Raw genomic sequence first — 53,532 nt, forward strand, 5'->3', positions numbered from 1 at the left:
ATCTCTTGATGCGGCATATGCCAGAAGGTGCTCCCGATAGGCCCCGAAACGGGGGGTGAATCCGATAGATTCCAAGTAATTAAGACTCTTTTCATACAGGGCCGACACCTCCCCGGGACCAAGACCTTTTGAGACCTGATAATCAAAGATCCTGTTATAGACTCTTGATTCCGCTGCCTCCCGGATTTCGGTAATTGCAAACTTTTCAGGTTTTTTCTGGATAAGAGAACCTTCTGCCAGGACGAATTTTCCCTTGGACAGGGCATTTATGTAATCCTGATTCTTCCTCAGAAAATTCAAGGTCTCATTAAATTCTGCCTCTGTCTCAGTAGGAAAACCAAACATTATGAATATCAGGTTCATCAGACCTGCATGCCTGGCATCCTGAAGGACCTTTTCCACCTCTTTGATCCTTGTTCCCTTTCTCATGAGGTTAAGGACCCGCTGGCTGGCCGACTCCACTCCCCACATGATTACACGCCCTCCGGACCGGTGAATCAGCTTAAACAGATCAGTATCGAACTCCCTTGTGGGTTTGGCGTATGCTGCGTAGGAGATCTCTATTCCTTTATTAATTATGGCCTGTGCCAGGTCTCTGAAACGGTCCGGAGGGATCATCTCGTCATAAAAATTAAGAAATGGCGTCCCATAATGTTCTTTCAGGTATCTTATCTGCTTCAGACACTCCTCAATTTCAAGCTCCCGATAGAGCAGGTAAGAATGATGGTGTGTGCAGAATGTGCATCTTCCCCAGGGACATCCCCTTGAACTCAAAAAAGGCAGGACCACCGCAGGGCCTATATACCTGTCCAGACGAAAGTCGCTAAAATCCGGCCCGGGTATCTGGTCGAGGTCGTGAATGACATGGGGCGGATTTTTTCTGACCTCCTGATCTTTCACATAGACAAGATTGGGTACCTCGGCCAGATCCTTCTCATTTTGAGCCATGCAAAGATTGAGCAAGGCCTTCTCCCCTTCCCCTGGAATAAGGAAATCAACATATTGTCCAAATTCCAACTGCCTTGTCCTGTCTTTGGTACTGAAGACCCAGGGTTCCTTGAAAAGCCTCTTCGGATAACGCATGACCCCAAGTCTGGCCCCGCCTAAAACAACCTTTATATCCTTTTTTTCTTTAATCAAAGCGGCCATAAGCAGAGCAAAAACCGTCTGGCTATTAAAAAGGACCGAAAGGCCTACCATATCCGGATCATAATCCAGGACCGGATCGACGAGATCCTCGAAGAATATCTTCACCCTGTCAGGTACGGAGAGTCCTATCAAATGCCTTTTTGCCATTTCGGACATGAATGCGTTAAAGATGTTCTCAAAGCTCAAAAATATCGTGACAAAATGATGATATAGCTTCAGGTCGAATTTTTCCCGTGTGCCGTGCTTAAGGAAATCTACCGCCTGGCCGACTCTTTGAGCTGTGGTCTCTTCATTCCAATCATAGAGGCGGATTTTAAAATTCCCCTTTTTCAGATCATCCAGGACTCTATCGTAGTAAAGCAGATTCAGGTCATAGGCCCTCACCTTTATATCCGGCGAATTTTTCTTCAGATATGACGACAGAACGGCAGGCCCAAGAGGAGGGCTTGCGGGCCTCATACAGGGTGGGGAGACAATAGCCAGTTTCAGTTTGGCACTTTTTGACATAAAATATTATGGAATGATTCCGCTGAAAAAACCTCTCAAAATTAATCACGAAAACACGAAGGTACGAAAACACGAAAACACTAATGATACCTCAAATCAGTTGACAACCCGCCTTATCTCCAGAGTGGGTTTGGCAAAATTCAGCAATAAGCCCACCCTTAGACCCGCTGCTTTGAGATATGACCTGAGTTGGGCAAAATGGATATCTGTTAGCTCTTTCACGGCCTTCAATTCTACAATAATTTTCTTTTCAACAAGTAAGTCAAGCCGATGCACGCCAATTTCTACACCAAGATATTCTATCTTTATCTCTTTTTGAGAATCATAGTGCATGCTCTGTTCAGACAATTCAATCTTCAGTGCTTCCTCATAGATGCCTTCCAAAAATCCTGGACCAAGTTCCCTGTGAACCTCGATCGCAGCTCCTATTATCCTGCTGCTTAACTCTTCAAACTGATGCGTTTCTTTTCCCCTCGCCAAGGTTTCAATGCCTATTTCATTGAAATTCAACTCATCCAATATGTCCTATTCCTTTCGTGTTTTCGTACCTTCGTGCTTTCGTGATAATTCTTTTCTTTTTCGTGTGTTGCACAATCTGACGTGTAGCAGCAAAGGTCGCAGAGAAAATCTTTTGTGGTAATTTTTGACTTTTTACAACGGAAACATATACTAATCAATGAAGTCTTTAAACACTTAACTTTATACTGACTACAGACCTCGTTAAATAGTTGAGTGGTCGAGTAGTCGAGTTGGAAAAAATTATAAATAATTCAGCATATTAGGATTCGAACCAGCATCGACTGTCCAATTTTCGAACCAAAGCTATTTGCTGGTATAATAACAACCACTTAACCACTTGACTACTTGACCACTTGACGATGTCTGGACTAACTTTAACTATGAGCTCACTCAGACAATCTTACTACAATCTGTTTTCAAAGGTCTACGACCGTATTATTGAACTCCACTCCCGCGACGTCCAGGGCCGTCTTCGTCGTGCCCTGGCCGACAGAACAGGACTCAAGACAGGGGACGTTGCCCTGGATCTCTGTACAGGGACAGGATCTGTTCCACCTTTCCTGGCTGAGAAGGTGGGCAGCAGTGGCCTGGTGGTTGGGCTCGACTTCTCAAGCGGAATGCTCCAGAAGGCTGCTGCGAAAATACGCAAGAGAGGCATAAAAAACATAGTCCTGATACAGGCCGAGGTCCAGCATCTCCCTTTCAAGGATAAGACTGTTTCGGCTGTAACCTGCTCCCATGCATTTTATGAACTAAAGGGGGAGGTAAGAGAGAAGACCGTTATGGAGATCAAAAGGGTCTGCCGGACCGGGGGCAGGTTCTGCATGATGGAGCACGAGGTCCCCAAAAAAAAGTTTATTAAGGTCCTTTTTTATATCAGAATGTTGGTAGCAGGGAATTTGGGATCTAAGGCCCTTCTCAGACAGGAGGAAAGCTTCTTTAGGGGCCATTTCTCTGAAGTGAAAAAAGAGATTTTACCAGGGGGGAACACAAAGGTCATCTCCGGAGTGATCAGGTGAGCGGTTCCATCTATTGTTGGAGAATTTTAAATGTTGAATGTTGAATGCTGAATTAATGAATAAAAATAGTATTCTTGCAATTTAAAATTCAACATTCAAAACTCAACATTTTCCGCGTAAGGCTCAGGTCCAGTTTTCCGGTATCAAGTACGCCCTGGGACCAGGCTTTTTCTAATGAGTCTAATGCCTCTCTTATCCTTTGGAACCTGTGACAAATCAGCAGGAGATCATGCCCCGCCAGAATCGCCCTTACCGCTGCCTCGCCCAAGGAGCCGTGACCGGTAATTCCCCCCATCTCAAGATCGTCGGTCAGCAATAGACCCTGAAAACCCAACTCACGGCGGAGGAGTTCATTTACTATGATCTTTGAAAAGGTGGCGGGCTCATCCGGGTCCAGTGCGGTAAACACCACGTGAGAGGTCATTACGGCCTTGACGCCTGCCTCTACACTCGCGCGAAATGGGGACATCTCATGCATCAATGTCTTCCTCGGGGCAGTGACCACGGGTCGCTGAAAATGGGGATCTTTTCCAGCACGACCTATGCCCGGGAAGTGTTTGGCAGTGGCTCCTACTCCGTTGGCCTGCAGTGTCCGGATATACTTTTCTCCAAGGATTGATACTTCTTGGGGATCAGGCCCATAGGAACGGCCTTTCAGGATACCTTCGGTCCCGGCTGGAGCCAGATCCAGTACAGGCGCCATATTGAGCCTTATTCCCAGAGAATCAAGGATCTTTGCAGCGGTCTCTGCCTGGATATTGACCTGGGTCTCCGGATTTTTGGATAGAGCCACTTCCTGGTTGGAAAGAATTCCCGGCCAAAAAGGGGGAGCAAGTCTCTGGACAGGTCCTCCTTCCTGATCAACAGCTATCAGGGGTGGAGGAAGTCCGGCATCGGCGCAGGCCTCATTAAGGTCATCGCAGAGTTCCTTTGTCTGGTCAGGACCTCCCCTTACGTTTCTTGTAAAGAGGATGAAGTTTCCTACTCCATGCTCTCTTATAAGTAAAAGGCTTTCCGGATCCAGATCCGTGCCTGGTATGCCTATCATCAGCAACTGGCCCAAAGGGGCCTTTTTATTCGTCATCATTCATTTATCAGTTTGCACTTTTTTCGAAAAAGCGTGTATTATCAAATTGAATGCCGATGTCGAAACTGGAAATTCGAAATTAGGTAACGCATCTGCATCTTTGTGTTTTTCCCAATTTCAAATCATGAAGGATGTTAATATTTGAAGATTTCTTTTTATCCAATATTTCATAATTGCACAATACGGACATGATCACTACAGAGGCCTTATTTCTTGGGATCCTTCAGGGCGTTACCGAGTTTTTGCCAGTGTCCAGCTCCGGCCATCTCGTTCTGGCCGAGTATTTTCTGGGTCTCAAGGATACCTCCATTGCTTTTGATGTCACCCTGCATCTGGGCACCTTGATCTCGGTCCTTTTATATTTTTGGCAGGACTGGTCAGGCATGGCAAAATCTCTGGTCCCTGGAAAAACGTCAAAAAAGGGAGACAGACGGCTTCTTTTCCTCGTCCTGATAGGCACTGTACCGGGAGCCCTTCTGGGTTACTTCCTGGAAGGGGCTGCTTCCACTGCATTCCGTTCCCCGTGGATAGTGGTGGCAACCCTTTCCGGATTTGCCCTGTTCCTGTGGTTGGCAGAACGCCTGGCATCCCATAAGCGCAGTTTTAAAAAATTCGGCTGGAAAGATGCCATTAGCGTTGGAACAGCGCAGGCCCTTGCCATCGTGCCCGGTGTCTCAAGGAGCGGGATAACCATGACAATAGCACTATTTTTGGGGTTTGAAAGGAGGGCCGCGGCCCGCTTCTCGTTTCTGCTCTCCGCCCCCATAATTGCAGGAGCAGGTTTATATGAAGGACTTAAGCTTTGGCAGGATGGTTTTGGGACTCTGGGCATGGACTTTCTCTGGGGCTTTATTGCTGCAGGCCTTTCCGGATACTTAGTCATAGCCTTTTTGATGCGCCACCTTGCCAGGCACACATTTTATCCCTTTGTATATTACCGTTTGATACTGGCTCTGATAGTGGCTGCGGCCATTAAAATGGGAGGACTATAGACCCGTGGTCGGATTCATTTCAAAATGTATCCTATTCTATGCTTTCGCTGCTGTCTTTCTGAGTCCTTTGTCCTGCATGGGACTCACGAAAGACGAACGGCATACTGTCAATCTCTGCAGGAAACTCTCAAAAGGGGTCGTAAACGTAACCAGCACAGCGATTGCGCCCGACTTTTACCTGGATCCGGTACCTCACAAAGGTTCAGGCTCCGGGTTTATCCTGGATTATCACGGACACGTCTTAACAAATTATCACGTTGTCAGTGACGTGCACTCCATTGAAGTTGTCTTGTCTAACGGCTGCAAGTGGCCTGCCAGGCTAGTAGGAACCGATAGTGAAACCGATCTTGCAATGCTCGAGTTGCGGGCGCCTCAAAGGGAACTTGAATCCCTGGACCCGATGCAACTTGCAGCTACAAAGCCCGGCATAGGCCAGAAGGTCTTTGCGCTGGGGAATCCTTTCGGAACAGGATACACAGTGTCACAGGGCGTGATCAGTTCCATCGGACGCAGTATTTCCAGACCTGACGGACGTGTAGTCCACGACGTAATCCAGACTGATATATCCATAAATCCAGGCACTTCCGGTGGACCGCTCATTGATTCATCCGGCAGGGTAATCGGGATAAATACTTTGATATTCAGTCCCTCAAGACATATCCTTGGAATGGGATTTGCTATTTCCTCTGAGACCATTGAATGGGTGGCCTCACAGCTTATTTCCAAAGGCTACGTGGCGCGTGCCTGGCTGGGGGCGAACCTGCAGAATGTCACCCCGGCCCTGGCCAGGCTTCTTGATTTGCCGGTTGAAAAAGGGGCTATTGTGATGAATGTGGTACCCGGAGGTCCTGCTGCCAGGGGAGGTATAAAAGGGAGTGAGAAGGAGCTCCGCCTCGGGAATCGTCTCTACCCTGCAGGAGGAGACATTATTGTTGCCATTGACGGCGAAGAAGTAACATCATATGCTACGGCAATCCGGATACTACTGACCAAAGAGCCTGAAGAAGAAGTTCTGGTCTCGATTTACCGTGGAGAGCGTTTAAGACGCCTCAAGATCCGTTTGGGGAAGAAGCCGTGAGACCGCAACAAATGGCGCAGCGGCGTCTCGATCACATCTTACCCTTCCCATCTCCGTCCTGCAACAAATCAGTTCCCGTAATCTGACAGGCTTGACATTTGTCCGTATATGTCCTACTTGTTAATACTAAGTAAAGAAAAAAATGAATAGTAAGGAAAAATTATGTTGGCAGGTACAGTATCATCAAAGGGTCAGGTGACCATTCCGAAAGAAATCCGTAAAATTCTCAAGGTAGGACCGTCTGACAAGGTCGTTTTTACACCGCTTGGCGAAGGAAAGGCCTTGATTACGAGCGCCAACAGGCCGGCTTCAGACATTTTTGGCATACTCAAGCACCGGAAACTCGAAGGGCCTGTTTCAATTGACGAGATGGAACTTGCTATCAAGAATCGACAGATCGGGAGAGGCAAGGCGTGATCGCGCTCGACACGAACGCCCTGGTTAGGCTCTTAATCGAGGATAATCCAGACCAGGCGAGAGCTGTCCAGGCGGCCGTAAGTCATGCAGAGGCCGGCTCCCAGCAGGTCTTGATCCTGAGCGAGGTCCTAATTGAGACAGTCTGGGTTCTTGAGTCAGTTTACGGTTGTCCGCGGAATGAAATCGCTGGTTTTCTGGATACATTGATGTCTGCGCCGACATATGCAGTGCCGGATAAACTTGTCGTCCAGAAAGCCGCAGTTCGATACAGAGAGGGGGGAGATTTCGCGGATATAATCATCGTTGAACAGGCAAAGAAACATCAAGCACAAAAACTTTTGAGTTTCGACAAGAAATTGCAAAAGATATTTCCGGATTTCGTTGCCGCTGACGTCAGCATATGCTCCACTTAAGAGAATTTTCCCTATTCTTTCTCTGTGTTCTTTGTAGTGAAACACAAAAGTGGGGGTAAATCTGCAATGAGTGAGCTTTGAACCCGAATTATGCAGCAGCCAAGTTTGCCAAAGATGCGAGGCGGAAGGCACGCAGACGTACTTTTGTACTTCAAGTGCCTGACAACAAAGCAGATTTAGTAAAATTGGCTGCCCCTTGTGGCTTCAAATACCGAACAATTTTTAACTCCGGTGGAATGCACCTTTTGGGTGAACATTCCAAACTGGACAATACACCATAATTTACTGATTTTTCTATTTGTTCCTTATTGTTCGGTGTTTGAAGTGCATAATTTGGGTTGAAACCCGGAAAAAGGTAACCGCTCCAAGGCAGGATATAACGGGTTCACCGAATATTTACAAGTGGGGGCGTGACCACCATCTCCAATTTGGTCTTAAGCAAGGCCAAGCATGATGCCTGTATTCGACTGGTTCGATTTCCCCTGGAATCAAAGCAGGCCGTACGGATCCACATCCACTTCCATTCTCACGCCGGAAGGGATAATGTCCGCTTTCCTTGACAGAAGACCGGAGTACAGCGCCCTTAAATCCGAAAGCGATGCGGATTTAAGGAGTACCTGCCACCGGTAACGGTCTTTGATTTTCGCTCTGGGTGCCGGAGCGGGCCCCAGGACCTCGACCTGAGACCTTCCCCTGATACCTATTGCCAGTTTCCTTGCCAATCTTGCCGCATTATCTGCTGTATTGCAGACCCGGGCCTTTTTCCGGCCTGAGAATCGGAGATTAATCAGCCGCGCAAAAGGCGGATACCCCAGGGCCTTTCTAAACCCGGATTCCTTTTCAAAAAAGGCTTTGAAGTCATGGGTAACCGCACATTTCAGAACATAATGATCGGGCAGCCACGTCTGAATCAATACCCTGCCCGGCCGTTTCCCCCGGCCAGCCCTGCCTGCCACCTGGGCAAGGAGCTGGAAAGTCCTCTCGGCCGCGTGATATTCGGGGAAATTCAGGGATAAATCCGCCCATAATATACCTACAAGGGTAAGGCCGGGGAAGTCATGACCCTTGGTGATCATCTGCGTACCCACAAGTACATCAAGACGCCCTTTCCGGAAATCAAGGATGACCTCCTCCATATGCCTTCGGGTTCGTACGGTATCCCTGTCAAGTCTTGCGATCCTGGCACCGGGGAAAAGCCCTTTGAGATCGGCTGCGATCCTTTCGGTGCCATAACCGAAGGCCTTGACCGCCTGCCCCGCGCATTGCGGGCATACCGGCAGGGCAGCCGACTCCATCCCGCAGTAGTGACAGCGGAGCACCCCGTCTTTCCCGCCCTTTAGTCTTCTATCTCCGCGGTGCCACGTGAGCGTGACCTCACAGTGCGGACACCTGAACACGTATCCGCAATCAGGACAGAAAACATAGGTTGCAAAACCCCGCCTGTTGAGAAACAGAAGGACCTGCTCGCCTCTTTCCAAGGTATCCCTTGCAGCCTCTATAAGTTCTTTGGAGAGCCATTCAGGTCTTGCTGATTCCGACTTTTGATATCGGTCCCCTTTCTCTTTTTCCCTGCGGTCCACTATCACTACCTCGGGAAGAGGCCGCCCGGCCACTCGTTTTTTCATGGTAATCAGCTGGTACTTGCCGGTAAGGGTGTTCATAAAACTGGATACAGATGGAGTGGCAGACCCCAGTATCACCGTTGCATCTGACATCCGGCCGCGCAGCAGGGCCAGGTCCCTTGCCTGGTATCGGAGTTTTTCTGACTGCTTGTACGAGGGATCGTGCTCCTCGTCCACTACAATGAGACCTATATCGGATAAGGGGGCAAAAATGGCGGATCGTGTACCGACAACTATTCTGCTCTTTCCCTCTCTTATCCTGAACCACTGATCCCTTCTCTGGGCCTCTGTCAGACCGCTGTGAAGCACTGTTACCTCATCACCAAACCTGGAGACAAACCAGCCCACTGCCTGCGTGGTCATGGCTATCTCAGGCACCAGCACCAATACGCTTCGGTTTTGCCTGACGCACGCCTCGGCGGCCCGAATATAGACCTCTGTCTTCCCGCTTCCAGTCACTCCGTGCACAAGTATGGGGTGATAGGTCCTGGTGGAAATGGCATCACAAACGGCATTGACCGATTCTTCCTGTTCCCAGGTGAGTTGCAAGGGAATCTCAGATGTCCAGGGCAGAAACTCCGGCCGGCAGTCCCCCTTTCTCGGCAGACCGTTACTGATTTGGGATATGCGTCGATTCCGGGCAGACAAGAGACCCGGAGGCAAAGACTCTGCTATGACCTGTCCTATGGGATGAAAATAGTATGAGGAGGTCCACTCGAGAAAACCGATAAGTGATTCAGGCAAGAGAGGACTCTGGTCAAGTATCCTTATAACCTTTTTAAAATCCACGGGAGGCGGCTTCTTTACAGGGGCTCCCCATGCCATTCCCACCATGTTTCTGCCACTTACGGGAACCAGGACCCGGCCGCTTTTAGGGGGGAAAAGGGTATCTCCCGGCAAGATATATGTAAGCGCCCTGTATATGGGCAGTGGCACTATAACATCTATAAGCTGATTGCTGCCTGGAGAATCGAGCTCAGCAGGTGTCTTGCACACGGCCAGGGGAAAATCTTCATCACTCATCCAGATCAGCGACCAGCTTCTTCAGGTATTTTTTAAATCGTCCGCCCAGATCCGAATGTTCAAGTGCAAAGCTCACAGTAGCCTGGAGGTATCCCATCTTGTCTCCCGCGTCATATCTCTTGCCCTTAAACTCATAAGCATATAGTCCCTGTTCTTTTCGGAGACAGTCAAGGGCATCTGTCAGCTGTATTTCACCGCCCACCCCGGGAAGGGTCCTGTTCAGGCAACCATATACCTCGGGCCTTAATACATACCGGCCGATTATGGCAAGGTCGGACCTGGAGGTACCGGGCGCAGGCTTTTCAATGAGCCTCTGTACTTTGTAGATCCCTTCCGCCACTTTTTCACCCTCTATTATCCCGTATCTGTGAGTTTCATCAAAGGGGACCTTTTGCACGGCGACAATGGATTGCTGGAATTCTTCGAAGACCTTTAGCATTTGAAAGACGCACGGGACCGTTGCATCCACCAGGTCATCGCCGAGTACGACTACGAATGGTTCACCGCGGACTACCGGCTCCGTGACCTTTACAGCATGTCCGAGGCCCAGAGGTTCTTTCTGGCGGACCGAGACAACCTCGATGAGACCGGATATATAGCGAACCTCCCTGAGAAGATCCATTTTACCCTTCTGGGCCAAAAAAGTCTCAAGCTCAAAGGAGTAATCAAAATGGTCTTCAATGGCTGATTTTCCGGAGGCAGTTACCAGAACCACCTCTTTTATGCCGGATGCAACTATCTCTTCCACAATGTACTGAATGGTTGGCCGGTCCACTACGGTCAGCATCTCCTTTGGAATTGCCTTTGTGGCAGGCAGAAATCTTGTTCCAAGGCCTGCCACCGGGACCACTGCCTTTCTGACCTTCATCATCATCCTTCCTTATCAACTCCGAGGCACTTAAACCTGACGGATTGCTGTTATTATTCAGAGACCCTGGCCAGCCTGGAATCCACAACCACCCAGTTGACTCTTGCCAGCCAGGCATCCAGATAGGCCAGAGGTTGTCCTATAAAATCCAGTACATACGCATGCTCAGCCATATCCACAACCAGTAAGGGTTCAACCCCCAAGGGCCATTCGGAGTCATTATCCAGACCGGAAATCACCGGTCGTCTTGATTGATTATCCCACCCAAGCACACCCCAAGCGCGTACTGCCATGGCAGTGGCCCTGAATTTTACCCACCACTGATCAAAAGAACCGTATGATTCCTCCAGGATCTTGCCGATCTTTTGGCCGGGCTTAAGGCTCTTGGGTGTCAATGTATCAAAATACAATTCATGGAGCCTGACCGCGTTGTGCAGCTCGATCCAGGTCAGGGTGTGGTTGCGCCATTTGCTGGCAAGCGGATCGGCCAAAGCAAGATCAATTGTCCGGTCCTGTGATTCCACTTCGGACAATTCATGGCGATATCTTTCAAGAAGGGCCAGATGTTCCCGGATAATAGTTGCCGAGAATCCCTTTAATGCCCCGATTAAGCCCCTGTATTTTCGGATATCAGGAATAGCTGTCTTTTTTTGCCCGGCCCTTGCTGCCCCAGCCGGCGGATGCTCTGCTGATGCATCTGAAAGACCGGTCAGCATGACAGCGGCACCGGCTAATCCCTGTAAAAAGCCACGACGGTCAAGGTTATATTTGTCCATTATACACCTTTCTGCAGGCTTTAAGCCCAGTCTCAATTCAACACTGATCCCGTTGAAAATACCCCATCTGCCGCGTTGCTTCAATAAATTCAAGGGCAAGTATTAAAAACAAAAATACACTGATTGATGAAGAATTGGAATGAGGTGTGAAAGACTGTTATAGAACCCCGGAAATGGTAAAAGACACAAGTTTCGAATAACTTCTTGGAACTGACTGGATATTAATCAGTTTTTCTAGAATATCTCCATTTCCACCTTGGCCTTGCATTCAAAAAAGACCTTGTAGGCCATTTCCTTGGCCTTGAGAGCCGGAGAGAGAATTTCGGAAAGATGTCCTAATCCGGAAGGACTTATTGTTAAATCTACCCCTATTGAAAAGGCCTGCATGGAGTCAAAGCGATCTCCTCCCGGATGAATATAAACCACGAAGATCTTTCTGCGCATGTCCATCATCAGAGGCCTTAAATATTTCATGATATCGACAAGATCGTCCTCCGGCTCAGGTCCATCTTGATACAAAAGAACCAGGTCGTATATATGATATCTAAATCTGAACTTGATATCATCCTGTTGATTGACAAACCTCGACTTATACCCCAGGCATGTCAGCTCTTTCTGCAGCAGTTTCCTTGTCTGGGGCCCGGGACAATAGACGAGTGCCGTCTTGCTGCCCGGCTCAAAATATTCAAAGCCTCGTGACTCATCTGTAGCCTTCTTTTCGTCTGTTGGCAGCGGTTTTGTCTTGGAGGCGGGCTTGATCTCTATCCGCTCTCTACAATTGGGACACGTAAAATACACTGTCCCGCCTGACAGCAGTTTTTCGTCAGCTACTTTGAAATGCCTGTTACAGCCTGTACAAATTATATCCACCTTACAATCTCCGATGCTTATATGGATTTTCCCCAGTCCATATCTATGCTCAATTCATCAATATCGGATGTCTTCTCACCTCTCCTGGCCTTGACCTGATCAATTCCCTGGCGCACGCTTGCCCGGCTGCTGGCATAAGCCATAGATGTCTCTTCGTCAATAACACCTTGTTCGAAAAGCCGGACAATATTCTGGTCAAAGGTCTGCATATTATATGACTGACCATTTTTTATGATCTCGTAGAATGTCTTTCCTTCGCTTTCTCCGTTTATGATGGAATCCTTGACACGGATGTTATTCCGCATGATTTCAAAGATGGCCGCCCTTCCCCCCTTTATTTTGGGCAGCAGTCTCTGTCCCACCACCCAGCGCAGCGAATCCGCCAGGCGGAACCTGACCTGATGCTCTTCTTCTGATGTGTACATACCTAAAATACGATTGATTGTGTTGCTGGCGCTTATCGTATGAAGGGTGCTGAATACGAGATGACCTGTCTCTGCAGCGTTAAGGGCCACATCCACTGTCTCTCTGTCACGAATTTCTCCAACCAGTATCACATGAGGTGCCTGGCGCAGGGCCGCTCTCAATCCGCTCGCAAAGGCATCGAAGTCCTTGCCGAGTTCCCTCTGGTTAAAAGTCGCCTTTTTATGATGATGCACGAATTCAATTGGATCCTCCAGGGTGATCACATGGAGATGCTCACTCCTGTTGATCTCGTCCAAAATGGTGGCAAGAGACGTGGTCTTGCCGGTTCCGGTGGCACCTGTAAACAGTATTATCCCATTTTTTTCCCTGGCCATTGCCCTGAAGCAATCCGGCAATCCTAGACTCTCAATAGTAGGGACCTCGCTTTCCAGTTTGCGCATTGCAATGCTGTATACCCCTCTTTGGGAAAACACATTTACGCGAAATCTGGGGCCGTCAGGCAAATAGTAGGACAGGTCACACGAGCCGTGGCGAAACAGGTCCACCAAGAGGCGCCGGTCATCGTTCATTAAGGCCAGAGCCATTTGCTCTGTCTGGAAAGGGACCAGCTGACCTGTGACTATATTATCCATGACAACAGGATGAAGCCTGCCATCCGCTACTATCTGACATGGCCGGCCTACTGTAAAGTTCAGATCAGATATCCTTGGGTGGACACTGATCATCCTGGTTAAAATTGAATCCAGGTCTGCCTGTTTCATATCAACCAACCTCTGTGAAGTCGGCAGGCGCACTTCTGGCGAATGGCCTAAACTTCTCCTTATCAACACACTTGTTATAGGCCTCGTCCGGGTCTATCCAATTATTTTGCATCAGTCCCATTATGGCATCGTCCAGGGTGCTCATGCCGAATTTCTTGCCTGTCTGCATAGCTGACTGGAGCTGGTAGGTCTTTCTCTCACGTATAAGATTTCTGACAGCCGGAGTGGCAATCAAGATCTCAAAGGCAACACATCTCCCTTTTATATCAATCCTCTTGAATATTGTTTGCGATATTACGGCCCTCAGGGCATCAGAAAGGGTCGAACGGATCTGGGCCTGCTGGTGAGCTGGAAAAATCTCGATAACCCTGTCAACCGTCATTGCTGCACTGATAGTATGCAGGGTAGCCATAACCAGGTGACCTGTCATCGCCGCCTCGATAGCCAGAGAAATCGTTTCCAGATCTCTCATTTCACCTACCATAATTATGTCCGGGTCCTCACGGAGGGCCCCTCTCAGAGCCGCACTGAAGGATTTGGTATGGGAGCCCACTTCCCTGTGATTGACAAGACACCTTTTGCTTTCATGCACAAACTCTATAGGGTCCTCTATGGTGATGATGTGATCATTACGATTGCGGTTTGCATGATCTATAATCGCAGCCAGGGTGGTGGATTTCCCGCTTCCGGTCGGCCCTGTAACCAGAATAAGACCCCTGGGCAGCATGGCCAGCTTGGTCATGACATCAGGGAGTCCCAGTTGTTCCGAAGTCATAATTTTACTGGGAATCTCCCTGAATACGGCACCGATGCCATTTTTCTGCATGAAAAAGTTGGCCCTGTATCTGGCAAGACCCGGGATTTCATATCCAAAGTCCACATCCCCGGTTTCTTCAAAGACCTTGATTTTATACTCAGGGGCGATTTCATAGAGCATCGCCTTTAATTCATCATTTTCAAGGACTTTGTATTTTATGCGTTTCAGGCTGCCCCTGACTCGAAATACCGGAGGAGAACCCGATACCATATGGAGGTCCGATGCCCTTTGTTCATGCAGCAATTTGAAAAAAGCATCTATCTTGGCCATAGTAAGTGAGTACCTCCCAGTGAAATGCTATTATTATTTTTCATTTACCTGAATTTGTTATCGGCCTGATATGTTGAAAGACTTAAAGTCTTATAATGAATCCCTGCTATGTTCTCCCGGTTAAGGTGTCTTGCAATCGCCCGTGAAGAGGGTTTAATGTAAAAACAGGAAGTGTCCACTTAATCTGATGTAATGTACTATGGTTCAGCAATGAATATGAATCCGAGTTTAGGCGAGATCATCCGTTTTGGACGGGGCGAGGAAGCAGCGGAACTGTTGCTCAAAAACGGCAAGGTGGTCAATGTCTTCACAGGCGAGATACTCCGGGCCGACGTGGCCGTGGCCAAAGGAATCATCACAGGTGTTGGCGAAGGATACGAAGCAATTAATGTCCTGGATCTTTCAGGCAAGTATGTCTGCCCAGGCTTTATTGACGGCCACCTTCACATCGAGAGCACGATGCTCTCACCTTATCAGTTCGCCCGAGCCGTGGTTCCAAGAGGCACGACTGCCGTTGTCTGCGATCCCCACGAGATCGCAAACGTCCTGGGGCTCGAAGGTATCCGCTATATGCTGGAGGCCAGCGAAGGCCTGCCTCTCACAGTCTTTGTTATGGCATCTTCCTGTGTTCCCGCCACCCATCTGGAAACAGCAGGAGCAGCGCTGTCTGCACAGGATCTGGCCCCCCTTTTTGACCAGCCGCGGGTAATAGGCCTGGCAGAGATGATGAACTTTCCGGGCGTGCTTCATCGCCTTCCGGATGTTTTGGCCAAGCTGGAAATTACCACCCAGCGGGGCCTGCCCATTGATGGACACTGTCCAGGGCTCACCGGCCGTGATCTGCAGGCGTATGTAGCTTCAGGCATAAGCTCAGACCACGAATGTACCGGGCCTGAAGAGGCACGGGAGAAGCTTCGTGCAGGGATGTACCTCTTTATCCGCGAGGGAACCACTGTACGCAACCTGACCGAACTGTTGCCGGTGGTTACGGCTCATAACGCCCGCCGATGCCTCTTTGTGACAGACGACAGACATCCAAAGGATTTAATGGATCTCGGCCACATGGACTATTCTGTCCGCCTGGCAGTGCAGGAAGGGTTGGATCCTGTTACTGCCATTCAGATGGTAACCCTGAACCCTGCGGAACGCTTTCGCCTTTATGACAGGGGTGCAGTGGCCCCCGGATACCGCGCCGATCTGGTAATACTGGATGATTTGAAGGATTTCTCTGTGGAAAAGGTCTTCAGCAAAGGTCGCCTGGTGGCTGAAAATAACAGCCCGTTATTTGGTGCCCCGCAAAAGTCATGCGTTGTCTCCTCTTCTATAAATGTTGTTTCAGAGGGCCTGAGCCTTGAGATCCCGGTTCAGGGAGAGCGGATCCGCGTTATCGGAGTGGTTGAAGGGCAGATCGTAACCGAGGCATTAGAACTGCCTGCAAGACATAGAAACGGTCTTGCCGTGGCCGACGTAGACCAGGATATCCTCAAACTCGCAGTTATCGAAAGACATCGTGCCACAGGCAACATAGGTCTGGGTTTTGTCAAGGGTATAGGCCTGAAAAAAGGCGCCTTGGCCGGCACAGTGGCCCACGACTCTCACAACCTCATAGTAGTAGGCACTAACGATGCTGACATGACCGCTGCTGCCCATGCGGTAATCGAGGTGGGAGGCGGCCTTGCGGCAGTTGCCGGCAAAGAGTTGCTGACAAGAATGTCCTTGCCGATTGCCGGCCTCATGTCAGAGGCCCCTTTTGAGATTGTACGCAAAGAGATGGATGATCTTCTGTCAGCGGCCTCTGCCCTGGGAAGTCACCTGGAGAATCCCTTCATGACATTGAGTTTTCTGGCTTTGCCGGTTATCCCTGCGCTGAAGCTGACCGACCTCGGCCTGGTGGATGTGAATAAGTTCGCATTTGTGTCTCTTTTCGTATAGATCTATAAGTATAGCTGTGAAGCGGGGTCCTTGACATGCTATGGCCGCGGCACTAATTTTAATGATGATTAATTATACTGCAAAAACCATGAAACATGATTCTGCTCAAAAAGCCCGGGATGCAAGGTATTATGCAGCTGAGGTACTTCGAACCTGATCATGTCAAGGTCCTGGACGAAGCGATATCTGTCTCGGAAGACGTAATAAGCGATTACTTTTCCATTTCCAGCAACTACTGGGTAAGGAATCCCTATGAGGTCAAGACACTCAGGGAAATCAGTTCATGGGAATACCCCGGCGAGGCCTTTGCACATCTTGTTCGTTACGGAAAGGACATAACGCAGAAACAGAGTGGCCGGGACAGCCGCAAGTTTTACAGAATTTGCCTCCATGATCACAATATCCTGGACCAGACATCCGGAGGAAAGAGAGAGAGATTGCTTCCTTTTTTAATATATGTAATTACCCATGAATTTGTTCACATAATGAGGTTCAGTCGTTATTTTTGTCACCCTGAATTTAATGACCGCAATGTGGAGGAGCAGAAGGTACATCTGGTAACCCAGGACATATTGACACCTGTAAAAGTCAGAGGTCTGGATACGGTCCTTGATCGATTTCTTCCACATTCACAGTTGAATAAAAATTGAGTATCGATTATATACCTGATCTGATCCGTTGGTCTGTGCCTGTAAGGAAATAACGTCGAACGGATCCGGGGAATCCAAGTAAAATTATTGGATGGAGGTTAGCTTATGCCTATCTATGAGTATGAGTGTGAATCCTGTGGAGAAGTTATAGAAAACTGGCAGAAGTTTTCTGACGCGCCGCTTACTACGTGTAAATCCTGTGGCGGCAAACTGCACAAACTGATTTCCCATTCATCCTTTCATTTGAAAGGTAGCGGCTGGTATGTAACCGATTATGGAGGAAAAAAGAGCGGAATTACTGATTCAAAAAAGTCTGAGTCAGACTCTGATAAAAAAAGCAAAAAGGACGGCAATTCCTCTTCCGGCTCATCACCCAGCAGTTCCTCCGGTACCAGTCCCTGATCAATTTCTATATTGATATATTGATGATTCGGTGGCAGCCTTCAGCGCTGCCACCTTTTTTTGATCCGCACAAGATTTTCCCAGACCTTATTTCCAGATACGGAATAATCACGGGCTTGTCAAAGTATATGCCTTATGTTAAGCATCACCTGCATTTTGAGGCGGCGTAGCCAAGTGGCCAAGGCGACGGTCTGCAAAACCGTTATTCCCCGGTTCAAGTCCGGGCGCCGCCTCCAATATCAGGCGGATTATAAGCAACCGGATCGCAATCCTTTTTTATTTTCACTCCCATGCCATGTTACACGCAACCAGGTGCAATCTGTGCTTTGCTGAGAACCGGGCCGGCCTGAAACCCGGGAGAAGGCTATCCACTTCGAGGCAGGCGTCGTATAATAGTAGATACTCTATCCATTGGAAAATTACTAAAGAGCCTGATGTTATAACATGCGTATAGTCATTATTGGATCCGGTGAGGTAGGTCGTCATATCTGTCAGCAGCTCTCAGGGGAAGACCATGAAGTCGTTCTTATAGACAGAAATGCAGACCGCCTCAAGAGCCTGGAGCAAAATCTCAATATACTTACCATTGAGGGAAACGGGGCCTCTGCAGGGATCCTTGAACAAGCCGGTATTGCAAAGGCCGATCTTTTTATTGCTGTCACCGACATAGACGAGGTCAATCTGATCGCCTGCATCATGGCAAAGGAGTATGGCGTATTACGCAGCGTGGCCAGGGTCAGGAACGAGGAATATTTTTCCGGCGCTTCTCCACTGAATGAGCATCGCCTGGGCATAGATCTCCTGATTAACCCGGATCAGGTCGTGGCACATGAGATAATCAGGATCAGTGAGGTATCGGAGGCCTTTGAGGTAGTTGATTTTGCCAGCGGAGAGGTCGTACTGGTCGGGTACCAGATAAAGAAAGACAATCCTATCTGTGGTATAACCCTGGCTGATCTGAAGGATTTAAGAGGACTCTATGATTTTGTAATAGTAGCCATAGTCAGGGACGGCGAGACTATCGTTCCCAGGGGTGCCGATCTCATCCAGGCTGAGGACCGGATTTACGTAGTTGTAAGGCGCAGGGACATGGCAGCAGTGGAAGATTTGTTCAACCTGTGGAGCACGGCCCCTAAAAAGGTCTTTGTCATCGGTGGGGGCCGTGTCGGCTTTCGCGTAGCCAAGGCCATGGAACAACAGAAGGTGGACGTGGTCCTTGTAGAGGCCGATCCGATAAAATGCGAGCATCTTGCCGAGCATTTAAGCAATGCCGTAGTACTTAACTTTGACGGTCTGGACGCCCATGATTTGCTGTCAGAGGGAATAGACACGGCAGATCTCGTGGTGACTGTCACGGATGGAGATACCACAAATATCCTTTCAAGCCTCCTCGCGAAGTATCACGGCGCAAAGAAGTGCATAACCCGCATAAGCCGTCCGGATTTTATCCCGCTCCTCGGGAAGCTGGGCATAGACGTTGCCCTCAGCCCAAGGCTTGTGGCAGCCAATATGATTCTGCGTTTTGTGAGGCGGGGCGCTGTACTTTCCGTTGCCACATTACTTGGGAGCGAGGCAGAGGTGGTGGAGCTCGTGGTCTCCGAGCGTTGGGCGCACGTAAATAAGCCTTTAAAGTCTGTAGACTTTCCTCCGGGCACCAATCTTGGGGCAGTGGTCAGGCAAGGAAAGGTAATCATTCCCTCGGGAGATACGGTGCTGAAGGCCGGAGATCGGCTGATAATCTTCAGCATGAAAAAGGCGGTTCCCATGACAGAACAGTTTCTTGCCTCATGAGACTGGGTACTATCGGGGCCCTGTTGGGCTGGCTCCTTATCTTCCTTTCTGCCGCCCTTCTGATCCCCATCGGATTCAGTATTTATTATGCCGATGGGATCTGGCAGGCTTTTGTCATCTCAAGTGCAATCGGATTTGTGCTTGGAGGCGGACTTGCCTGGTCTTGCGTCTCAGGGCCTGAAATAGGCCACAGAGAGGGATTTGCCATCGTGAGCTTCAGCTGGCTTGCTGCCGCTGCCCTCGGGGCACTGCCATATTATCTCTCCGGGGCCATCCCGGGCTATCTAGATGCCTATTTCGAGTCCATGTCCGGCTTTACCACCACTGGTTCCACTATATTGGAAAGGGTTGAGGCCCTGGGACCCAGTCTGCTCTTCTGGAGGGCCTTTACCCAGTGGCTTGGGGGTATGGGGATTATAGTCCTCTCACTTGCGATTCTGCCCATACTCGGAATCGGGGGCATGCAGCTCTTCCGGGCAGAAATGCCGGGCCCTACAAAAGACCGTCTTGCGCCCAGGATACAAGATACCGCCAGGATCTTATGGAGCGTATATTTTCTCTTTACCGCGCTTGAGACGGTGCTGCTTATGTTGGCCGGCATGAGTTTTTTTGATGCCGTCTGCCATGCCTTTTGCACTCTGGCTACCGGAGGCTTTTCCACCAGGACCGATAGCGTGGCCGCATTTCATAGTCCGTGGATCGACCTTATTATAATCATATTTGTTATGCTTGCCGGAATAAACTTTTCGCTTCATTACCGCCTGCTTTCAGGTGACTGGAAGGCATTCGGCCGGAGCGAGGAGCTCCGCTTTTACCTTGGTATGGGTATTTTTGCTACCATATTGATCATGCTTGTAAACATCGTGTTCGGCACCTATGATTCATGGTTGGATAGCCTGAGATACGGCGCCTTCCAGGCCTGGTCCGTACTTACTACCACCGGTTTTGGCACAGCGGATTTTGATCAGTGGGCGCCTGCGTGCAAATTTACCCTGGTCGCCCTTATGTTCTTGGGGGGAATGGCAGGTTCTACCGGCGGTGGTATCAAACAGGTTCGAATACTTATGTTCTGGAAGTTCACGAGAGTGCAAATAAGAAAGCTGATTCACCCAAAGGCAGTGGGGGCAATCAAACTTGATAATCATAAGGTCCAGGCAGAGGTAATCCAGTCGATACTGGGATATCTCTCTTTGTATGTGGTGGTATTTATCGTTGCGACCCTGATAGTAACCGGCCAGGGAATAGATATAATTACAGGCTCTACGGCGGTAATTGCCACTTTAAATAACATAGGCCCGGGGTTGGGAGGTGTCGGCCCATGCCGGAATTTCGCAGGGCTTCCTGATCTTTCAAAGGCCGTTTTAATTTTATGTATGGTGGCAGGGCGTCTGGAACTCTATACTATAATCATACTCCTTATACCTTCGTATTGGAAGGATGTCCGCCGGCCCAGGTGGCGGTGGAGTAAAACCTGATCAAAGGAGATATCATCATGGCACTGATGGATATAAACGTCTCTCCTCTGGGAACCGGATCCACAAGTGTGGGAGAATTTGTGGTAAACATACAGAGGCTGCTCGCAGAGCACGAGCTTCCATATGAGCTCACGGACATGGGGACAATAATCGAGGGAGATATTGATCAGCTCCTTGCTGCTGCAAAGGCCTTACATGAAAGCACTTTTTCTCACGGGGCGAAACGCGTATACACGGTTATAAAGATAGATGACCGCCGGGACAAAGAGGTCCATCTGGGCCAGAAGACCCGATCGGTCAAAGAAAGGCTTTGATGAAGCGATATCTGCCTCTCTTTACCACAATCGCCTTTATTGCACTCCTGGTACTGGGAATCCGGTCAGGCGAGGTGCCTGTAGTATGGCATAAGGCCATTACTATATGCCTTAGCTGTATCGGAATAGGCTAAATGGAACGTCTGCGCAGAAAAAGTCAGTATATCTTCCTTTTGCTGGCCAACGCTTACTGGCTTTTCCCGTGGAGAAGCCCTATATATCAGGGGCCATTTAAGAAAATCTGTTTTCCTGGGCTGAATTGTTACTCTTGTCCCGCTGCCACCATGTCCTGTCCCCTTGGCGCCTTTCAGAATTTTATGGCAACCCTGCGGCCGGGTGTTCAGACAATGCAGATCCATCCGGGGGCATATGTTTTGGGGAGTCTTGGTCTGATAGGTTCTGTTGCAGGCCGGATGCCCTGTGGCTGGATTTGCCCCTTCGGCCTGTTGCAGAAGTGGCTGTTTGCCCTTCCTGTTCCCAAACTTTCATTCTGGAGGCCACTCAGAAGGGGGCCTTATGTCTTTCTTATAATTTTCGTGGTCTTGCTTCCTTTGCTTGTTGTGGACTCATCAGGTTACGGCTCCGTCTGGTTCTGCAAGTATGTCTGTCCGGCAGGAACGCTTGAGGCCGGTCTCCCTCTGCTCTGTCTGGATCAGGGGCTACGTCGTGCTGCAGGCTGGCTGTTTGCATACAAGTTCATCTTATTGATACTCCTCTTGATCTGGTGTACTTTTACATCCCGTCCCTTCTGCCGGGCAATCTGTCCCATTGGGGCCATCTACGGCCTTTTCAACAAAGTGAGCTGGCTGCAGCTGCACTTTCATCCTGACCGGTGTGTACAGTGCAGGGCATGTCTGAGCATATGTCCTTCCGACATATCTTTTTATAATGGTCTTGATGACATGAATTCGGCTGCCTGCATCAGATGCCTCAGATGCTTTTCCGTCTGTCCATCTAATGCCGTGTCCCTGGAGTTTGGCCCGGTGCGGCAGCATGTCAGTAAAGCTGTCAACACATAACTTCTATAGTAAATATCCGGTGAACCCGTTATATTCTGCCTTGAAGCGGTTACCTTTTTCCGGGTTTCAAAGCTCACTCATTGCGGACCGGAGAGGCAGTGCAATCCGGCCCGCGATCGAAACCCTGCAAAAGGCAAACCGCTCCTGCGGCAGGGCACGGATGGCAACCGTTTACTGGCAGGGGATATTTCTTTGAACAGTTTAACGGAAGCCCCCGTAGTTTTCTCGGCTTTTGCTGTGGGGGAAACTGCATCGCCTTAAGCGCAGCGTAAGGCGAATGCAGAGGGGGCAGGACATCCCCCATGTCAAAGGCCTTAAGAAAACAAGGGGCTGAAGTGTGAAGTGAAAAGAAATATCCCCTTCCAGTGAACGGTTTGCGGAATGGACCACGGGTTCACCGGATATTTACCTTCTATACTTTCCGGCGGCTGCCGGAGAGAAGTAATTAGCTGCTGTTAATACCATAGAAAGTTAAGTTGCATGAAAAGGAAATTGATTCTTGCCACCCGCAACAAAGACAAGTTGAAGGAAATCCAGGCGCTTCTTTCCGATCTCGATATTGACATCATGTCTCTGGATGAAGCAGAAAACGCACCACATGTGGTAGAAGACGGCAAGACCTTCATGGAGAATGCCTTTAAGAAGGCCAAGGTCATTGCAGAGGCCACCGGGATAATGGCCCTTGCCGACGATTCCGGACTCGAGGTAGATGCACTTGACGGGGCCCCTGGCGTCTACTCTGCCCGCTACTCAGGAGAGAATGCCTCTGATGCCTCAAACAACGAAAAGCTCCTGGCTGATCTCGAGGGAGTACCTGCAGGTAAAAGAAGTGCCCACTTCAGCTGTGTGATCGTAGTCTATCATCCATCCGGCCGGTGGATAAGCACTGAGGGTAAATGTGAAGGTGAGATTACCGAAAAATCTATAGGAGACAGGGGGTTTGGATATGACCCGGTCTTCTATCTTCCTTCTCTTAATTGTACAATGGCCCAGCTTTCAGCAGAGGAAAAGAACAGCCTGAGTCACAGGGGCAAGGCCCTTGAGAAGCTGAAGTCGGAGTTGCCCGGCTTTCTGGTTCGCTTGAATCAGGATCTTAAAGAGGAGGTAATTAACAATGAAGCTTGAAATCTGCGTCAAAGAAGAATGCCTGCGACAGGCCCTTGAAATAGCCAAGGCATACGCACAATCAGGAGAAAACAAGCACGGCCCGATGACGGAGTTCCTGGAACTGGTTTATCAGAAACTCCTGGAACTCAGGGCGGATGTCGGCAAGAATGCCTAAGATATTTTGGCAGTGAAACTTGAAACTTGAAATTGGGGAAAACAAAAAATGTAGATGCATTACCTAATTTCGAATTTCCAGTTCCGGTATCCGCCGATATTTCTAATTTAATTCCGATAGTTCAGGGAAGGCAGATATCAATGATATATGGTCACGGAGGGGATATCTATTCCCTGGCAAGGGAGCTTGGGACGTCACCAGGCAATATCCTTGATTTCAGCAGCAATGTCAGCCCGCTTCCTCCGCCTGAAGGTCTCATGGAGTCACTCGTATCACACCTGGATGAGATTTGCTGCCTGCCGGAAGTGGACAGTTCGGGGCTTCGGAAGTCCCTGGCAGGGAGATACGGGCTGCCTTCAGAGCAGTTCCTTGTTGGAGCGGGGACTACGGAGTGGATCTACAGCCTTCCCAGGGTATTAAGACCCGATAAAGTTGTGGTCCCATTGCCCACCTATTCCGACTATGCCGATGCAGCAAGATCGGCCTCGTGCCGTATTGAGACATTGGGTCCCTGGCCCCATGCAGAACCATCTTTCAATGCGGAGATACTCGAGTCGCTTTCACAGGCTGCCGAAGGCCGGTCTCTGGTGTATCTCTGCAACCCGAACAATCCTACAGGACGCTTTATCTCCATAAATGAATTACAACAGGTCATATCCCAATGCAGGAAAGCTACATGGGTGGTGGATGAATCCTATGCACCATTTGTGGCGCCTGACCTTGAAAGTTCTCTGATTTCAGAAAAGCTCCCGCCAAACCTCATAATTCTTCGTTCCTTCTCCAAGATTTACAGGGTACCGGGTCTCAGGCTCGGCTACGCAGCAGGTGCAGACGATCTGATCGGGGAGCTGGCCTCCGGGGCCAGGCCTTGGGCAGTAAGCCGTCTTGCCCAGATTGCAGGTGAATATCTCGTCGATCAAACAAATTATGAGCAGGATGTAAGGGACTACTGCAGGAAAGAAAAGTCACGTCTTTTGTCAAATCTTGTTGAATTTTCCCTGTTAAGACCCATAGAGGGGAATACGCACTTTATGCTGATCCAGGTCCTGGAGCCATGGACAGCTGCTTACGTCAAGGAAAACCTCATGAAGGTCGGCATCCTCATCAGGAACTGCGCGAACTTTGCAGGCCTTGAAGGCGAGTACGTCAGAATCAGCCTCAGATCCAGATCAGAAAACGACTCCTTAATAGATAGGCTTAAGGAGCTGGACGTTTTTTGAGAGCTCTTGTAGCTGGTATGAAGAGACCACAGATTGATTACAGATACTCTTTATACCTACATGGTCTCTGCTGCCCTGGACAGCCTGGCTTGATGCCAACGCACTGCATCACGAACGGACTCCTCTATCGGACGGGGCGTATGGCCAAATAGCTGCCAGGTCTTGCTTCCATTAAAGGCAAGAGAACGACGGCAGAGCTTGACTCCTGTCACGGAGCTCTCGGGTATCCTCCCGGTTAGCTTACATATCCACTCTTCGATGTAGCTTCCGGCCAGCGCTATAGGATAAGGGACCTTGAGCCTGGGAACAGGCTTGCCGCTCGCCTGGCTCAGGAGGGAAAAAAGCTCAGCCAGGGTAAGATTGTGACCTGATAATATATGCCTGCGGCCTGGTTCACCCTTTTCCGCAGCCAGGTGATGACCTAAGGCCGCATCCCTTACATCCACGAAATTTAAGGTGCAATCAATAAAGCCGGGGATTTTCCCCTGGAGAAATCTTGAGATCATGCGCCCGGGTGGCGTCAGATTCCGGTCACCGGGACCGATGGGCATAGTAGGGCTCACCACAACCGCAGGGAATCCTTCCTTGGCAGCCTGGAATACCGACTGCTCGGCCAGAAACTTGGCACGGCAGTAAGGTCCGATCATGTCATCGAGAGAAACCTTGGTCTCCTCGGTGATGAATCCCTTATGGTGACGTGGTGCAAGGATCGACTCCGTGCCGGTGTAGACCAAACGCTGCACGTCGGCCTGTTTTGCGGCCCGAACGACATTCTCGGTCCCTTGGCGATTGACTTGATCAAAGATCTCGGGGTGTTGATCCCAGAGATATGGGTTGGCCGCAAGATGAAAGACCCGTTCGCATCCCTTTATGGCATTAAATAACGCTCGATAGTCCAGGATATTGCCCAATACGGTTTCGGAAGGAGCTATTTTTTCATCCGCCGGAAAAGGATGGAGGTCAAAGACCTTCACCTCTCTCCCGTGACGCATTAACTCCCTCACCAGGTGATGACCAATTAAGCCACTACCTCCGATTACTATATCCATAAAAAATTACCTGAACACGAAAGTGCAAATCATCTCATCTTATTTAGCCGGAATGATACTTGAAAGACAGGCTGATCCTGACACGGTAAGCTATAACCTTTCCGTCCTCGATCTTCATATCAAGTTTCTTGACCTCTGCAATTCTCAGATCCCTGAGGGACTTGTCCGCAGTTTCAATGGCATTCTTTGCAGCCTCCTCCCAGGATACATCACTTGTTCCCACCAGTTCGATGATCTTGTAAACACTCCCAAATATAGTTTACCTCCTTCTTCAATCAATGTCGCTAAAGTAAATATTCTTTAGGCTGTCTGGACTAAAACCTGAAGTTTCACCGAAATTATACCATGTAGATTCAAGCAACCATGCGTAGCAAAGTATCCACGAAAGATTTTTTCAGTGCTTTGAGGTAATTGCCACAAACGGCATCAAAATTTTCACTCAGGGCGGCCTCGTCAGTAATGTGTCTCAGATCCGAGAATGCAAAACTGTTGCGTCCTCTGACTTTATGCCTACGTTCGGGGATGTTTTCCAGTCGTGCCCCATAGATCCAGGTAACGGTAGCTGCCATCATGGAAAAGTTGACGCGGTTGATCACTGCATGGGCATTACGGGTCTGGCTCTTGCTGCTGCCAATCTCCTGTTTGATTTCCTTGAAACCGGATTCGATTTTCCACCTCGCACCATAGTACCCGATGATCTGTTCAATGGACAAGTCCAGGTCAGTAGAAAAGAGGGCAATCCATTGTGTTTTACGAAAGACCCAGACTACCCTGACAGGGCATTTAACCCAAATTATGCACTTCAAACACCGAACAATAAGGAATAAATAGAAAAATCAGTAAGTTATGGTGTATTGTCCAGTTTGGAATGTTCACCCAAAAGGTGCATTCCACCCGCCTCGCATCTTTGGCAAACTTGACTGCTGCATAATTCGTGTTTAAGGGTTTTGAGCATGACCACATTTGTAGTAGCCATCACGTCGCGGTAACGCCCATAAAGAAATACGCGACGGCATGATGCCTTTGTTTTGAGCCTTGCTGCCATTTCAGCACACGTGCCCAGTCGTGCTCCATACTTGCGTGATCTGCTATTGGCATACCGGCAAAATGATCGGCCAATTGAGCCAACATCTCGGTCGCCTGTTCCGGCTTTGCCTGAAACAAGGTTGCTTCACCAGGGATAGCCATGTTATCTGATTTGGACGCAATCGCTTTTTTTCGGTAGATAGAACCGGTGGGCAAGAGGCAGACACGCCCAGCGGCCCTTGATACGTTTCAGCAAACCAATTAGAGCCACATTCTGCGCCCATGGATATTTGGACTGGCTGGATAACCTTTCACTGAAAAAGGCGCCGAGGCAGCCAAACGGGGTAATTTGTGCTGAAAGCGGTCGGCTGAGGCTCTTTTCCCCTTAACTCAGCTCAAAAAACTCTATTTGATCTCTTGGCAGCCCGATCCCAATCGTGATACACGATTTTCATGTCATAGGAATTGGTAGAAATGGAGTCTGAGGAGATTTTGGGCCCACAATTCACCGGTTCCTGATCAACTTGCCCCCCTAATCCCTGGAAAGCGATTTCCTGTCACTCACTCTCACTTCACTTCAATTTTTTGTAGCCCTTCCATCCCAGAATAGTCCCGAAAAGCCCAAAAATGATGGAGACACCCATTACGGCCTTTTGATATCTGCTACAGGAACTTACAGCGCCCTCTCCGGGCTGCTGGTCTGCCCGCAACGCCATAGTCTCATCAACCGGCACAGTAACTTCCAGACGGTGTCCTATTTCATCATCTACCACAACCTTCCAATCGCCTGCCACATCGGGAAAGAAACAGAATCGGCCGTTCCTGTCCGTTCTTCCTGATTGAAAGGAGAGCTTTGCGCCCGGGGCGGAAATGTTTACCTTGGCGTAACTCATTGGTTCACCGGTGTCATACTGGGCCGTGACCACCATACCTCCGGCACCTGCCATGCCCCTTACGCCGTGGGCGTAAATCACACCAGGCAGTAAAAAGATAACGCCCAAAAACATTATTAGTTGTTTACATTTCACTATATGCTTTTTCCTCTTGTCAAAGCAGAAATAGGCTAACAGACCCAAAACTGTTTCCATTTCCCCTTCGACTTACTCCTCTTTTTCTCCTCTCATATTTTAAATACAGTGATAGCCATGCTGCACGACACCTGGCTTGAAGCGTCAAAGCCGGATATCACCTGATGTTGTGCAGGCTATTCTTTTGGGATATCTCCTTTAAAGGCAAATTTTGCTACGAATTTTATTAAAATAACACAATTGCCATAAATGTCAACTTTTCGCAATTCAGGCATTTATAGTTGCACGCAGCCATGAATACAGTATAGATTTCTGACTGTGCTGGGTGCAGAGTGGCAGAAGCAACGCTTCAAAAGCATGAAAACATATATATTCAAGACAGAACACTCAAATCGGAGGATAAGATATGATTATTGTGACAGGTGGTGCCGGTTTTATTGGAAGCGCGCTTGTATGGCGACTCAACAAGCGCGGTATTGATGATATTGTTGTTGTAGATCACCTGGGTAAAACGGAAAAGTGGAAAAACCTTGTTTCCCTTTGCTTTTCCGATTATTTCGACAAATCCGACTTCATTGAAAGACTTGAAGCCGGATATTTCGGAAACAGTATCAGTGCCATTTTCCATCTGGGCGCCTGCTCTTCCACAACCGAGACAAATGCTGATTATCTTATTGAAAACAATTACCGGTATACGGCCCGTCTTGCCACATGGCAGGAAAAACACCGCACCTGCAGGTTTATATATGCCTCCAGCGCTGCCACCTATGGAGAGGGTGAGCAGGGCTATCGTGATACAGAGGATGAATTACACCTTCTTCGTCCGCTCAATATGTATGCGTATTCAAAGCACATGTTTGATCTCCTTGCCCTTCGCAAAGGATGGCTGCCACATATTGCAGGGCTGAAATATTTCAATGTCTTCGGGCCTAATGAATACCACAAAGGAGATATGAGAAGCCTCATAAATAAAGCCTATCCGCTTGTGCGTGATGAAGGGAAAATCCGGCTTTTTAAGTCATACCGTGACGAATATAAGGACGGGGAACAGCTTCGCGACTTCATCTATGTTAAGGATGCGGTTGATATGACCCTCTTTTTTCTGGATAACCCAAGAATAAACGGCATTTTCAATATCGGCTCGGGTGCTGCCCGGTCGTGGAACGAGGTGGCGGCTTCTTTGTTTCAAGCAGTCGGCAGGCCCCTTAACATTGAGTACATCCCCATGCCTGATGAACTGAAAGAAAAATACCAGTACTACACATGTGCTGATATGGCAAAACTACGATCCGCCGGATGTTCACATACCTGTATGGATCTGGATGCGGCTGTAAAGGAATATGTTCAGGGTTATCTTGATTCAAACAAACACCTCTCTAGTTGATGTCTTTTTCTGACCCAAAGCGGTTCAGATATAATCTTTTCTTCAAACTCTCTCTCGTTCTTTCCCGCCTCACGTTAAAAAGATCTTCAGGGAGAGAAGAAAGCAATCTCTTCACCCGGCTGTCCAGAAGCTGTTGAAACTGCACCACCTCGTCCAGTGACACCTGATCTTTCATGATCTTTTGCTCAAGTGTCCGGTATTCATTCTCATCACCATAGTGTTGCTCCTTCAATGACAGCCTCAAGCCATTCTGTCCGTTCTTCAATAAGAATGTATAGTTGTGCCTGCCAAAATCGAAGACTTTCAAACGTTGACTCCCCAGTGTAACCCCAAGCAAGACCTGGATGGCATCCAGGGCAGATGTGCAATTTTCCGCAATTACCGAAATTTCCCCCTCCAGGTTCCCGTTCACAGAAAGCAGTCTCCGGGCATATTCACAGGCCTTACAGCCAATCACCAACTCAGGGCACAGGTGGCCGTGGAAGTCAACGACTTTCTTGAGCGTCATATTGTTGGCCAGCATCTTTCTCTCCTCCCGATAAAGCGCCATCAATTCCCTATCGCCTAAAATTCGAAAGCTCAGGACCCAAAAACCTCTGTTAAAAGGACTCCTTTGATTCCTATCGCACCGCTGGAAGTAGAGAAAATAGACTTCATCATTATCCGCTTTGACCAGAAAACCATTGATATGACCCTTTGCCTGAGTTCTGAAACGACCAAGAGTCTCGTGAACAATGTGCTTTTTTCCTCCAAGGGTAAAATGAACAGGCATCTGTAGGGCGTTGTCGAAATCCACCCTCACCTTCTTCTGGATATATTCCATTAGATCGTACCGGATAGACCGCAAAGCCTCTGCTGCATTCATATCCACACCCGTTACATTATGCAACTTTATACATCATTATATTGCTTTTCCCTCTTATCAAAGTAGAAATAGGCTAACAGACCCAAACCAATTGTTGCCAACCCGAACAACGAGGTTACTGGTCTGCTCTTTAAGGAAAAATATATAATCCAGAGATTGCCTATCACGAACAGAAATGGGGTCACGGGGTATCCTACGGTCTTATAATTTCTCGTGAGCGCAGGTTGTCTTATCCTGAGCAGGATCATCCCCACCACAGTCAGCATGGCAAACAATGACAGGGTAAAACCGATGTATAAGAGAAGCTTGTCAAACGACGCCGTGATAACCATAAAAATGGCAATGGCTGCCTGCAGAAAGATGGAATATGCGGGTGTCCTGTGAACCTTGTTCACCTTACCAAAAAGCCCAAAGAAGATGCCATCTCTTGACATGGCATAATATACCCTTGGTCCGGTCATAATCATGGCGCTTAAAACAGATAGAAGTCCTATGGCAATAGCTCCGGCAAAGTATTTACTGACATGACCGCCGAACAAAGAGGCCGCAGCATTTTCCCCGACTTCGAGGACCCCGCTCATCTCCCCTGCAGGAAGTGCGTAAATATACACAACGTTCAAGAGCAGATAGAGACACATAACAATAAATGTCCCGGCAAACAGAGCGAGTGGTATGTTTCTGCCTGGCTTTCTGATCTCCCCCCCGATATAAGCTGCAGCATTCCATCCACTGTAAGCAAATGAGACAAATATCAGGGAGATGGCAAATTTGTCTTGGAAGGCTGATCCCATGTCCAGACCTCCAGAGAAATTGCCTGTTGAACCATGACCCAGAAAAAGCCCAGCTACAACAAATACAACGACAATACCAACCTTAAAGGCAGTCAATGCATTCTGAACCCTGCTCCCCATCAAGAGGCTGTGATAATGAACCAGCGAAAAGATAATGATCACACCGACAGCCACCACACTCTGTGGCGATATGGCAACGATGTTGACGCCTAAGAAAGGGAGAGTCATTTCTGGACCAAGAGGAAGTGAAAATGAGCAAAATAGATAGGTGGCAAAGGCAATAGAAGCTGCTGCAATAGGAGCTGAAAAACCCACGATCAAAGATACCCAGCCGGAAAGGAAGCCCATTCCCTTGCCAAAACTCTCCCGCAGGAACACATACTCCCCGCCCGCGCGGGGGAACATGGCGCCGAGCTCCCCATAACAAAGGGCACCACACAGGGCAAATACGCCCCCGACGAACCAGCAAAGAAGCATGGCTTGAGGATCGCCGAGCTCTTCTATAGTGAACCCTGAGGTAGTAAATATCCCGGTTCCTACCATGTTGGCGATTACCAAAATGGTGGCTGAAAAGAAACCAATTTCTCTTTTCAGGTCACTATCGCTCAAATTTTTCCTCATCAAAAATATCTTGATAGTATAGGAATTTCCATTTTTGAGACAGGATGAACAAGATCGTCAGGATGCTCGACACTAAACGAGCTGCTGCTGTATCCAACCCGGAAAAGGATCGTCTGGATGTGCCCCGTAGTGAATAAGACAAGAAATCTTGGGTTTTGCAAGCGGCTCACTGTACTACAAACGTGAAAGAGTAGTTGTAGCGGTAATTGTCACACTCCTCTTTGTCAGGGTAAGGCACTTCGTACATGACATTCACCAACCAGTTTCCCTTTTCCAACAGCTTGATGCAGGCCGTTCCATCCTTGTCCGTCTTCGTGGTAATGGCAAAACTATCCGGCTGGTCTGAAAAACCTGCATAAGTAGCACGGACATCAACGGACGCAAGGGCTTTACCATCATAAATAATCTTCACGGGCAATATCTCACCCTGCTTCAGATGTCCTCCATCTTTCAACGGAATGATTTCCAAAAGATCGCCAACAGGCTGGTCAGGCATCTTTCCCCTGTCGCCCACATTTATGAGAGCCTTGGCCCTTATGTCGTAACGGAAGCAGGAAACCACGTTCTCCAGGCCCCTTTTGGGCTGAAGTTTGTACCCCTCTGTCGTCTTGCTCAGAAAGCCGGGATGGATATTTGCCAGTATCGCATAGCAACCTTGTGCTGCGGGGACGAATTCAAATTCAGTTGGGGATACCTGCTTCAGGGGAATCCTGGTGCCTTTTGAATCCAGGGCATAGACCTCATTCAGATACCCCTCCTTGATCACCTCATCTTTTGGGAATTTGTGTCCCCAGCCGATCTCAATCCGAACCTTTTGCCCCACCTCCGGTTGATCATCATCAATGTTGAGCCACAAGGAGTGTGCCTGGGCAAGAGACGCTGAAAAACAAAACGGCAACAGCAATAACAATAAAAACGTATTCTTAATCATGAGATATCTCCTTAAACATATTCATCAACTGCAAATCCCCCAAAGCTTCTCTTGTCAGCTTGGGGAGATTTCACTTAAGAGGCCCTTGAGAATGTTTCAAGCCTTTATTCCAGATGTTTCTGCATATGTTTCATGGCCGACTCATAGGGCTTGCCTTGCATAAAACGCCCGATAAACAACAGGCCCATGAATCTTTCCTTGTCTTTTGCGAGCTTTTCTCCCATGTCAGCCACCGTACCGCGCAAGATGCGCTCTCGATCGGGATACCCGGCCCAGTAGACCACGGCACACGGCATATCCGGCGGGAGGACTTCCTGAAGCGCAGCGAATAACTCTCGTGGCTTCCATAGGGCCATGTAAAAGACCATTGTTGAATCATATTTCGCCAGGTCCTTGAGTATTTGGCGATCTTGCATATTCCAACCCATTAGGGAAAAAGGCGCTGACTGTATAACAAAGCGGGTGCCGTGCGCCGGGATCGTGCTTTTCCCCAAGGCTGCCATGGCTGCCGCGTCGCATCCCATACCAGGGATGATGACCACGTCCTGCCGATCGAACTGTTCCGCGTACCAGTGGCTGGGACCGTAAAGACAGGGATTACCGGAGTCGAGCAGCCCTACGTCTTTACCTTCTCCCAAGAGGTTCTTGATCTTTTCCACCCTCTCATCCCTTATCCGAAAGCGTTCTACCTTGAAACAGGCAAATTCCTCCTTGCTTAGTTCATCTTGTTTCTTCCCCTTGTAGTCCCAAATCCCTGTCCATGGATCAAACAGGATAGGCTTATTGCCCACATACTCGGCAAAGAGTTTCACATGCCTATCCGGGGCCACAATAACGTCCATTTGCCTGATCGTATTCAGGGCCTGCAGTGTGGCTGTCCCGGGCCCGGCCGGACCGGTTCCAATCACATATAAGTGACCGCGGCCCCAGGCTGCAGCCTGGGAAGCCCAACAAAGCGATCCGGCTATAGCCACAACAACCACCACAAGGAGGACAAGCCTTCTCATTTTTTTCATGGATTTATCTCCTAAAACTTTACACCGACCTGGAATCCCCAGACATACTCCGGCATTTCATAACCCGCTATCTCTTCGTAATCCTCGCCTGTTACATTGTTGCAAAAGATACTGACCACGTATTCCATCTGATCAAACCTGAACTTCTGCTCAAATCCCACATCCACGGTTATGTAAGGACTCATCCCTTCACCCCTTTGAGACTTACGCGCATCAACGTATCGGGAACTCAACTGGAACCATCCATCCTCCCAGACCATATAGCGAGCAAGCAGCTTGACCTTATTTCTGGCCAGAAGGTCTGGAAGATAATACGTCCATCCGTGTTCGTAGCCAGTGTCATTTACGCTGTGTCTTTGATACACATAGGCCGCCGTGGCCCGGAAACGGTCACCCAGCTTGATTGTGGCTTCCAGTTCTCCACCGTAGAGTTTGACATGGTCAATATTGCAAAGGCAGTCAGTCCCTGCACCCGACCCTTCTGAAGGGGGAATGGTAATGCCGTTATCATTGATAAAATCATCAATGTCATAATACCAGCCAGCGGCCCTGACGGTCAGAAATTTGAAATCCTGTATGATCCCAAGCTCATATTCCCATGCCGATTCAGGGTCCAATCTAGAATTCTCTCTGGACGCGCACCGCGCCCACCAGTAATAGTCTCAGGGACACGGGAGCCGGTAAGAGCGACTCACTGCGGCATAGAGGGCCGTCTCCGGGGTGGCCTGGAAATCGACCTTCAGGCTTGGATAAAAGCCGTCGTCGTTATCCGTTTTGCCCGAATTATCAGCACTGAACGGCCATCCGGGAGGCTGGGAATCGTAGCCCATTTCCCACCAGCCGTAATAGACATCCATATCGACATCATAGTAACGAATGCCGGGGGTAAGGGTCCACCGGTCACCGAGGTGAATAACATCCTGGATATAGGCTGATTTGACATTGTAGATGATGGGGTCCTTGTCCGGCCAGCCCAGTTCCTGGTACTCGGTCCCTGCCGTCACGCTGTGGGAGTCGAACAGGTCGATGTCCCGGTACTCGCAGATTATCCCCTTTGTCCTGTCATCAACAAAGTCGTCTTTTTTAAATTTTTTCTCCGGGTCTTCCATTGAGGCGCCTTTGCCATAACTGCTGGTCCAGCGCCTGCCCTCGGTCCAAAACCCATGGACATTTACAATACCCGGCCCCAGGGGCATCTGAAAGATGACATCCAGATAGGAGGTATGTTTTTTCCACTCCGGACGCAGTGAACCTGTTGTGGGCAACTGAGGCCAGTTGAGGTGCCTCAGCTGGTCTGCAGACTTCTTAAATTTGGGATAGTCGTCATCATAGCGGGCAGCTACACCCGGATCAGGATCATTCGGATCATTGATAACCGGGAAGCCATAGTCGACATCGGAATACTTGGCACCTGCAGTGAAAGTGGCGTCATGAGGAAGAAAAAAGCTCAAATGCCCGTTAAGGTTATCCACTCTCTGAAAGTCGTTTCTGAGATAACCATCCGTGCCTCCTCTACTTGCTGAAAAATGGTAACCCACGATATTGCCGACACCCCCGTCAACAGAACCTGACACATTATAGGTATCATACCTTCCATAGCCCCCCTTGAAACTCACATCAGGTTTGGGGTCATCCGTCTTTTTTCCCTTTTTCGTAATCATGTTGATCACGCCACCGATGGCAAAAGGATGAAGCACCGAATGTCCGCCCCGGATGATTTCAATGCACTCGATATCATCCAGGTTCAACGTGGACCAGTCAACAATGTACCTGCCGTAATGGCCTGTATGGTTGATCCTGCGACCGTCGATCTCTATGACCATACGCCCTTCGTTGAGGCCACGGATGGATACCTCATCGCCCGGGCTGGCCATTAGCGGATTGCTGCGCTGCACGTCGATCCCGCCGATTTCGGTCAGCACGTCTGTCAGCGTCCTAACATCACCAGGCCTTTCGAATTTATCCAGGTTAATGATGGTCCTCTCGGTTGTTATCTCAACGCCCGGCTGCGGGGCCATCACTGTGATGGTCCCAATATCAATCGGCTTCGGTTCCTTTTCCCCAGCCAATCCAGGAATTGAGATCGCGACCATGATAAAGGCAAGTCCGTTCACAAGAAAAACGTTCCAAAACTGTTTCCATTTTCCTTTCAACTTCACTCTTCTTTTCTCCTCTCCTATTTTAGATACAGTAATAGCCATACTGCACGACACCTGCCTTGAAGCGTCAAATCCGGATATCACCTGGTGTTGTGCAGTCTATTTTTTCGGGATATCTACGCTGAAGGCAAATCTTGCTACGAATTTTAAAAAAGTACTACTATTGGCAGAAAATGTCAACCTTTTGGATGATCAATTTTTCTGATGGATGGGCTTGGGGCAGATCTTGATACTCACGTAAGCTCAAACACTATGGTGAGCTCCAGGGGGATATCTCCCTTAAAAAGATGTGCAGGCGCTTTTGGAAATGGGGCAGCTTCCTTCACTGCCGTGAGCGCTGCTCCATCCAGGACCCTGTTACCTGACGTCTTTACGACCTCGGCCGACCTTATATCTCCTTCAGGCCGAATTATAAAGCGTACGGTCACACTCCCCTCTATTTGTCTGACCTTGGCACTTTCAGGATATCTCTTATATTTTTCTATTCTGAGCCGTACCATTTCCAGATAGCTGTCGGTTGTTGTGTAATCGCAGGCGGATTGATCCGGGATCCAGTCTGAGATGTCCGGGCCGGGAACATCCTGGATATCCGGCATGCTGATTCCCTCCACAAGGCCGTCCGGCAGGTCTTTCTCTACCGGCTCAAGTTTTATCGGTTTCAGGTGTGGGATAAGCTGGGTTACTCTCAGCTTTTTTATCTCCTGTGGCCGATCAGGGGGCTCGGGTCTGTGGCGCGGCCTGGGGATACTCCTTTTGGGAACTTTTGATATATTTTGAAGTGTCAACTCGATGTAAGTAAGGGTGTTTGAACTATAGAGTTTGGAAATATGCAAAAACAGGACAAGATGTATTAAAAGGGACACGCACAACAGACCGTGCAAGAGCCGGTTGGGACTTCTTTTTGTTGACCGGGATTTCACTCTTTAAACCTAAAATTGATTACATTACAAAAAGTCTGAAATGTGATTCCGCTCAAAAAACCCGAGATGCAAGGCACGAGATTTCCGAGAAGTGAGGCGTACTTAGCGTACGTCGCAATGACGAGGAAATTGAAGCAACGCCGCAGATTGGGTTTTTTCAGCGGAATCAAAATTCCTTTTCGGTCGCCAGACACAGCCGTCCAGCCCCTGCCGCCTTGGCCACATCCATGACCTTTACGGCCTTATTGAGGATTACGGCCCGGTCAGCCCTGACAACGACCAGTTTGTCTTCCTTGCCACCGATCATCTCCTTGAGCCCGTCAAAGAGCGCAGGCATGGAGACCTCCCTGGTTCCAAGAAATGCCCTTCCCTGCCGATCCACATAGACGGTAATCACCTCCTCGGTCTGCGGTGTCGAGGCCTTGGCCTGGGGGAGCTTGACCTTGATCCCCTCTTCAACCATAAAATTAGTAGTGAGGAGAAAATAGATCAAAAGGAGAAACACGATATCAATCAGAGAGGTCAGGGGAACCTGGACTCCCATACGGGCCCTTCTTTTGGGATGAACAATCATGATCAGGTTACCTCCCGGTGGCCTTGATGGCTGTCTTGATAAAGGTCACCATCCCGTCCTGTAGCCGGGCCTCATACTTGTCCACGCGGGACACGAGATAGCTGTGGGCCACCATGGTGGGAAGCGCTACTGCAAGGCCCAGGGCCGTGGTCAGCATGGCCTCCCAGATGCCGCCCGCAAGTACAGCGGCATTGACCTTGCCTCCCATCTGCTGAATGACCATAAAGGCCTTGATCATGCCGATAACAGTCCCCAGCAGACCGAGCAACGGAGCAATACTGCCAATGGTGGCAAGGACCTGGAGATAGCGGGAAAGCTCCCTGACTTCCTCCCCTGTGGAGTGGACAACCACTGTCTCAAAGGTCTCCCGGTCATGATCCATGACCTCCAAGGCACTTGCCAGGATACGCGCCATGGGGGATTCGCTCCTTCTTGCAAGATCAATGGCCCGGGCAGGCTCACCATCCCGCACATACCCGGCCACCTTTTTCACCAGTCCAAAATCCCGGATGCGTACCCTGGAAAAATGTATCAATCTCTCCAGGAAGATAGCCAGGGCAACCACGGAGCACAGAAGGATCGGTCCTACAAGAATGCCGCCTTTTGCAAGAAAATCGATCATACTTACACCCCCTTGCCTGTTTCATCTTCAATAATATCCGGTCTGCCATCAAAATTGAGATCTATCGAACGTCTCACCATTGCCTCCGACCCATCGTATTCCTCCCATTGATCAGGCTTTCCGTCTGCATTTGTGTCTACCTCAACAGCGGTCAGTCTTCCATTTTGATAGTGGTACCAGGTATCCACACGGCCATCTCCCGAATGATCCTCTTCGGCCCGGATTGCCTCTCCGTCCTGGTTGTAGAACCAGGTGATGTCCAGGCGATCAACGGCCTCATGCCTTTCCTGGCTCTTGACCAGCTTTCCTTCAGCATCGAAATGTTCCCTCAGGTCCGGATTGCCGTCACCGTCCTCATCAATCTCCCTGAGCCTCAAGACGTTCTTTTTATAATAACAGCGACCCTCCGGATTCTTATCTCTATCGGCATCCACCTCCATCACCATGGACCATGGAGACCTGTCGAACCACTGGGTGATCTCAAAGCGGCCGTCATTGTCCTCGTCCCTGACAAGCCGGTATTTCTTTTCATTCCTGTAAAAGATCTTTGAGCTGATCTTCCCGTTACCTTCGTCGTCTTTTTCCACCCTTGCAAGCAGTCCATCCTTATAATATTCCCATGTGTCGATCCTGCCGTTGAGATCCGTATCCATTTCGACCCGCTCCTTTTCTTCCCCGGCATTAAAATAAATCGTTACATCCGGCCTTCCGTCCCGATTAAGATCCTCTGTCTGGCGACAGGCCCTTCCCTCTTCAAACAGCGTAACGGTCTCCTTGAATCCGTCACCGTCAGCATCGTAGATTACCCTGACCGGCAGACCTGCATGAAAGGTACTGATCCTGTCAATCCGGCCGGTATGCCTGGTGTCTTCCTCCATGCTTTCAGCATGGCCGTCTGCATCAAAATGGATAAAAACATCCTTTTCCCCATCAAGGTTTGAGTCTCTCTCCTGATAGTGGGGTCTGCCGTGCCTGAACACGGTCATGATGTCATAACGGCCGTCCCCATCACCATCCACGCGTCTCTGTGACAGTTCATCATCCTTATAGGTCTGCCAGATATTGGGTTTGCCGTCGCCGTCCGTATCTTTTGCGGACGAGGAGAGCATCCCCTCCCTGAAATGATAAATGCTGTCAAACAGGCCGTCTCCTGTAGTATCTTTTTTTATCTTCAGGGGACGCTCCTGCGAATCAAATTGAATAACTTGAGTCACCTCGCCGGTGTCGTTTGACAACCTTTCATGCCTGGTCCTTTTCCCTGCCTCAAAATAGTCCCGGCAATCAATCCGCCGGTCATGATCCGTGTCCATTTCGACCCTTATGATCTGCCCTTTTTCGTAATACTGGAATCGATCCATGAACTCATCGGCATTGCTGTCTATCTCAAGCCTGATGAGCCTGCCGCGCCTGTCAAAAAGGGCGATCCGGTCTATCTTTCCATCCTTGTTCATATCCAGTCTCACTATCTTTTCCCGTGCCCATGCCGGTTCAGGCTGCAGCAAAGCAACTACGGTCAGCATGATAAAAAACGAGAAAAGATGCCTCATAACAATGCCTCGGCAACAGGAACAAAAATAATTCAATCCCTTCTCCATAAGGAATATTAAATGAAAGAGGAACTTTAATAACACATATCATATAAAAGTGCTACAATTATCACGAAATGTCAACTCCTGAGCCCCTTGCGAAATTGCCGGACCTCTTCCAAATTTCTAATTTCCAATTCCAAGTTTTATTCAGGCTCAGCAAAACTTTATAAGATCCAGCGAACGTCTTAACCTGTCGAGAAATAGCTCTCGAGTCTTTTCATAAAAACCGAGCCCTTTATAAAATCGTTCTTCTTGATACTCAACGGTCAGGCATTCCACGGAAAAACCGATTTCTTCCAGACGGCTTTTGTAGCTGTCTTGTTTCCCCAAAAGGTCCTGCTCTACATGGAGCCCGGCAACATACATGAACGGTATGATGCGGGCTCTCAACCCGGTTTTACCCGGATGAGAAGAAGAGAGAATTCGTTCAATTTTACCAAATACACCTTTGCTGCCAGGAATCCCTTCGATTGAACAGAAATAGACATTGCTGAATCTCCAGGACAGGAGGTGGTCGAGCCCTAAGTAAACAATATTTGCTGAGTCGTCAGAGAGTGGTGTGCCGTGTGCAACGAGCAGGTTGATTCCTTCTTCAGGAGAAATAAAATCCTTTGAAATGATATCCAATACCTCTTCAACAAAATGCCACCGGTGCAACAGGATCTCCCCCACAAGCACTCTGAGACCTGGAAACGATCGGCATGAATCCGCAAGGACCTCATATTCCGTTCCCGGAAAGATCAGAAGCGGCTGGACAGCGGCCCTGGTAAAGCCTTGTTGTTCAAGGGATGCCAGGGTTTGCAGGATCCCCGGATGTCCTGTCTTTTCCCTGATGATCTCGGATGTATAGGCCCATGAAATATCGTAATCTTTGAACTCACTGCGCACTAAATTGTCGAATAGCTGGTAAACAGCCTTGCCCCTTTGGGCCGTGCCGAAGGCAGTAAGAACAATGGCAGGATGTTCTTTAAGGTTGCCTCGCCGTCTGTACTTTTTAAAGTGCATGATTATCTCCCGAAAGATTCACGTCAAGGGCACGCGATGTCAGGTTTTCTACCTGTATTTTTTCACACCAAAGACCACCAGCCCCAGGATCAGAATAACAAACAGGGACGCAAGCCATTGTGCGCCGGAAGACGGCAGGTCAGTGGTGTCATCTTTTGCCTTGACCTCCTCCATCTTATATCCTTCCACTCTTTCTGACTCCGTCCCTGCTTTTGAGGTGTTTTTCTGATATTCTTCACCGGCCTTGAGGGTCTTTTGATCTGATGACTGTAGTCTTTTGGTGAACCCTTCATTCAGTTTTTTCTGCAATCTCTTTCGTGCCCTGACCTGCTCGGCCAGTTGCTTGCCCACGGCCTGCTCGATGGCCAGCTTGAACCTCTCGACCATTTCAGGCGACATGACTCCCGGCAGGGAAATAATGTTTACCACCATCTGGTTGAGTACCGGATTATTGCAGGTATGATCACAGCATGCCACACCCTTCTCGATGACATTAAGGGCGTATTCTGCTGCAAGCCTTTTCTTGATCTTTTCACCGGCATTCCAGTAGCCCTTTCGGATCGATTCCAGCATGCGGGCGGTAATGGACTGATAGGCCCAGGGGTTTTCCCTGTTGAAGAAATCCTTCATTTCGAGACCGTATTTATCTTCTACATACACATCAAAGGTCTGCTCCCATTTGGTCTTGTCGATGGCGGAGGGCACGGTCACCTGCCAGCCCCACATGTATTCCACAAAGTTCGACATCTCCCGGGCACCGGCATATTTTTCTTCCTTCATCCCCTCAATCCATTTGGGATTGAGATAACGCGTTCGAAGCTCGCGGCCGATGGTCCTGGCTACATCTTCCACCTCTACACGGTCCGAAATCCTCTGCATGGTAATCAGGGTATCGGGGACCTGCCCACTCTCTTTTTTGACAGCCAGAGAAAGCCCTCCCAGATACTGAAACATGTCGTCATTATCCATTGCTCCATAGATGTTGGAGGATATGGAATGGACAGCCACGTCCACTCCTTTAAGGTTTTGCCTGAATATCTCCCTTGCCTCTTCTCCCCATTTTCCCTGTCCAAAGGCATAGCCAACCCGGTTTTCATATACCTTCACGATCTCATCATCCGATTCCCAGAAACCGGAATTTCCTGTCATCTCGCAGACCCCTGTTCCATACGATCCGGGTTTCTCCGTAAATATCCTGATCCTGGAAAGGGTGTCCGCCCTTTCTTCATCCGAGCCGGATGCTATCAGCCGTGTCTTGATCTCTGCATTATGTCTGCTGATCAGGTTTTCTATATCTGTCTGGATGGCTGCCTTCCGGACCGCCTTGTCAAGAAGGAGCAGCATATTGGGGAAAAGGTCCCGGTAAAGGCCCGACGGATTTATCAGGATATCGATCCGGGGCCGATCCAGCTTTCTGCCCGGGATCACCTCTGTGCCCGTGACCCGGCCGGCCTTGTCCCAGGTAGGCTTCAGGCCCATCAGATAGAGTATTGTGCTTTCGTTGATCCCCTCGTTCCGGATCGTCTCGGTGGCCCAAAGAACAACAGCCACCTTTTCAGGATATCGCCTCTTTTCCCTCAGGCTCTTTCTGATGATCTTCCCGGCTGCGTATTTGCCGAGTTCCCAGGCCGCTTGAGAGGGGATCCTGTCCGGGTTGAAGCCAAAGAAGTTTTTTCCAGTTGGTATTGCGTCCATGTTTCTTATCGGGTCATTCCCTTCCCCTGATAGCACGTAGCCGCCTTTCAGGGCCTTGGTGAGATAATCGATCTCCCTCGGTCCGGAATCGACAAGGCCTGTTTTTACTTTTTCTTCATTCGCCTGGCTGTTGCGCTTTGAAATGGCCTTGACCATATCCTGTAAGGCCTCACCTCCAGGCGATATGCCGAATGTATGCATACCATAGGGCATGAGGTTTTCCCTGATCTCAAGCAGGTAATGCTCGATCTCTTCGAGCACACTATCGTCAAACTCCGTGATGCCAAGATCATTGAGGAGCCCCATGTCTGTGACAAGATCTTCTATTTTTCCAAGCTTTCCCCCGGCTGTCCGGCTTCCAAGAGAAACAGCCCTGTTGTAGCTGTTTATCATGTCATATAATTGGCTGTATTCATGATAGAGCCCTGCCTCCCTGACCGCCGGGATCAAATGGTCAATGATGACCCCCCTGCCCCTGCGCTTGGCCTGGATCCCTTCTCCCACGTCATCCACGATGTAGGGATAGATGTTGGGAATGTCTGTGATCAAGACTTCCGGTGGGCAGGAGGGCGAAAGCCCTGCCTGTTTCCCGGGAAGCCATTCATGGGTGGCATGTGTCCCCAGATGGATCATGGCATCGGCATGAAAGACGTGTTTGAGCCACAAATAGGCGGCGATGTACTGGTGGTGTGGATAAAGCGTGGGATCATGATAGAGCTTGACAGGATCATCTCCCCAGCCGCGGACAGGCTCCGGCATGATAAGGACATTTCCAAGAATAACTGCCGGAATGATGAATTCGCCGTTCTTGATCATGATGGTTGAGCCTTCTGCCTCTCCCCATTGTTTAATGACATTTTTCCTGAAATCTCCGGGGAGCCCGGAAAACCACTTCTGATAGGTCTTTACCGGGAGCCGGATGGCCTTTTTCCCCTCAAGCATCTTATCCAGTTCCCCCGGGGCCCAGCTGCCTATATTCCTGCCGTACTTCAGTACCAGATCCTTGATAGCGTCTTCGCTCAGATCCTTGTCCATGGCGACCCGATACCCCCCTTTTTTCATGCGCTGGAGGATAAGCTCAAGACTTCTGAATACATTAAGATAGCTGGCGCCCACATTCTGCTTCCCCTGGCCGTGATTATAATAAAGGATGGCCACCCTCTTGTTCTTATTCTCTTTTTTCTTCAATTGAACCCACATCTTCAGCCTGGGGATGAGCAGCTCAATGTTTTCCTTGATAGGTCTGTGAACAAACAGGACCTTACCGGTCTCTTGGTCTAATTGCCTTACCTTGCCGGTAAGAGCAGAGGATTCGATCAGGCCTGATATCTCCGGATTGGCAACAGTCCAGACCACGTCCATGGGCGGGATTCCTGTCGGATCACCACGCCATTCATCGATCGTATTTGAGTAAAGGTTAATCGCATTAAAGACCGGGACGTTCAGATTGATTAGGGCGCGCCGGACATCGTCGTTTAAGGCCGAGTAGAATTTGAGGGAAAAAGCCAAGACCAGATCGACTCTTGCCTGTTGATTCTTATCCATAAACAGCGACGTCAAAATGTCAAAATCGCGGCCAAAGGCAGGAACCACGTTGAATCCTTCATCCTCAAGCGTCTTTATCAGGTAATCGACCTTCTCCTTCTGCCCCTCTACGAGGGAAGATGAAAAAAGCATCATGCCTATCCATGGGGCGTCTTTGATGTACTCTTTTCGATTTCCATACCAATGAAGATATTCTTCAAGGCTTGTGAAAACCGCATCCGCACCGGCATGGTATATCCCAAGGCGCGGCAGCTTCCTGGCTTCCTCATAAGCGATGGATGAATCAAGCTCTTTATGTGCCACCCGGCAGATGAGGTTTTGGATATTAGCTACGCAGAGGTTACTGAAATACTCCTGAATATCAGGGTCAAAAATAATGCCTTGTCTCTTAAGGGCCTCATCATTCCTGGAACCTCTCACGGCATATATGTCCTTGCTCCTGATATTGACATCTTCTATCAAATACCTGCCCAGTTCACCCTGCATCACATCACAGATAATGACCTCGGAAGCATCAATAAACTCCCTTGCAGAACTATCGCTCGTGATATCATGATAAGTGAAGAATCTGACTTTGATATTGTCGGGGAGCCGAAGCCCTTTGATTGCCTTGTTGACAAGGCAGGTGTCCGCATCAATCACCAAAAAAGATATCTGTTTTGCCAAAGTTGTCGATGGGAACAAAAAGAGTATCGCAAGCGGTAAGAGAATATAGAATTTGTTTATGTCGTTCACTTGATCCTGCAATAAATCCCGTTGAGCAGAGCGTTTACGGTCATACGCAATACAAGCGGCATATCTTCAGTTTCTGTGACCTCCTTCATGTTTGCGATCTCTTTTCCTGCAATTTCCCCGGCCACCTTCTTGCACGAGAGTTCATGGCTGCTCAAATCGGCAATCAGCCCCCTTTCATAGTCGTCACTTATTGCGAAAGACGATTCCACAAATGAGGCATAACGGGGTTGGAGCAATACATCTTCCAATGCCCACAGCAGTCTTTTCCTGTCACTGTCGTCCTCCACCCTCATCGAGGTAATTAAATCAAAAAGGCTGATCTTTCGATCCCCCAGTCTCTGGAAGATATTGCGCCGGGCGACGATACCGTTTTGCCTGTATACCGCCTCTTGAACAGCCCCATATACAGCCTTGGCAATCAGTTCGCCCATCTTTGAATGGCCGCCGGAATTGTCAACTGGTATCCCATTTCCACCCACAACTATGATGTTATCGGTTCCGGTTCCAGTAGCCTGGTGAATCCGTGGGGTGTAACTGCTTCGGATATCAAGATCCTGTAATGCTGCGGTTTTTGCCTCCGTGGCACTTATGATGGCCCTGGTCATGGCACGCGGCGAGAGTTTCATGTTGGGCAAAATGATGATATTGATTGTTCCGGGTTTATAGAATCTCCCTTCATCTCTAGACATCCTGACCGCATTTGACTTCACGCCGGCTGTTACAAGGGCATAGACTTCCATATCCCTGAACCTTTCCTTCTTAATGACCAGATTGTCCATGTCCGCGCCGGTGAAAAGAAAACTGGCCGTATCCTCTGATTTGCCAATAGCCTGATATACTCGCTTCCTTATTTCCTCCAAACCGAGTTTATGGCCGATCCCCCAACAAGGAGGGGAAGAATAATGGTTGCCTATCGATTCTATTCCTCTGCGCTCTCCTTCAAGGGTTGAGACCAGAGATAATGGTTCTTTAAAATCGATGATCAGGGTCTTGTTCAAAAAATCATGGATAGTACTGTACGAAATGCGGGCATCTTTTATGTAATCAAGATCGAGATCGAGCTTGCGTGATTTGAATATTTGGTCTTTGAGAACCTGCTCTTCTTTTTTGGAAAACTCATCTTCGTAAATTTTGGCAGAGAGCCAGGAAACGAAATAACCGGCACGTATCGAGGCACGGCACGTAAGGTCACACGGAAAGAAAAATATCTTATCATTTCTTACCGCTTCGACATCCTTCCATCCTGGACGGTCAAAGAGCTTTTCAGCCGTTTCTCTATCCCCGTCGCATCCGTAAATAACTTGAGGGTTGAAGCGCATCCACTCTTCTTTGGTAACGGCTGCAATATTCCCATCTTTACCGAGCCTTGGGGGAATACCACCGGCGAGCCTGATATATTCGTTCTGAAAGGAATCATCCCCTGGAGTCATCACCTGATCACGGCCCATGAGCCGTATAACCCTTTTCCTTTCGGATTGAGGTATCCCGGCCACCTTCCTGTCAATAATTCGGAGTTCATTCTTTATCCTGTCGATGATCCTTGCAGAATCCTTCTCCCTGTTGAAAATCCTGCCCAACAAATTGATGTTTCTGTAGATATCTGAAATGGAATTCGCTTCAAGGTTAATCAACCTGAATCTTCCGTGGCCGAATTTTTCTCTTATTCCTTTGTGAAGCCTGGACACAAAAATAACATCAGGCTCTATCTTCTCTATAGCCCTTAAGGAAGGCGAGAAAAAGCCACCGACTATCTCCTTTGTCGCCGCTTCTGAAGGATACGTATCGTGGCAGGTAACGGCCCTGACCGCATCGCCCGCCCCGAGCTTAAATATAATTTCGGTAATGGCTGGCACCAGGGAGACGACCCTCGAGGGCCTCTTTTCGATGGTGATTTTATTCCCATCAGAATCCGTAAATGTTACCGGATAGGAAAAAGTCGTGGCAGGACTCCAGAAGATGGCGAATAGAATTAAGAACAATAAGGCAAAAAATCGGGAAAAGATGATTCTTTTCATTCAGACTTCCCTCCCCTCAATATATTCGCCTTGTTACTCCGGCACATAGACCATGGTCCCGTCTTCCAGCCTGTAGGCAATCCCCAGTCTCTCGCCCCTGCCTCTGACCCTCTCTTTCGTGACCTTGAGCCTCTTTATCTTTTTCCCCTTCTTGGTGATAATCTCCATCTGTCCATTCTCGGCTTTCTTCACAATTGTGATTTCAGATTTTTCACTGAAGAGGTCCTGGAGGTAATGGGCAGCAAAGAGAGCAACAATCAGTCCCACGATAAAGACAAGCCCGATGTCAAAGAGGTTGGCCACCCCTGCCATGGGATCGTTCTCACCTATATCACCTGAAGGGTCTCCTCTCCTCTTCTTGAAGTATCTCATCTGTGCCTTTCCTCTGAGATCTCGCTGGCCAGTATCTCGGTTGCCAGCTCAATATTTTTTATATCTTCCTCCACCCACCTTCTCTTTATCGTGTAAAAAAAATAGGCCACAATCCCCACGGCAAGACCAACCACGGTGGTGGTAAAAGCGATTACCAGGTCCGAAGACAATTTGGTCATGTCACCCTGCCCAAGGGCCGCAAGGCCTGTTCCCATGGGGATGAGGGTGCCTATTAACCCCAGGCTGGGACCGATCCGGATAATCATCTTGATACGGTCAAGGGATTCCCAGGTTTTTAGACTCGTTTCCTGAAGGATATTTTCTATCTCCACTTCGTCCGGTGGAGATACTTTGTTCAGCAAAAGCCGCAGGTCTTCCAAATAGGAATTGACCCGGTGCGGAAAGAAATTCTGATCGTTTCCCTCTCTTATCAGCCGGGGGAGTCTTTCAGGAGAGTATTTGACTATCCTGAGCCGTTCCAGCCATTCAGCAAAAAAAGACCCTGAAGAGATCACTATGTACACAACTAAGGCGACCAGCAAGAACAGCACCGGGTAGAGAAGAGAGGAGGCAATAAGATAGATAAGAGATTTCAACAACGCGCCTATGTCCAACCCCGTCTCCTCCTTATCTTTCTTCTCATGGCCCAAAAGCCGGTTGAAAAAAGAGTGGCCATTACTGAATAGAGCAACAGAATGTCCCTGATGTCAGTAGACTCTGCTTCACCATGGTAGGCAGCCAGTCTGTAAATCTTGCTCAGATCACTGAACTGGGGCATGATGATTATGGACAGGAAGAAGTAGACGGCAATGATCAACATAGCCGCCCCCAGATTTGATTCAGATGCAAGATTCGACCTGATACTCCATAATGTCATGCTGATTGACGTCGTAATGACAATAGCCATAAATAGAATATAGGCCCCCAACGCGGCCGGATAACCGGAATCAGGGAAGCAGGAAAGGAGAAAGGCCGCGCTGAAAAAGATGGCCGTGACACAGACAGGGCAGGGGATGGTTAGGGCCAGCCAGGCAAAACTCCTGTTCCCGGGCCCGCTTTCTCTTTTCAGCAGAACAACTCCCCAGATGATAAGCCCGCCCGCCATCAGGACGTGGATGAATATTCCTGATTTCAAAAGGCCTTGTACTATTTCGAAGTAATGGATGATATTGATCCTTTGCAGGATGTAAGAGGAAAGCACAAAGATAATGAGATAAACAAGGCAGTACAGAGAAAGGAAGATGAGCTTTGACATCAGCTTTCTTCTCTGGATCAGGAAATAGTGCAGACCTATCCCACTCTTTATGGCAAATACGCCTATAGTAAAGACAAGGCCGAGAAACAGGCTTTTGAGCTCCATAACAATAATTGTCTAGTAATTATATCTGAGGCCAAGGAAAAAACTTCTTCCAGGCATAGGGTACCCTTGCACATATTCGTATTCCTTATCCAGGAGGTTTTGAATCGCACCTCTTAGAGTCAACCCACCGTAGTTTCCAAAATCGAGAATCCTTTTGCTGATCGTAAGATCAGCAACCGTAAAACCGCCTTTCTCTATTACTCCATAGGACCCGCCTTCATAATCAGTGATCTTTTGTTCTCCGGTATAGGTAAAGTTTAGATTGGCAGAAAGACCATCAAAATCGGAGAATGTAATACCATAAGACAGATTAATATCAGAGGTATACTTGAGGTCTTTGTGTGTTTCCTCATCTTCGTATTTGGTGAGATATACAAGGTTGGCGTAAGGTTTGAACTCAAATTCCCAGCCCAAAAGGGCACCCACGTCACAGAAGATGTCTGCTTCCACACCCTCTATTTCAGCTTCTCCAACGTTTTCCCACGTGGTGTCACCACCCGATGTGGAAACAGTCTGGATCTTATCCTCAAAATCAGTATAAAAATAGGTGAGGGAAGAATTGAAAGAGGCATAAGAGAAGTCCAGCCCCCCTTCGTAGGTTTCGCTTTTCTCAGGGTCCAAATCGGGGTTACCCACGAAATTGCCGGACCAGCCTGGAAAATTTCCTGCCAACTGCTTGGCGGAAGGCATCTTGAACGCCTCTCCATAGTTGGCCCTGAGTTTTAGAAAGTCTGTAAGAAGATAGGCCACGCCGGCTCGAGGAGAAACGTGATCATCGTCCTCATGCCCCCCTTGGCCTTTTTTCACTTCCACATCATATTCGTCATATCTCAAGCCACCGGCAAGTATCAATCTATTGTCCAAAAGCCTGGCTTTGGCCAGGAGAAAACCGGCGGGATTATCATATTCAGACTTCTTTGGGTCCCAGGTGGTTTTCACTTCATAATTCACCCAGTCAAAACCCGCGGTAACAAGTATATTTTCCAGGTTTAAAGACACCTGTGCCTGTGCCCCTTCCTGGTCGGTTTTCTGCTCGGATGGAACGCCATCGTCCCAGCCGTCCGGGTTGCTCCCGGTCGGATCAGACCATCTGTCCTCATCCTCACCGCGAAAATATCTTGCCATCCAGGAGAATAGACCATCTGTAGTTCCGCCGTCATAAATAAAGTCAATGGACTTATTGCTTGTATCTTTATAGTCATCAAGATCGTTCTGGCTGAGATAACCCGGATTGCCCACCTGATCTCCATCAAAATAATTACAGATGACACCGATACGATTTCCGGGCAAAAACTCAAAACCAAGATTCAGGCTGCAGTCTTCTTTTTCATCATATCCGGTATTATGATATCTTTTCCCATCCGCAGTATCATAGTCGTCCATCGATCCTGTGGTGTAACTGCCGGAAAAATCGAATCCCTTTACCTGTCCCGAAAATCCGACACTCCCTTCCTCATGTTCGAAACTCCCCAAATAACCCTCAACAAACGCAGTTGGTTTATCCTTTCCCTGTCTGGTAATCACGTTTACGACTCCGCCCATTGCGGCCGAGCCGTATTGAACAGAGGCAGGACCCCTTACTATTTCCATCCTCTCTATGTTTTTGGTCGTGATCTTGGCCGCATTACCGGTACCGGCCCTCCTTCCATTCAGAAGAATCAGGACATAGCCCTCAAGATCATTACCGTGAGATTCGGTCCTGAAGCCCCGGATACCGATAGGAGTCAAAGTGCCCGGATATTTTTGAATATGCCCAATATTTTTTTCGGCCAACAAATCCCCGAGATCCCTGGCTGAAGACCTTTTGATTTCTTCTTCATCGATAACAGTCAAATTGGAGGTGATCTCCCTTTTCTTTTCCTTTACCCTGCTTGCGGTTACCACCACCTCTTCCAATTCATGTATCTCTTCTTTTCTATTTTGGGCCAATGACCTGTTTGCCGATGACAGGACCAATAGTGCACCGCAGAAATATATAATCATAATCAGAATAATTCGTTTCATAAAAAAATCCCTTTCCCCCTCGAGAAATGTTGTTAAAGATTCTGGTTTCGTCCAGGTCTCCTGGCTTACGTTCATCCTACTTGCCGTGCCTTCCCATGCCGCTTCCGGCGGCACAGTGGCATGCTTGCGGCTTTCGTCCCGATCACAGTCGCGGGGCGGCGAGAGGTTTGCACTCCCTTCCCTTAGAACGAAACCGGCTAAATCATTCAGAATACTACCGGCCTTCACCTCCTTTCTTCGCTAATAAAAAATCCCCGGACCGAATTGAATCGATCCGGGGATTTCCCTTTTTTATCCGCAAGATCTTTCGGCACACTCCCGTCCACGAAGTATTGTGCCGGTTGTTATTCTGGCAGGTCTTCTGGCTCCCGGTTTATCCTACTTGCCGCGCCTTCCCAACCTTCTTTGAGGTCAGTGACATTTTGCAGCGTTCGTCCCGGTCACAGCGGCGGGCCCGCTCCCGACTTTCACGGGATTCCCTATTAAGCCCATAAGGGCACCATGATTATTATTACAAGAATCAACTTTGTGATGTCAAGGCAAAATCAGTCTGTCACCCGAGCCCTCAGCAAAATCTTATAAGGTCCAGAGAACGCCTTATCCTGTTGAGAAAGGATTCTCTGGTTTCTTCATAGAAACCGGGTCCTTTATGAAATCGTTCTTCTTTATATTGAACGGTCAGAGACTCCACAGTAAGTCCGATTTCTTCCAAATGGGTCTTATTAACAGTGTCGGTCTCAGGGATCAGGGGATAGAGGGAAGCAATATCCTGCATTTCTTACGATGGGTCTGATCAACTAAAGGCTAAGGCTCCTTGCGATTGATTTTGAACTTATCAAAGTCGTGATCATAGCTATAAAGGATATTTTGTCTATCTCCTTCTAAACAGGCAACCAGATAACAATCTACAATGTCCAATTTGCTGTCATGCCAGAGTTTTATCATACGGCTAACAATTTTTTTCTCCTTAATAATAATCCCTCTATATTCCAGGATGCCCAGCATCCCGGTTGCTATATCTTCTCTGGGAACAGAGTAAAAACTTCCCAGAACAAATATTACCTGGAACAAAACAATCAATTTCAATTCAACCCGCAAATCTCCCCGTTCCAGTGATTTAAACAAGGAATATACCCCTCGAAACTTTTTGGTTTTGTCCGATGTTAGAAAGCGAATCAAAATATTAGTATCCAATAGCGCCGTCATTTTTCCCAGCCCTCGATAAATCCTGCTTCTGTTGCCTCACTGATATCAGCTTTTTCAAGCTTTGGCTTCCCTTTTGCGTATTTACCAAATATTCCAAATAAGGAGTCGGTCAAAGATTTTTTTCCTTTTTTGGGGAGCATAGGTTTTAATAGGATGCCGTCGACTTTGGGAATTACATCAACATGATCTCCAATCTCAATATGGTATTTTTTTCTTAAAGCAACAGGAATGACAATCTGCCCTTTAGGGAAGACTTTCTTTTTTACAGATACTTTTGAAGTTGCGCCCATACTTCTTCTCCATTGTGAATAGGTTATACTAAATACTTTAATAAAGTATAACCAAATGTCAAGTAGAACGGACGGGAAAATTGGTAACGGACTAGCTTGACTCACTCTTTCGCGGGTAACCCAGCGAAAAAGCGCCGGCTTTTTCAATCAGTGTTCATCCGGTGTTTAGGTTTTGAGCGTCTCCCAAAACTTTCTTGGAGACAAGATTTGCATAGATTGGATTTTTTTCAGTTCGAGCAACTCTTTGTCGCCGCTCACAAATAATTCCGCATTTCCGTTTAACGTTGACACCTGAAGAAGCAATTATCGCTTTATGAAGCTCAAGAACTTCAAGGAGAGAAAGATAGCGCATTATGCAAGCCGCTGATAAAGCTCTTTATTCTTAGACAATACTCGATGCATTGCTTCTTCAAAGTCTGGCTCTGGCTGGGCAATAAGATCCTCAATAGATGCTGTAACAAACTGATCTGGCAATAGACCAAACTTCTTCGCTTTTTCCGTAAGGAGTGCAGCCTTAGAGTCCTCGATTTCCACAGAGATTTTTGTCATAATGGATTCCTCCAATTATCAAGGCATAGGCATTATAGCCAAATACCATTTGGTCTTCAAATTTTGTTTTTCACATAATCGCGGCGGATCAGGAGCGAGACCGGAGGCAAACTTGTTTGCCGACGGGATCGTCTGCTGCACCCGCTTGTGGTACGCCCGGCATGGGCGTGAACTTATGGGGTGAAAGTCCCCTGTACATGAACCTTGCTACCTGATTTTTGAGGATAGCGAAAGTACCAGCCGAAGGCAAGGGCGTCACCGTGAGGTGGTGGTCCCTGTCTGCCGACAGGCAGGTGGAGGAAGCCGGAGCGCAACGCTGTGAGCCGACCTGTCTGCGTGCACCGCACAGGCAGGCGAACAGAAACGGCATACAAGGCCCAGTTTCCGGATAAGTCAGCACAACATGACGAAGTCCTGGGTTTAAGGAGATAGGGTAAATGCTGCGGTTGTGTAGCAAAAGATCACGTTCTTATCCGGGGAGACCTGTCCGACAGGCGGTTCAGCTAACGCTGGACAGCGTCCTGCATGGCAACATGAAGGATGACCGGACAGGAGTCAGCAGATGTCATAATAGTTCAACGAAGGACCGAACCCAGAGAAGGGAAAAGGCCCGGTAAGCTCGGCCGCCACAAGGAACCCGACCGGGGGAGTGTGTGGCCGGCGCGTTACCGGCAGACCTGGCCCAGATGAAAACCTGCTGGAGCGGATTCTCTCCCGTGAAAATATGCTTAAGGCATGGAAGCGGGTAAAGGCCAATAAGGGAGCCCCTGGTATTGATAATATGCCGGTCGAGGACTTTATGGCCTATGCCCGTGAGCATTGGGACGCAATCCGTTCTTTACTTCTGGCAGGCACTTACCAACCCTTGCCGGTGAAACGATTGGAAATACCAAAACCAACGGGCGGTACCCGTCCGCTGGGCATTCCCTTGGACCGGCTGATCCAACAGGCCATTTCCCAGGTACTCCTGCCGGTCTTTGATCCGCATTTCTCGGAATCCAGCTTCGGATTCCGGCCGGGGCGTTCGGCCCATGATGCCGTCTATCAGGTGCGCGATTATATCCGTAAGGGTTATCGTGTAGCTGTTGACTGCGATTTGTCGAAATTTTTCGACACAGTGGTCCATGACGTCTTGATGTCCCGGATCAGCAGAAAGGTGCGGGATAAGCGTGTTCTGCAGCTGATCGGCAAGTACCTGAGAGCAGGGGCGGTTATCAACGGCCGCAGGCAGGACACCCATAAGGGTGTTCCGCAAGGCGGTCCGCTTTCACCCTTACTCAGCAACATCCTGCTGGATGATCTTGACAAGGAGTTGGAGCAACGAGGTCACCGCTTTGCTCGCTACTGCGATGATTGTGCGCCACGAGCACACTCGATATAGTTGAGATGTGCGCAACTGCACAGAAGATGAGGGTTTGGCCCCTCGAAGCCGGCTTGCAGGAGCAGGCTTCAAACCGCCTCAAGCTGCTGTGGTAAAGAGCC

At 48.8% G+C, this 53,532-nt stretch carries 51 protein-coding genes, 1 tRNA gene and 2 riboswitches; of the genes, 17 read left to right on the top strand and 35 right to left on the bottom strand.

Annotated features, from left to right (window positions below; genetic code table 11):
• On the bottom strand, positions 1-1,656 hold a 1,656-nt coding region (locus C4B57_09255; GenBank protein PXF53463.1), incomplete at its 3' end, for a hypothetical protein.
• A 96-nt stretch (positions 1,657-1,752) separates the two neighbouring features.
• Positions 1,753-2,136 (bottom strand): GxxExxY protein, encoded by a 384-nt coding sequence (locus C4B57_09260; protein ID PXF53510.1) that lies wholly within the window; start codon positions 2,134-2,136, stop codon positions 1,753-1,755.
• A 398-nt stretch (positions 2,137-2,534) separates the two neighbouring features.
• On the opposite strand from C4B57_09260, the gene C4B57_09265 reads away from it, so the two are divergent.
• Entirely contained in the window at positions 2,535-3,194 is a 660-nt protein-coding gene (locus C4B57_09265; protein PXF53464.1) for a hypothetical protein, read from the top strand.
• A gap of 88 nt (positions 3,195-3,282) precedes the next feature.
• On the opposite strand, the gene C4B57_09270 is transcribed toward C4B57_09265, so the two are convergent.
• Positions 3,283-4,281 carry a beta-N-acetylhexosaminidase gene (locus C4B57_09270; protein PXF53465.1) on the bottom strand — a complete coding sequence of 333 codons (999 nt, stop codon included), beginning with the start codon at positions 4,279-4,281 and terminating at the stop codon, positions 3,283-3,285.
• 188 nt (positions 4,282-4,469) lie between these two features.
• Between C4B57_09270 and uppP the strand changes: the two genes are divergently transcribed.
• From uppP to C4B57_09290, 4 genes are all read left to right on the top strand, one after another.
• Positions 4,470-5,273: an undecaprenyl-diphosphatase UppP gene (gene uppP, locus C4B57_09275; protein PXF53466.1), complete on the top strand. Its 804-nt coding sequence runs from the start codon at positions 4,470-4,472 to the stop codon at positions 5,271-5,273.
• 4 nt (positions 5,274-5,277) lie between these two features.
• On the top strand, positions 5,278-6,351 hold the full coding sequence (locus tag C4B57_09280) for a peptidase S1 (GenBank protein ID PXF53467.1): 1,074 nt from the start codon (positions 5,278-5,280) through the stop codon (positions 6,349-6,351).
• Positions 6,352-6,513: 162 nt separating this feature from the next.
• Positions 6,514-6,768: an AbrB family transcriptional regulator gene (locus C4B57_09285; protein ID PXF53468.1), complete on the top strand. Its 255-nt coding sequence runs from the start codon at positions 6,514-6,516 to the stop codon at positions 6,766-6,768.
• Positions 6,765-7,181: a hypothetical protein gene (locus C4B57_09290; GenBank protein PXF53469.1), complete on the top strand. Its 417-nt coding sequence runs from the start codon at positions 6,765-6,767 to the stop codon at positions 7,179-7,181. Before C4B57_09285 ends, C4B57_09290 begins: the two co-directional genes overlap by 4 nt.
• 488 nt (positions 7,182-7,669) lie before the next feature.
• On the opposite strand, the gene priA is transcribed toward C4B57_09290, so the two are convergent.
• From priA to C4B57_09320, 6 genes are all read right to left on the bottom strand, one after another.
• Positions 7,670-9,826, bottom strand: coding sequence for a primosomal protein N' (priA, locus tag C4B57_09295; GenBank protein PXF53470.1), 2,157 nt, complete (start codon positions 9,824-9,826; stop codon positions 7,670-7,672).
• A complete protein-coding gene (galU, locus tag C4B57_09300; protein PXF53471.1) occupies positions 9,819-10,694 on the bottom strand; it encodes a UTP--glucose-1-phosphate uridylyltransferase in 876 nt (291 codons plus the stop codon). The genes priA and galU overlap by 8 nt, the downstream gene beginning before the upstream one ends.
• A gap of 53 nt (positions 10,695-10,747) precedes the next feature.
• On the bottom strand, positions 10,748-11,554 hold the full coding sequence (locus C4B57_09305; GenBank protein PXF53472.1) for a hypothetical protein: 807 nt from the start codon (positions 11,552-11,554) through the stop codon (positions 10,748-10,750).
• Between the two features lie 150 nt (positions 11,555-11,704).
• Positions 11,705-12,340 (bottom strand): hypothetical protein, encoded by a 636-nt coding sequence (locus C4B57_09310; GenBank protein PXF53473.1) that lies wholly within the window; start codon positions 12,338-12,340, stop codon positions 11,705-11,707.
• 17 nt (positions 12,341-12,357) lie between these two features.
• Complete coding sequence (locus C4B57_09315) at positions 12,358-13,527, bottom strand: twitching motility protein (GenBank protein ID PXF53474.1); 1,170 nt, start codon at positions 13,525-13,527, stop codon at positions 12,358-12,360.
• Position 13,528: 1 nt separating this feature from the next.
• Complete coding sequence (locus tag C4B57_09320; GenBank protein ID PXF53475.1) at positions 13,529-14,614, bottom strand: type IV pili twitching motility protein PilT; 1,086 nt, start codon at positions 14,612-14,614, stop codon at positions 13,529-13,531.
• 216 nt (positions 14,615-14,830) lie between these two features.
• Between C4B57_09320 and ade the strand changes: the two genes are divergently transcribed.
• From ade to C4B57_09370, 10 genes are all read left to right on the top strand, one after another.
• Positions 14,831-16,546, top strand: coding sequence for an adenine deaminase (ade, locus tag C4B57_09325; protein PXF53511.1), 1,716 nt, complete (start codon positions 14,831-14,833; stop codon positions 16,544-16,546).
• Between the two features lie 95 nt (positions 16,547-16,641).
• Entirely contained in the window at positions 16,642-17,196 is a 555-nt protein-coding gene (locus tag C4B57_09330; protein PXF53476.1) for a hypothetical protein, read from the top strand.
• 105 nt (positions 17,197-17,301) lie between these two features.
• Positions 17,302-17,598 (top strand): FmdB family transcriptional regulator, encoded by a 297-nt coding sequence (locus C4B57_09335; protein PXF53477.1) that lies wholly within the window; start codon positions 17,302-17,304, stop codon positions 17,596-17,598.
• A gap of 160 nt (positions 17,599-17,758) precedes the next feature.
• A tRNA-Cys gene (locus C4B57_09340) sits at positions 17,759-17,834 on the top strand.
• A gap of 208 nt (positions 17,835-18,042) precedes the next feature.
• Entirely contained in the window at positions 18,043-19,389 is a 1,347-nt protein-coding gene (locus C4B57_09345; protein PXF53478.1) for a Trk system potassium transporter TrkA, read from the top strand.
• Positions 19,386-20,864, top strand: a complete 1,479-nt coding sequence (locus C4B57_09350) for a potassium transporter (protein PXF53479.1) — start codon at positions 19,386-19,388, stop codon at positions 20,862-20,864. Before C4B57_09345 ends, C4B57_09350 begins: the two co-directional genes overlap by 4 nt.
• Before the next feature lie 17 nt (positions 20,865-20,881).
• Positions 20,882-21,178, top strand: a complete 297-nt coding sequence (locus C4B57_09355; GenBank protein ID PXF53480.1) for a hypothetical protein — start codon at positions 20,882-20,884, stop codon at positions 21,176-21,178.
• Positions 21,179-21,312: 134 nt separating this feature from the next.
• Positions 21,313-22,197: a (4Fe-4S)-binding protein gene (locus C4B57_09360; GenBank protein ID PXF53481.1), complete on the top strand. Its 885-nt coding sequence runs from the start codon at positions 21,313-21,315 to the stop codon at positions 22,195-22,197.
• A gap of 480 nt (positions 22,198-22,677) precedes the next feature.
• A complete protein-coding gene (locus C4B57_09365; protein ID PXF53482.1) occupies positions 22,678-23,322 on the top strand; it encodes a non-canonical purine NTP pyrophosphatase in 645 nt (214 codons plus the stop codon).
• Between the two features lie 297 nt (positions 23,323-23,619).
• Positions 23,620-24,699, top strand: coding sequence for a hypothetical protein (locus C4B57_09370; GenBank protein ID PXF53483.1), 1,080 nt, complete (start codon positions 23,620-23,622; stop codon positions 24,697-24,699).
• A gap of 56 nt (positions 24,700-24,755) precedes the next feature.
• Here C4B57_09370 and C4B57_09375 read toward each other — a convergent pair whose 3' ends face one another.
• From C4B57_09375 to C4B57_09395, 5 genes are all read right to left on the bottom strand, one after another.
• Positions 24,756-25,748, bottom strand: coding sequence for an NAD-dependent dehydratase (locus C4B57_09375; protein PXF53484.1), 993 nt, complete (start codon positions 25,746-25,748; stop codon positions 24,756-24,758).
• A gap of 43 nt (positions 25,749-25,791) precedes the next feature.
• The gene (locus C4B57_09380; GenBank protein ID PXF53485.1) at positions 25,792-26,004 is read right to left on the bottom strand and encodes a transporter; all 213 of its coding nucleotides are present in this window, start codon (positions 26,002-26,004) and stop codon (positions 25,792-25,794) included.
• Between the two features lie 97 nt (positions 26,005-26,101).
• A complete protein-coding gene (locus C4B57_09385) occupies positions 26,102-26,344 on the bottom strand; it encodes a hypothetical protein (GenBank protein PXF53512.1) in 243 nt (80 codons plus the stop codon).
• Between the two features lie 379 nt (positions 26,345-26,723).
• On the bottom strand, positions 26,724-26,990 hold the full coding sequence (locus tag C4B57_09390) for a hypothetical protein (protein ID PXF53486.1): 267 nt from the start codon (positions 26,988-26,990) through the stop codon (positions 26,724-26,726).
• Between the two features lie 356 nt (positions 26,991-27,346).
• Positions 27,347-27,862: a hypothetical protein gene (locus C4B57_09395; protein ID PXF53487.1), complete on the bottom strand. Its 516-nt coding sequence runs from the start codon at positions 27,860-27,862 to the stop codon at positions 27,347-27,349.
• A gap of 346 nt (positions 27,863-28,208) precedes the next feature.
• Here C4B57_09395 and rfaD point away from each other — a divergent pair, with 346 nt between their 5' ends.
• On the top strand, positions 28,209-29,186 hold the full coding sequence (rfaD, locus tag C4B57_09400) for an ADP-glyceromanno-heptose 6-epimerase (GenBank protein PXF53488.1): 978 nt from the start codon (positions 28,209-28,211) through the stop codon (positions 29,184-29,186).
• Here the strand turns inward: rfaD and C4B57_09405 are convergent.
• The 21 genes from C4B57_09405 to C4B57_09505 all read right to left on the bottom strand — a co-directional run bounded on the left by C4B57_09405 (position 29,179) and on the right by C4B57_09505 (position 52,050).
• Entirely contained in the window at positions 29,179-30,051 is an 873-nt protein-coding gene (locus C4B57_09405; GenBank protein PXF53489.1) for a hypothetical protein, read from the bottom strand. The two genes, rfaD and C4B57_09405, sit on opposite strands and share 8 nt — an antisense overlap.
• 26 nt (positions 30,052-30,077) lie before the next feature.
• Positions 30,078-31,463, bottom strand: a complete 1,386-nt coding sequence (locus tag C4B57_09410) for an amino acid permease (GenBank protein PXF53490.1) — start codon at positions 31,461-31,463, stop codon at positions 30,078-30,080.
• Positions 31,464-31,629: 166 nt separating this feature from the next.
• Complete coding sequence (locus tag C4B57_09415) at positions 31,630-32,394, bottom strand: hypothetical protein (GenBank protein PXF53491.1); 765 nt, start codon at positions 32,392-32,394, stop codon at positions 31,630-31,632.
• A gap of 104 nt (positions 32,395-32,498) precedes the next feature.
• Complete coding sequence (locus C4B57_09420) at positions 32,499-33,410, bottom strand: tetrapyrrole methylase (GenBank protein PXF53492.1); 912 nt, start codon at positions 33,408-33,410, stop codon at positions 32,499-32,501.
• 11 nt (positions 33,411-33,421) lie between these two features.
• On the bottom strand, positions 33,422-34,027 hold the full coding sequence (locus C4B57_09425) for a hypothetical protein (GenBank protein PXF53493.1): 606 nt from the start codon (positions 34,025-34,027) through the stop codon (positions 33,422-33,424).
• A gap of 45 nt (positions 34,028-34,072) precedes the next feature.
• Positions 34,073-35,611 (bottom strand): hypothetical protein, encoded by a 1,539-nt coding sequence (locus C4B57_09430; protein PXF53494.1) that lies wholly within the window; start codon positions 35,609-35,611, stop codon positions 34,073-34,075.
• Between the two features lie 191 nt (positions 35,612-35,802).
• Complete coding sequence (locus C4B57_09435; GenBank protein PXF53495.1) at positions 35,803-36,432, bottom strand: hypothetical protein; 630 nt, start codon at positions 36,430-36,432, stop codon at positions 35,803-35,805.
• 223 nt (positions 36,433-36,655) lie between these two features.
• A complete protein-coding gene (locus C4B57_09440; GenBank protein PXF53496.1) occupies positions 36,656-37,063 on the bottom strand; it encodes a biopolymer transporter ExbD in 408 nt (135 codons plus the stop codon).
• A 7-nt stretch (positions 37,064-37,070) separates the two neighbouring features.
• Positions 37,071-37,685 carry a MotA/TolQ/ExbB proton channel family protein gene (locus C4B57_09445; GenBank protein ID PXF53497.1) on the bottom strand — a complete coding sequence of 205 codons (615 nt, stop codon included), beginning with the start codon at positions 37,683-37,685 and terminating at the stop codon, positions 37,071-37,073.
• A 2-nt stretch (positions 37,686-37,687) separates the two neighbouring features.
• On the bottom strand, positions 37,688-39,232 hold the full coding sequence (locus C4B57_09450; protein PXF53498.1) for a hypothetical protein: 1,545 nt from the start codon (positions 39,230-39,232) through the stop codon (positions 37,688-37,690).
• 195 nt (positions 39,233-39,427) lie between these two features.
• The gene (locus tag C4B57_09455) at positions 39,428-40,279 is read right to left on the bottom strand and encodes a cobalamin biosynthesis protein CbiK (GenBank protein PXF53499.1); all 852 of its coding nucleotides are present in this window, start codon (positions 40,277-40,279) and stop codon (positions 39,428-39,430) included.
• 48 nt (positions 40,280-40,327) lie between these two features.
• Positions 40,328-44,245 (bottom strand): magnesium chelatase, encoded by a 3,918-nt coding sequence (locus C4B57_09460; protein PXF53513.1) that lies wholly within the window; start codon positions 44,243-44,245, stop codon positions 40,328-40,330.
• A gap of 5 nt (positions 44,246-44,250) precedes the next feature.
• Positions 44,251-46,269, bottom strand: coding sequence for an adenosylcobinamide amidohydrolase (locus C4B57_09465; protein PXF53500.1), 2,019 nt, complete (start codon positions 46,267-46,269; stop codon positions 44,251-44,253).
• Between the two features lie 33 nt (positions 46,270-46,302).
• Positions 46,303-46,641, bottom strand: coding sequence for a hypothetical protein (locus C4B57_09470; GenBank protein PXF53501.1), 339 nt, complete (start codon positions 46,639-46,641; stop codon positions 46,303-46,305).
• The gene (locus C4B57_09475; protein PXF53502.1) at positions 46,638-47,255 is read right to left on the bottom strand and encodes a biopolymer transporter; all 618 of its coding nucleotides are present in this window, start codon (positions 47,253-47,255) and stop codon (positions 46,638-46,640) included. Before C4B57_09475 ends, C4B57_09470 begins: the two co-directional genes overlap by 4 nt.
• Positions 47,246-48,001 carry a hypothetical protein gene (locus C4B57_09480; GenBank protein ID PXF53503.1) on the bottom strand — a complete coding sequence of 252 codons (756 nt, stop codon included), beginning with the start codon at positions 47,999-48,001 and terminating at the stop codon, positions 47,246-47,248. Before C4B57_09480 ends, C4B57_09475 begins: the two co-directional genes overlap by 10 nt.
• A gap of 12 nt (positions 48,002-48,013) precedes the next feature.
• The gene (locus C4B57_09485; protein PXF53504.1) at positions 48,014-50,005 is read right to left on the bottom strand and encodes a TonB-dependent receptor; all 1,992 of its coding nucleotides are present in this window, start codon (positions 50,003-50,005) and stop codon (positions 48,014-48,016) included.
• 32 nt (positions 50,006-50,037) lie between these two features.
• Positions 50,038-50,234: riboswitch (cobalamin riboswitch) on the bottom strand.
• Positions 50,235-50,338: 104 nt separating this feature from the next.
• A riboswitch (cobalamin riboswitch) is annotated at positions 50,339-50,524 on the bottom strand.
• 46 nt (positions 50,525-50,570) lie between these two features.
• The gene (locus tag C4B57_09490) at positions 50,571-50,780 is read right to left on the bottom strand and encodes a hypothetical protein (protein ID PXF53505.1); all 210 of its coding nucleotides are present in this window, start codon (positions 50,778-50,780) and stop codon (positions 50,571-50,573) included.
• A 29-nt stretch (positions 50,781-50,809) separates the two neighbouring features.
• Complete coding sequence (locus tag C4B57_09495; GenBank protein PXF53506.1) at positions 50,810-51,211, bottom strand: hypothetical protein; 402 nt, start codon at positions 51,209-51,211, stop codon at positions 50,810-50,812.
• Complete coding sequence (locus C4B57_09500) at positions 51,208-51,501, bottom strand: AbrB family transcriptional regulator (protein PXF53507.1); 294 nt, start codon at positions 51,499-51,501, stop codon at positions 51,208-51,210. The genes C4B57_09495 and C4B57_09500 overlap by 4 nt, the downstream gene beginning before the upstream one ends.
• Positions 51,502-51,852: 351 nt before the next feature.
• Positions 51,853-52,050 carry a DNA-binding protein gene (locus tag C4B57_09505; protein ID PXF53508.1) on the bottom strand — a complete coding sequence of 66 codons (198 nt, stop codon included), beginning with the start codon at positions 52,048-52,050 and terminating at the stop codon, positions 51,853-51,855.
• Between the two features lie 649 nt (positions 52,051-52,699).
• On the opposite strand from C4B57_09505, the gene C4B57_09510 reads away from it, so the two are divergent.
• Positions 52,700-53,431: a group II intron reverse transcriptase/maturase gene (locus C4B57_09510; GenBank protein ID PXF53509.1), complete on the top strand. Its 732-nt coding sequence runs from the start codon at positions 52,700-52,702 to the stop codon at positions 53,429-53,431.
• The last annotated feature ends 101 nt before the right edge of the window (positions 53,432-53,532 follow it).

It is taken from the genome of Deltaproteobacteria bacterium (assembly GCA_003194485.1).
GTDB lineage: Bacteria > Desulfobacterota > Dissulfuribacteria > Dissulfuribacterales > UBA3076 > UBA3076.

Bases quoted from the DNA above. Each gene is read 5' to 3' on its own strand.
- C4B57_09415 (PXF53491.1), bottom strand. From the start codon at position 32,394: ATGATTAAGAATACGTTTTTATTGTTATTGCTGTTGCCGTTTTGTTTT.
- C4B57_09330 (PXF53476.1), top strand. From the start codon at position 16,642: ATGATTCTGCTCAAAAAGCCCGGGATGCAAGGTATTATGCAGCTGAGG.
- C4B57_09405 (PXF53489.1), bottom strand. From the start codon at position 30,051: ATGAATGCAGCAGAGGCTTTGCGGTCTATCCGGTACGATCTAATGGAA.
- C4B57_09470 (PXF53501.1), bottom strand. From the start codon at position 46,641: ATGAGATACTTCAAGAAGAGGAGAGGAGACCCTTCAGGTGATATAGGT.
- C4B57_09365 (PXF53482.1), top strand. From the start codon at position 22,678: ATGAAAAGGAAATTGATTCTTGCCACCCGCAACAAAGACAAGTTGAAG.
- C4B57_09505 (PXF53508.1), bottom strand. From the start codon at position 52,050: ATGACAAAAATCTCTGTGGAAATCGAGGACTCTAAGGCTGCACTCCTT.
- uppP (PXF53466.1), top strand. From the start codon at position 4,470: ATGATCACTACAGAGGCCTTATTTCTTGGGATCCTTCAGGGCGTTACC.
- C4B57_09495 (PXF53506.1), bottom strand. From the start codon at position 51,211: ATGACGGCGCTATTGGATACTAATATTTTGATTCGCTTTCTAACATCG.
- C4B57_09445 (PXF53497.1), bottom strand. From the start codon at position 37,685: ATGATCGATTTTCTTGCAAAAGGCGGCATTCTTGTAGGACCGATCCTT.
- C4B57_09360 (PXF53481.1), top strand. From the start codon at position 21,313: ATGGAACGTCTGCGCAGAAAAAGTCAGTATATCTTCCTTTTGCTGGCC.
- C4B57_09485 (PXF53504.1), bottom strand. From the start codon at position 50,005: ATGAAACGAATTATTCTGATTATGATTATATATTTCTGCGGTGCACTA.
- C4B57_09350 (PXF53479.1), top strand. From the start codon at position 19,386: ATGAGACTGGGTACTATCGGGGCCCTGTTGGGCTGGCTCCTTATCTTC.
- C4B57_09395 (PXF53487.1), bottom strand. From the start codon at position 27,862: ATGGAAACAGTTTTGGGTCTGTTAGCCTATTTCTGCTTTGACAAGAGG.
- C4B57_09345 (PXF53478.1), top strand. From the start codon at position 18,043: ATGCGTATAGTCATTATTGGATCCGGTGAGGTAGGTCGTCATATCTGT.
- C4B57_09455 (PXF53499.1), bottom strand. From the start codon at position 40,279: ATGCACTTTAAAAAGTACAGACGGCGAGGCAACCTTAAAGAACATCCT.
- galU (PXF53471.1), bottom strand. From the start codon at position 10,694: ATGAAGGTCAGAAAGGCAGTGGTCCCGGTGGCAGGCCTTGGAACAAGA.
- C4B57_09420 (PXF53492.1), bottom strand. From the start codon at position 33,410: ATGAAAAAAATGAGAAGGCTTGTCCTCCTTGTGGTGGTTGTTGTGGCT.
- C4B57_09465 (PXF53500.1), bottom strand. From the start codon at position 46,269: ATGAAAAGAATCATCTTTTCCCGATTTTTTGCCTTATTGTTCTTAATT.
- C4B57_09315 (PXF53474.1), bottom strand. From the start codon at position 13,527: ATGAAACAGGCAGACCTGGATTCAATTTTAACCAGGATGATCAGTGTC.
- C4B57_09265 (PXF53464.1), top strand. From the start codon at position 2,535: ATGTCTGGACTAACTTTAACTATGAGCTCACTCAGACAATCTTACTAC.
- C4B57_09270 (PXF53465.1), bottom strand. From the start codon at position 4,281: ATGATGACGAATAAAAAGGCCCCTTTGGGCCAGTTGCTGATGATAGGC.
- C4B57_09450 (PXF53498.1), bottom strand. From the start codon at position 39,232: ATGAGGCATCTTTTCTCGTTTTTTATCATGCTGACCGTAGTTGCTTTG.
- C4B57_09480 (PXF53503.1), bottom strand. From the start codon at position 48,001: ATGGAGCTCAAAAGCCTGTTTCTCGGCCTTGTCTTTACTATAGGCGTA.
- ade (PXF53511.1), top strand. From the start codon at position 14,831: ATGAATCCGAGTTTAGGCGAGATCATCCGTTTTGGACGGGGCGAGGAA.
- C4B57_09430 (PXF53494.1), bottom strand. From the start codon at position 35,611: ATGGCTATTACTGTATCTAAAATAGGAGAGGAGAAAAGAAGAGTGAAG.
- C4B57_09440 (PXF53496.1), bottom strand. From the start codon at position 37,063: ATGATTGTTCATCCCAAAAGAAGGGCCCGTATGGGAGTCCAGGTTCCC.
- C4B57_09490 (PXF53505.1), bottom strand. From the start codon at position 50,780: ATGCAGGATATTGCTTCCCTCTATCCCCTGATCCCTGAGACCGACACT.
- C4B57_09355 (PXF53480.1), top strand. From the start codon at position 20,882: ATGGCACTGATGGATATAAACGTCTCTCCTCTGGGAACCGGATCCACA.
- C4B57_09375 (PXF53484.1), bottom strand. From the start codon at position 25,748: ATGGATATAGTAATCGGAGGTAGTGGCTTAATTGGTCATCACCTGGTG.
- C4B57_09335 (PXF53477.1), top strand. From the start codon at position 17,302: ATGCCTATCTATGAGTATGAGTGTGAATCCTGTGGAGAAGTTATAGAA.
- priA (PXF53470.1), bottom strand. From the start codon at position 9,826: ATGAGTGATGAAGATTTTCCCCTGGCCGTGTGCAAGACACCTGCTGAG.
- C4B57_09320 (PXF53475.1), bottom strand. From the start codon at position 14,614: ATGGCCAAGATAGATGCTTTTTTCAAATTGCTGCATGAACAAAGGGCA.
- C4B57_09410 (PXF53490.1), bottom strand. From the start codon at position 31,463: ATGAGGAAAAATTTGAGCGATAGTGACCTGAAAAGAGAAATTGGTTTC.
- C4B57_09285 (PXF53468.1), top strand. From the start codon at position 6,514: ATGTTGGCAGGTACAGTATCATCAAAGGGTCAGGTGACCATTCCGAAA.
- rfaD (PXF53488.1), top strand. From the start codon at position 28,209: ATGATTATTGTGACAGGTGGTGCCGGTTTTATTGGAAGCGCGCTTGTA.
- C4B57_09370 (PXF53483.1), top strand. From the start codon at position 23,620: ATGATATATGGTCACGGAGGGGATATCTATTCCCTGGCAAGGGAGCTT.
- C4B57_09500 (PXF53507.1), bottom strand. From the start codon at position 51,501: ATGGGCGCAACTTCAAAAGTATCTGTAAAAAAGAAAGTCTTCCCTAAA.